Consider the following 57,671-nt stretch of genomic DNA (forward strand, 5'->3'; position numbering starts at 1 on the left):
AACGACAGGCCGCGTTTCCCGACTGGCTGGACTGGTACAACTACCACCGACCCCACACCGGCATCGACGGCCACACACCCGCCAGCCGCGTCACCAACCTGTCGGAACAACACACCTAGATCCGGACGACAGGCCCCAGGGCGTTCACCCGGGACGGGGGCGGCGGCGCTCACTCCCCGGCGGGGGTCCGTTCCGTGCCGGTGCGCTGGTCCAGTTCCCGCCAGAAGCCCGCCCGGATGGCGTAACGGTCGCGTTCGTCGATCTGGTCGTCCTTGTGGGCGAGGAGGCCGAAGCGGGCCGCGTAGCGCAGGAGCTCGCCGTCGATGCGGTGGGGGACGCGGGGGTACATGGCGGACAGTTTCTGGAGGTGGCTCTGGTCGCCGAGACGCTCCACCCAGCGCCGGGCGAAGACCTGACCCACCTCGAAGGGGTCCCCGCCGACGGTGGTGATGTCCTCCTCGCGGTCGGCCCAGCGCTGCTCCGCCGTGGTGAGCTGGGCGAGTGTCGGCATGGACGCGGCCTCCGGCGGCTCGGCGACGGGCCGGTCCACCCAGCCCTTGTCGGAGGACCAGCGCAGCGTCGCGGAGGGGGGCTGCTGGGGCTGGTGCGGGCCGGGGCTGCGCAGCGCGGCCAGGTCCTTCGGGGTGGGGACGCCCTTCGCCGTGGGCGCCCGCTCGGCGCTGCCGTTGTGCTCGGCGGCCGGGTGCCGGGGCTCGCGCGCGGTCCGCTCGGCCGCCGCGGTGAGCGCGGAGTCCGGCAGCGGGGCGGAGAGGATCGCGGCGATCTCGGGCCGCGGCACGGGCGGCGGCGCGCACACGCCGGTGTGCTCCTTGGGCCGTACGGCCTGGGTGATCCACGCCCGGTCCAGCACGCGGCGTTCGTCGGCCTCGGCGACCAGGTCCTCGGACTGGTTGTAGTCGCCGTCGGCGGCCTGCACGGCCCAGAGGTGGACGGCCACGCCGTGTTCCTTCGCCGCCATCATGCCCGGCAGCAGATCGCCGTCCCCGGTGACCAGGACGATGTCGGAGCAGGCGCGGTTGCGGGCCAGCTCGGTCAGCTCGGCGTGCATCGCGGCGTCCACGCCCTTCTGCGCCCAGCGGCCGTCGCTGCGGGTCAGCGCCCCGAGCCGGACGGTGACCCGGGGCATGACACGGAGCCTGCGGTGCTCGGGCTGCGGAACGCGGTCGGGGGCGCCGTCGAACCAGTAGATGCGCAGCAGCGGTTGCCGGGTGTCGTTCTCGGCGCGGTCGCGCAGCCCCTGGATGAGGGCGGCGTGGTCGACGGTGATGCGGGACCGCGAAGGCTCCCCGGCGAGGAGACTGGCGGCGGCCCCCAGCAGATACCCGGCGTCCACCAGGACGATGCAGCGGTCCACGCGATCCACCCTCTTTCCGGGAGGTTTGCTTCGGGCTTGCTTCGAGTCTGCCCGACCACGCCGGGGTTAACGGCCCGAACTCGATCTTCGGCGTGGCGTTTCCACACTTCCTCCCCGACGACCCGGTCACGGACGGTAATTATCCGACATGCGTGGGTTATCGGGCTGTGTGAATCTGGTTCCGGCCCTGGCCCCTAGTCCCCCACAGGAGGCATCACCATGGCCAAGAACAAGAACCGTGACCGTAAGCAGCCCCAGGCCGAGCGCGCCTCGCGTGCGGCGCAGCCGTCCGCGATGGAGACGCCGGACGAGCAGCGCACCACGCAGGTCATGCCCGGCGAGGTCGGCCCCGGCAAGGGCCGGCAAAAGCGCTTCGGCCACAACTGACATCTGCGTAACGGGCCGTTGCGGCCCAGGCACATGAAGAGGGGCGCACCCACCACAGGGTGCGCCCCTCACGCGCGTCTGCCGGACGCGGCCGCTAGCCCGCCAGGCAGGACGGCCCGAGGAGGACCTTCAGGTCGCCGAACAGCGCGGGGTCCGGCTTGACCCGGTGCCGGTCGAGGCGCAGCACCGTCGTCTTCGTGGGCCCCTGGAGCTTGATGCGGACCTCGCTGTCGCCCCTGTGGTGCGTGAGGATCTCACCGAGCCGGCTGACCATCGGCGGGGTCACGCGCGTCGCCGGGATGGTGAGCACCACGGGCGCGTTGGCGCCCGCGTTGGACAGGTCGGGGATCATCAGCTCCATCGCGACCAGCCGCGGCACGTCCTCCCGCTTGTCGAGCCGGCCCTTGACGAAGACCACGGCGTCCTCGACGAGTTGCGTCGAGACGAGCTGGTACGTCGCCGGGAAGAACATGCACTCGATGGAGCCCGCGAGGTCCTCCACCGTCGCGATCGCCCACGCGTTGCCCTGCTTGGTCATCTTGCGCTGGAGGCCCGAGATGATCCCGCCGATGGTGACCACGGCGCCGTCGCCGAAGTCGCCGCCGGTGAGCTGCGAGATGCCCGCGTCGGCCTTGTCGGACAGCACGTGCTCCAGGCCGAACAGCGGGTGGTCGGACACGTAGAGGCCGAGCATCTCGCGCTCCTGCGCGAGCAGGTACGTCTTGTCCCACTCGTCGTCGGTGAAGGTGACGTCGAGACCGAAGCCGGGCTCGCTGGTCTCCTCCTCGCCCATGCCGCCGAAGAGGTCGAACTGCCCCTCGGCCTCCTTGCGCTTCACCGCCACCACGTTGTCGATCATCGGCTCGTACTGCGCGGTGAGGCCCTTGCGGGTGTGCCCCATGGAGTCGAAGGCGCCGGCCTTGATCAGCGACTCCGTGGTCCGCTTGTTGCAGACGACCGCGTCGACCTTGTCGAGGTAGTCCGGGAACGAGGTGTACTTCCCCTTGGCCTTGCGGCACTTGATGATCGACTCGACGACGTTGGTGCCGACGTTGCGCACCGCGGACAGGCCGAAGAGGATCACGTCGTCGCCCTGCGCGGCGAAGTTGGACTCGGACTCGTTGACGTTCGGCGGGAGCACCTTGATGCCCATGCGGCGGCACTCGTTGAGGTAGACCGCGGACTTGTCCTTGTCGTCCTTCACCGAGGTGAGCAGCGCGGCCATGTACTCGGCGGGGTGGTTCGCCTTCAGATAGGCGGTCCAGTACGACACCAGTCCGTACGCGGCGGAGTGGGCCTTGTTGAACGCGTAGCCGGCGAACGGCACCAGCACGTCCCACAGCGCCTGGATGGCCTCGTCGCTGTAGCCGTTGCTGCGGGCGCCGGCCTGGAAGATGGTGAAGTTCTTCGCCAGTTCCTCGGGCTTCTTCTTGCCCATCACGCGGCGGAGGATGTCGGCCTCGCCGAGCGAGTAGCCGGCGATGATCTGGGCGGCCTTCTGCACCTGCTCCTGGTAGACGATCAGGCCGTGGGTGACGTCCAGGACCTCCTTGAGCGGCGCCTCCAGCTCGGGGTGGATGGGCGTGATCTCCTGCTGGCCGTTCTTGCGCAGGGCGTAGTTGGTGTGCGAGTTCATGCCCATCGGGCCCGGCCGGTACAGGGCCGACACGGCGGAGATGTCCTCGAAGTTGTCCGGCTTCATCAGCCGGAGCAGCGAGCGCATCGGTCCGCCGTCGAACTGGAACACGCCGAGCGTGTCGCCGCGCTGGAGCAGGTCGAAGGTCGTGGGGTCGTCCAGGGGCAGCGACAGCAGGTCGATGTCGATGCCCTTGTTGGCCTTCACCATCTTGACGGCGTCGTCCATGATGGTCAGGTTGCGCAGGCCCAGGAAGTCCATCTTCAGCAGGCCGAGCGACTCACAGCTCGGGTAGTCCCACTGTGTGATGGTCACGCCGTCGGTGTGCCGGACCCAGACCGGGACGTGGTCGGTGATGGTCTCGCTGGACATGATCACGCCCGCCGCGTGCACGCCCATCTGCCGGACCAGGCCCTCCACACCGCGCGCGGTGTCGATGACCTTCTTCACGTCCGGCTCGTTCTCGTACATCCCGCGGATCTCGCCGGCCTCGGAGTACCGGGGGTGGTTCGGGTCCGTGATGCCGGACAGCGGGATGCCCTTGCCCAGGACGTCGGCGGGCATCGCCTTGGTGAGCCGGTCGCCCATCGCGTACGGGTAGCCCAGCACGCGCGCGGAGTCCTTGATGGCGTTCTTGGCCTTGATGGTGCCGTAGGTGCCGATCATGGCGACCTTGTCGGCGCCGTACTTCTCCGTCACGTACCGGATCACCTCGACGCGCCGGCGCTCGTCGAAGTCGATGTCGACATCGGGCATGGAGATGCGCTCGGGGTTGAGGAACCGCTCGAAGATCAGGCCGTGCGGGATCGGGTCGAGGTCGGTGATGCCGAGGGCGTAGGCGACGATCGAGCCGGCCGCGGAGCCGCGGCCCGGGCCGACCGCGATGCCCTGCTTCTTCGCCCACATGATGAAGTCGGCGACCACGAGGAAGTAGCCCGGGAAGCCCATCGAGATGATGGTGTCCATCTCGTACTCGACCTGCTTCATGCGGTCGTCCGGGATGCCGTCCGGGAAGCGGCGGTTCATGCCGCGCATGGTCTCCTCGCGGAACCAGCTGACCTCCGTGTACCCCTCCGGGATGTCGAACTTGGGCATCAGGTCGCGCTTTTCGAACATGCCCGTGGTGTCGACCATCTCGGCGATCAGCCGGGTGTTGGCGCAGCCCTGCTGCCAGGCGTCCGAGGAGTCGATGGCGTACATCTCGTCGGTGGACTTGAGGTAGTAGCCGGTGCCGTCGAACTTGAAGCGGTCCGGGTCGGAGAGGTTCTTGCCGGTCTGGATGCACAGCAGCGCGTCGTGGGCGCCCGCCTCGTGCGCGTAGGTGTAGTGCGAGTCGTTCGTCACCAGCGGGGGGATGCCGAGCTTCCTGCCGATCTCCAGCAGGCCGTCGCGGACCCGGTGCTCGATCTCGATGCCGTGGTCCATCAGCTCCAGGAAGTAGCGCTCCTTGCCGAAGATGTCCTGGTAGTCGGCGGCCGCCTTGAGCGCCTCGTCGAAGTGGCCGAGGCGCAGCCGGGTCTGCACCTCGCCGGAGGGGCAGCCGGTGGAGGCGACGATGCCCTCGGACCACTTCGCGATGGTCTCCTTGTCCATCCGGGGCCACTTCTGCAGCCAGCCCTCGGCGTACGCGTCGGAGGAGAGCCGGAAGAGGTTGTGCAGGCCGGTGCTGTTCACCGCCCACATCGTCTTGTGGGTGTAGCCGCCGGAACCGGAGACGTCGTCCCGCTTCTGGTGCGGCTGGCCCCACTGGATCTTGCGCTTGTTGCGCCGGGACTCGGGCGCGACATACGCCTCGATCCCGATGATCGGGGTGACTCCGGCCTTCTGGGCGGAATGGAAGAAGTCGTACGCCCCGTGCAGGTTGCCGTGGTCGGACATGGCGATGTGCGTCATGCCCATCTCGTTGCAGGCGTTGAACATGTCCTTCAGCCGCGCGGCACCGTCCAGCAGCGAGTACTGGGTGTGGACGTGCAGGTGCGTGAACGGCGGCTTTGACACGGTGCGGCCTCCAAAGGTGAACGCTGTGGCGCGGAGCGCCTCGATGTGGGGCGGTGGTCGGGCGACGGGAGGGCTCACGGCGACGGGCGGGCGGACAGTCCGGGGGACAGCGTCGAAGTCTATGCCCCGGGACTGACACGCGGAGGCCGCCGCGACGTACCTTCGGGCGGTGGCGCGGGCACTCCCGTGACCGGTCACGCGTTAGGCAGGGGACGGTCCAGCCGTCCCGAGACTTCCCGCACCTGGAGGCACACAGCGATGTCGGTCCCGCAGCTCAACGACGAGCACCGCGGTGAGGAGATCCTCACCGTCCTCGACACCGCCTTCGGCGAGCTCCTGGCCGCCGACCCGGCCGCGTTCCGGGTGAAGTTCCGGAAGATGGCGGCGTCGGCGTTCGCCTTCTACCGCGGGACGGCGTGCCTCTTCTACCACGACCTGGACGCCGAGAGCGCCGGGCCGGACGGCGGGGGGACGTACAGCGGGCCGTACCTGGACGAGCGCACCTCGCGCGTGTGGATCCACGGCGACCTCCACGCGGAGAACTTCGGCACCTACATGGACTCCAACGGCCGCCTGGTCTTCAACGTCAACGACTTCGACGAGGCCTACGTCGGCCCCTTCACCTGGGACCTCAAGCGCTTCGCGGCCTCCGTGGCGCTGATCGGCTACGCCAAGGCGCTCAGCGACGGGCAGATCGGCGAACTCGTCGCCGTCTACGCGACCGCCTACCGGGAGCGCATCCACGCGCTGGCCACCGGCGCGAAGAGCGACGAGGTGCCGCCGTTCACCCTGGACACCGCCCAGGGCCCGCTGCTCGACGCGCTGCGCGACGCCCGCTCGCTGACCCGCTTCGGCCTGCTGGACTCGATGACCGAGATCCGCGACTTCGAGCGCCGCTTCGCCCCCGGCGGCGGGGCGGTGGAGCTGGACGCCGCCACCCGCTACAAGGTGCTCGCGGCCTTCGACGGCTATCTGGAGACGCTGCCGGACGCCTCGCTGGCCCGCCCGGACTCCTACCGGGTGAAGGACGTCGTGGGCCGCCGCGGCATCGGCATCGGCTCGGCCGGGCTGCCGTCGTACAACATCCTCCTCGAGGGCCACAGCGACGCCCTGGAGAACGATGTCGTGATCTACATCAAGCAGGCCCAGACCCCGGCCGTCTCCCGGCACATCACCGACCGGGCGATCCGGGACTACTTCCAGCACGAGGGGCACCGCACGGTGATCTCCCAGCGCGCCCTCCAGGCGCACGCCGACCCGTGGCTGGGCTGGACCGAGCTGGACGGCTCGGGCCAGCTGGTCGCCGAGGTCTCGCCGTACGCCGTGGACCTGGACTGGAGCGACATCGACGACCCGGAGGAGATCGCCCTGGTCGTCGCCGACCTCGGCCGGGCCACGGCGACGATGCACGCGGCGGCGGACGACACCTCCGGCGAGTCCCTGGTGCCGTTCTCCACGGAACGCGCCATCGACGCGGCCATCGCCGCCGACGAGGACTCCCTGGTCCCGCTCCTGGTCGACTTCGCCCACGGCTACGGTGCCCGCGCACGCGCCGACCACCAGACCTTCCTGGACCTCTTCCGCAACGGCAGGATTCCGGGATTGTGACGATCGGAACATCCACAGGAACCCTTTAGGGATCCCTTACCGGAGCACGTGACACACTCGTTCCCGCCATGGACATATCCGGAACCCAGCTCAGAGCCGTCCGCGCGGCGCTGTTCACGGCAGTCGTCGTGACGCTCAGCAGCGCGTCGCACGTGCTGCTGTCCGGGGCTCCGCTGCCGTTGAACACGGTGGCCGCGATCGCCGCCGCCGTGTTCCTCCTGGCGTACGCCCTGGCGGGGCGGGAGCGTTCCTTCGGGCGGATCGCCGCCCTGCTGATCCCGCTGGAGCTGGCCGCCGACACGGTCTTCACCACGGGCCAGCACGTCTGCTACGGCCGGATGGGCGGGCCCGTGGCGGGCCCGCTGCGCTCCGTCGGTTTCGACGTGCTGTGCGGCGACGGCACCAGCGTGGGCGCACCGCTCGCCCGGGTGACCGGGCCCGCCGCCGAGGGCGGCGACCGGCTGGCGGCACTGCTGGCCGAGGCCGACCCGGCCACGGCCTGGATGCTGCTCGGGGCGCACATCGGGGTCGGCCTGTTCGCCGCCGCCTGGCTGCGCCGCGGCGAGCGGGCGCTGACCCAGCTGCTGAGCGCGGTCGCCGCCACGACGTTCAGGCCGCTGCTGCTGGCGGTCGCGGCGGTGACCGTGCGCCGGGGCCGGGAGGCGCTCCGGCCGGCCCGCCCGGTGCGCCGCACCGCCATCGCCCGGACCCTGCTCCTCGCGCACTCCCTGGGACGGCGCGGACCGCCGTGCTCCGTCGCCGCCCCCGCCTGAGGCCGGCGGCCCGACCCGAGCACCAGCAGTCCCCCCATACGCATCCCGCACACCACCGTGTGCGTCCCCCGTGGAGACATCACCATGAGCAAGCGGAACAGCCAGGCGGCGAAGACGGCGGCCCGAGAGCGACTGCGCCAGGAGCGCGAGCGCCAGGCGAAGAAGGCGAAGGCCAAGCGGCAGATCGTCGTCGCCCTGTCGGTCGTCGGCGTCCTGGCCGCGGCCGGCGGCATCGGCTACGCGGTCGTCCAGGCCAACAAACCCAGCGCCTGGGAGGCCGCCCTGGACAAGAAGATCGTCGCCCCGGCCAACACCTCGGGCGAGAACGGCACAACCGTCGTGCTCGGCAAGGACAGCGCGAAGAAGACCCTGAAGCTGTACGAGGACCCGCGCTGCCCGATCTGCGCCTCGTTCGAGCAGTCGGTCGGCCCGACCCTCCTCAAGGACTACGAGGCCGGCAAGTACAAGATCCAGTTCATCGGTGGCACGTTCCTCGACGGTGACACTGGGGACGGCGACAAGATGAAGATCGGGTCCAACGGCGAGGGCTCCAAGAACGCGATGAGCGCCCTGGGCGCCGCGTTGAACGTGAGCCCGGAGGCCTTCCTGGAGTTCAAGGAAGCGCTCTACTCGGCCGAGTTCCACCCCGAGGAGTCGCAGGACAAGCTCAAGGACGACGACTACATCATCAAGATAGGCAACTCGGTCGACGCCCTGAAGAACAACAAGAAGTTCCAGGACGCGGTCAAGAACGGCACGTTCGACGCCTGGGCCCTGGCCATGTCCCACACCTTCAACACCAACGAGGACGAGGTGAACGGCACGCCGAGCCTCGTCATGGACGGCAAGAAGCTCACGGGCTCCGACGGACAGAACACACCCATGACCGTCGAAGAGTTCAACGTCGCCATCGAGAAGGCCCTCAAGGGCTGAGTCCGCCGGCTGTCGGCACGCTGAGGAGCGGGCGAACTTCTGCAAGTTCGCCCGCTCGCGCGGATGCCTCCGCCTCCGGCGCCTTACCTGAAAACACACGCCCCGGGCTTCGAGCCGGAGGTCAGCATCCCCGTAGATGCGATTCGGCGCCCATGAGGTGCCGTCGATGATGGCTGCGTGTGGCCAGAACAGCGTCTCGTGCAGGTGGGTTGAGTCATGAGATGCACTCCTCAAGCGCCATGCAGGATGTCGAGCATGGCTCCACAAGATGGAGAATCTGCCACTGCCGTGGCCCGATTTTTTCGGAAAGTCACTCTTATGGTGTGACACCAGAACGGGGCCAACGGATCCCCGAAGCACGAGCGTAGGCATTTCGGCACTGCCTGAAGATAAGCGGTCCGCCTTAGGGTGGGCTTCACTTCGTCAAGAAGAAGTCACGTGACAGGTGCCCAAGGCTCAACACGGCGGTCGACAAGGCGCTCAAGGGCTGAGTCCCGGCCGGACGACGGCGTGCTGAAGAGCGGGCGAACTTTGACGAGTTCGCCCGCTCTAGCGTGTACCTGTCAGTAGCCTGTTCGGCTGTGACCAGTCGACACAGATCATCCGAGAACGCCGTCCCCGCCACCGCGGACGCCGACTCCCTCGCCCCGCGCCGCCGTACGGTCGTCAAGGCGGCCGCCGCCACCGCGGCACTGGCCGGACCGCTCGCCGCCGCGCTGCCCGCCCGGGCGGCACAGCAGGCCCCCGCCTTCCTGCACGGCGTCGCCTCCGGCGATCCGCTGCCGGACGGCATCCTGCTGTGGACCCGGGTGACGCCGGTGCCGGAGGCGGTACCCGGCTCGGGCCTCGGGCCCGACACCGAGGTGAGCTGGACCGTCGCCCGGGACAGGGCGTTCACCGACGTCGTGGCGAAGGGCTCGACCCTCGCCACCGCCGCCTCCGACCACACCGTCAAGGCGGACATCCGCGGCCTGCGGCCGGCCACCGACTACTGGTTCCGCTTCTCCGCCGGCGGCACCGAATCCCCCGTCGCCCGCACCCGCACCGCGCCGGCCGCCGACGCCACCGTGAGCGGACTGCGCTTCGGCGTGGTGTCCTGCTCCAACTGGGAGGCCGGACACTTCTCCGCGTACCGCCATCTCGCGGCCCGCGGCGACCTGGACGCCTGGCTGCACCTGGGCGACTACATCTACGAGTACGGCACCGGCGAGTACGGCACCCGCGACACCGTCGTCCGCCCGCACGCGCCCGCCCACGAGATCGTCACCCTCGCCGACTACCGCGTCCGGCACGCGACGTACAAGACGGACCCCGACCTCCAGGCCCTGCACGCCAAGGCGCCGGTCGTCGCCATCTGGGACGACCACGAGATAGCCAACGACACCTGGTCGGGCGGCGCCGAGAACCACACCGAGGGCGCGGAGGGCACCTGGGCCGCCCGTCAGGCCGCCGCGAAGCGGGCCTACTTCGAGTGGATGCCGGTACGTCCCGCGCTGGCCGGCACCACCTACCGCCGGCTGCGCTTCGGCAAGCTCGCCGATCTGTCCCTGCTGGACCTGCGCTCGTTCCGCTCCCAGCAGGTCACCACCGGCGACGGCGACGTCGACGACCCGGACCGCACGCTCACCGGGCGCGCCCAGCTGGACTGGCTCAAGTCGGGCCTGACGGCCTCCGACACCACCTGGCGGCTGGTCGGCACCTCGGTGATGATCTCGCCGTTCTCGGTGGGATCCCTCCCGGCGAGCCTGCTGAAGCCGCTCGCGAAGCTGCTCGGCCTGCCGCAGGAGGGCCTCGCCCTCAACACCGACCAGTGGGACGGCTACACCGACGACCGCCGGGAACTCCTCGCCCATCTGCGGGCGAACGCCATCCGCAACACGGTCTTCCTCACCGGTGACATCCACATGGCGTGGGCCAACGACGTGCCGGTGAACGCCGGTACCTATCCGCTGTCGGCCTCGGCCGCCACGGAGTTCGTCGTCACCTCGGTGACCTCGGACAACCTCGACGACATCGTCAAGGTCCCCGAGGGGACCGTCACCGCGCTCGCCTCCCCGCTGATCCGGGCCGCCAACCGGCACGTCCACTGGGTCGACACCGACCGCCACGGCTACGGCGTGCTGGACATCACCGCCGAGCGGGCGCAGATGGACTACTACGTGCTCTCCAGCCGCACGGAGGCGGACGCCACGGCGAAGTGGGCCCGCTCCTACCGCACCCGCAGCGGCACGCAGAAGGCCGAGCGCACCTACGACCCGGTGTAGCCCCACTCCCGAGGGGCGATTTTCGGCCACCTCCGGTCGCGTGAGGCGCGCCTGAGGTCCGATCAGGTCGCTACGGCGGGTGGTGCGGACGGGGAACCGAATCCGGACACACCACCCGCCCGGTGACCGAAACGATGACGTCGCGTTTTCAAACACCGGACGCCGTAACGTTTCCGCACCCGTCACCTTCCCTGTTGCCCCTGTTTGACGGGTGATCGATTGGGCTTGATCACTCCTCTTGGCACCTAGTCATGTCCACGTAATCTCCCGGCGGCGGCCAGGAAGATCCCTGGCCCGGTCCCCACCGCATCCGCCAGGAGCCCCCATGCGCACGCTTGCCCGGATATCGTCCCTGTCGCACAGACGCCTGCTCGGTACGGCCGTCGTGGCCGGAACCCTGATGCTCACCCCGCTGTCCGCGCCCACCACGGTGGCCGCGGCCGGAACCCAGGCGGCCGAGTGCGCCGACGACACCTCCGCCACGGCACGCAAGGCCCGTCCCGGTCACGACGGTCACGCCGCCGAGCCGAACGAGATCAGCCAGGCCCGCGCCCAGGCCATGGACGCCGACCTGCGCGCCAAGCTGGACAAGCTGCGCACCGACAGCCGGAGCAGCGCGGCCGCCGCCTCGGCGACCGTCCCGGTCTACTTCCACGTCATCCACGACGGCGAGGCGGGCAAGCTCAGCTCCGCCGACATCACCGCCCAGATGAACGTCCTGAACGCGGCCTACGCCGGCCAGGGCACGGGCAACACCGACTCGGGCTTCCAGTTCACGCTGGCCGGCACCGACTACACCGACAACGCCGCCTGGTACACCGTCGGTCACGGCTCGCCGGAGGAGAAGGCGATGAAGACCGCCCTGCACCAGGGCGGCCCGGACGCACTCAACTTCTACACCGCCGACATCGGAGACGGGCTCCTCGGCTGGGCCACCTTCCCCAGCTCCTACCGGTCCAGCCCGGAGATGGACGGCGTCGTCGTCCTGAACTCGTCGCTGCCGGGCGGCTCGGCCGCGAACTACGACGAGGGCGACACCGCCACCCACGAGGTCGGCCACTGGATGGGGCTGTACCACACCTTCCAGGGCGGCTGCAACGGCAACGGCGACTACGTGGCGGACACCCCGGCCGAGAAGAGCCCCGCCTACCAGTGCCCCGAGGGCAGCGACTCCTGCACCCGCAAGGCGGGCACCGACCCGATCCACAACTTCATGGACTACACGTACGACGCGTGCATGTACCAGTTCACGGCGGGTCAGGTGACGCGCATGCAGGAGAACTGGCTCGCCTACCGCGCCGGCTGATCCCGTTCGAGCGAGGCGAGGAAGCCGAGTGCCACCCGCCAGGTGGCCTCGGCGGCCTCCTCGTCGTAGTCCGGCAGGTCGGGGTCGGTGTACAGGTGGCCGGCGCCCGCGTACCGGTACACCTCGACGTCGGCACCCGCCCGGCCCATCCGCAGGTACCAGGCGGTGAGCCAGTCGTCGGTCTCGAACGGGTCGGGCTCGGCGACGTGCAACTGCACCGGCAGCTCGTCCACGGCAGTGTTCTCCGCGATGTCCGACGTGCCGTGCAGGAGCAGCAGCCCGCGCGCCCGGTCGTCACCGAGGGCCAGCGTCTGGGCCACGGAGGCGCCGAAGGAGAACCCCGCGTACACCAGCCCGCGCTCCGAGTAGGGCGCGGCGGCCAGCACGGCCCGCTTCAGCAACTCGTCCTTGCCGGTCTCCTCCTTGTACGCCATGCCCTCCTCGACCGTGCCGAACGTGCGGCCCTCGAAGAGGTCGGGCGTCCACACCTCGTGTCCGGCCGCGCGCAGCCGGTCGGCGGCCCGGGCCACCGCGGGCCGCCGGCCGTAGGTCGAGTGAAAGAGCATGATGTTCATGCGGACCATGGTGCCAGCCGGGTGTGACAGATGTGACAGCCCCGTATCGCGGCACTACCCGCGATCGGACGGAAGTCACATGTTCATGCCCGCGCGCGGCCGGTTAGGTTCGGGGACATGGATGACGTGCTCCGCCCACTGGTCGTGGTCGGCGGCTCGGTCGTGCTCACGCTGCTGCTCGGCTGGGCCACCGACCTGCTGCTGCGCAAGGCCGACGAACGCCACCCCGAGACTCCGCTGTGGGGCCTGCTGCGCCGTGGCCGTGTCCCCTACCAGCTGCTGGTCTGCGCGACCCTGCTCAGAGGGTCCTACGACGAGGCACGGCTGCTGCCGGACCACGAGGTCGCCATCGGCAGGACGCTGTCGCTGGTGCTGATCGGGTCGGCGGCCTGGCTGGCGATCCGGGTCGCGGCCGCGGTCGTGGAGACCTCGTACACGCGCTACGCCAGCACCCACCGCGAGCGCGACCCCGCCCGGGTCCGCCGGGTGCGCACCCAGGTGACGCTGATCCGGCGGGTGGTGTCGGCGATCGTCGGAGTGGTGGCGGTGGCCGCGATGCTGCTGACCTTCCCCGCGATGCGCGCGGCCGGGGCCTCGCTGCTGGCCTCGGCGGGCATCCTCGGCATCGTCGCCGGTGTGGCCGCCCAGTCCACCCTGGGCAACATGTTCGCCGGACTGCAGATCGCCTTCGGCGACATGGTCCGCATCGGCGACACGGTGATCGTGGACGGCGAGTGGGGCACGGTCGAGGAGATCACACTGACCTTCCTGACCGTACGCACCTGGGACGAGCGCCGGATCACCATGCCGGTGTCGTACTTCACGTCCAAGCCGTTCGAGAACTGGTCGCGCGGGACGCCGCAGATGACGGGCACCGTCTTCTGGCACCTCGACCACTCGGCCCCGCTGGACGCGATGCGCGACAGGCTCCGGGACATCCTCCGGGAGTGCCCGGCCTGGGACGGCCGCGCCTACAACCTGACCGTGACGGACAGCACGCCAAGCACCATGGAGGTGCGGGCCCTGGCCACGGCCAAGGACGCCGACGACATCTGGACGGTACGGGTCACGGTCCGCGAGGAGATGATCCGCTGGCTGACCCAGGAGCACCCCTACGCCCTGCCCCGGGTCAACACGGCCGACGCGGTCCTGCGTCCCGGCCTCAACGGTCACCGCTCCCACGACGGGGTGCCGGCGCCCCGCCGTGTGCACCACCATCCGAGGGAGCGCTGACCGGCCCTCAGTGACCGCGCTCGGCGCCGCCGTTGACCTGGATGATCTGCGAGGTGATGTGTCCGGCGCCCGGGGAGGCGAGCCAATGCAGGGTCGCCGCGACGTCCCCGGGCGTCCCCGGCCGCTTGTCCGACGTCTCGGCGATCAGCCGGGCCCGCCGCTCCTCGTCCATGCCGTCGCCGAAGAACCCGGTGTCCTCGATGTAGCCGGGCGCCACCACGTTCACGGTGATGCCGTGCGGGCCCAGTTGCCGGGCCAGGTCGTGCGCGTACGGGTGCAGCGACGCCTTGGCCGCCGCGTACGACCCCCGTCCGGAGCCCCGGAAGGCGGCGATGGAGCTCAGGAAGAGCACCCGCCCGCCGGGTTCGGCGAGCCGGTCCCGCAGGGCCTCCGTGAGCAGCACGGCGGTCAGCACGTTGAGCCGGAAGTTGACCGTCCAGTCGCGGGCGACCGCGTCGAGCGGGTCGTCGGCGCCGACGGGTGGTTCGAGCAGCCCGTTGCCCCCGGCACAGTGGATCAGTACGTCCACCGCCCCGAACTCGCGGCCCACGAAACCGGACACACCCCGTACGGCCTCCGGATCGGCCAGGTCCGCGGCGTAGGTCAGGGCGCCGGGCACCGCCGCCCGTTCCAGCACGTCCCCGCGCCGCCCGAGCAGCAGCACCTGGTCCCCGTCGGCGGCGAACACCCGCGCGGTGGCCAGTCCGATGCCGGTACCGCCCCCGCTGATCACAACGTTCCGAGTCATCCCCCGACCCTACGAACAGAAAGCCGCCGGCGCCGGTAACTCCACGGCGCTCACCGCAGACTCCGCACGTCCGGATGGCGCGGCACCCGGTCCACGCTCACCACCGACCCGAGCAGCAGCAGGACGAACAGCAGGGCCAACTGATCCACGGTCGGTGCTCCCCGGGGGGTCGGTGATCGGTCAGCGGACTTCCAGCCTGCCACGCCGACACCCCCACCAGGACGTTCGCGGATCGTGCTACAGCACGCGCCGCATCGCCCGGTGCGGCATCCCCGCGTCCGGGAACTCGGGCCCGTAGGCCTCGTATCCCAGCCGCTCGTAGAAGCCGAGGGCTTGGGTCTGCGCGTGCAGGTCGACGGCGGTGAGCCCGCGGTCGCGGGCCGCGTCCTCGATGGCCCGCACCAGCGCCGCGCCGACACCGAGGCCGCGTGCCTCGCGCGTCACCGCGAGCCGGCCCAGGGAGCCGACCGCCGGGTCGCCGCCGTTCTTCGCCGCGGCGGCCGCGCCGTGCAGCAGCCGTCCGGTGCCGAGCGGTGTGCCGTCCTCCCGGACCGCCAGCACGTGCACGGCGCCGGCGTCGTGGGCGTCGTACTCGATGTCCTCGGGGACGCCCTGTTCGGCGACGAAGACGTCCTTGCGCACGGCGAAGCAGGCCTCGCGGTCGGCGGGCTCCTCCGCCACCCGGACGACGTACGGCCGGCTCACGCGTAGGTCTCCTCGCGGACCTGGTCCAGCGCCTGCCGCAGGTCCTCGGGGTAGTCGCAGCCGAACTCCGCCCACTGCCCGTCGCCGGGGTGCTCGAAGCCGAGCCGCACCGCGTGCAGCCACTGGCGGGTCAGCCGGAGCCGCTTGGCGAGCGTGGGGTCGGCGCCGTAGGTCAGGTCGCCGACGCAGGGGTGCCGGTGGGCGGCCATGTGGACGCGGATCTGGTGCGTGCGGCCGGTCTCCAGCTTGACGTCGAGGAGGGAGGCGGCGCGGAAGGCCTCGATGAGGTCGTAGTGCGTGACGGACGGCTTGCCGTCGGCGGTGACCGCCCACTTGTAGTCGTGCTGCGGGTGGCGGCCGATGGGGGCGTCGATGGTGCCGCTGGTGGGGTCGGGGTGGCCCTGGACGAGCGTGTGGTACCGCTTGTCGACCGTGCGCTCCTTGAACTGGCGCTTCAGCGACGTGTACGCGTACTCCGACTTGGCGACCACCATCAGACCGGAGGTGCCGACGTCGAGGCGGTGCACGATGCCCTGGCGCTCGGCGGCGCCGGAGGTCGAGATGCGGTACCCGGCGGCGGCGAGACCGCCGATCACGGTGGGGCCGGTCCAGCCGGGCGAGGGGTGCGCGGCGACGCCGACGGGCTTGACGATCACGACCACGTCGTCGTCGTCGTGCACGATCTCCATGCCCTCGACCGGCTCGGCGACGACCTGGACCGGCGCGGGCGCCTGCGGCATCTCCACCTCGAGCCAGGCGCCGCCGCTGACCCGCTCCGACTTGCCGACCACCGACCCGTCGACCGTGACCTTCCCCGCGGCGGCGAGCTCGGCCGCCTTGGTGCGGGAGAAGCCGAACATGCGGGAGATGGCGGCGTCGACGCGCTCGCCCTCCAGGCCGTCGGGCACGGGCAGGGTGCGGATCTCGGGAATCGTGCTCACCCGTCGAGTATGCCGGACGGGCCGGGCACTCCCGTACGGGAGTCCCGGCGGCGCTCAGTCCTTGTGGACGGTCCCGTCCGGGTCGAGGCCCCGGAACGACAGCAGCACGATCAGGATGCCGCCGCACACGATCGCCGAGTCCGCCAGGTTGAACACGGCGAAGTGCTTGGGCGCGATGAAGTCGACCACCGCGCCCTCGAAGACGCCCGGGGACCGGAAGATCCGGTCGGTGAGGTTGCCGAGGGCACCGCCGAGCAGCAGGCCGAGCGCGATCGCCCAGGGCAGGCTGTACAGCTTGCGGGCCAGGCGGATGATCACCACGATCACCGCGGCGGCGATCACCGTGAAGATCACGGTGAAGGCCTCGCCGAAGCCGAAGGCCGCGCCCGCGTTGCGGATCGCCTCGAACCTCAGCCAGTCCCCGATGATCTCGATGGGCGCGTGGTGCTCCAGCTTGGCGACCACGATCATCTTGCTGATCAGATCGAGGGCATAGGCGAAGACGGCGACGGCGAAGAGCACGGCGATCCGCCGCTTGCCGCGGGGCCGCTCGCTCTCCGCCGCCGTCGGGTCGGTGCCGGCCTGCTCCTGCTCGTCCCGGTCCGCGTCCGGGGTGTCCGGCGTACCGATGATGCGCTCCGCCTCTGCCACGTGAGTCCCTCAGCCTAGGTACCTGACTGAGGACGAGGGTACGGCACGGCCCGCACGGCCGCCGATCAGTACCGGCGCTCCTGCTTCTGCTTGCACTCGACGCACAGCGTGGCCCGGGGGAAGGCCTGCACACGGGCCTTGCCGATGGGATTGCCGCAGTTCTCGCACAAACCGTAGGTGCCGGCGTCGAGCCGCTGGAGTGCGCGCTCGAACTGGCTGAGCATCTCGCGCGCGTTCGCGGCGAGCGCGAGTTCGTGCTCGCGCGTGATGTTCTTGGTACCGGTGTCGGCGTCGTCGTCGCCCGCGCCGTCGCCGGAGTCCCGCATCAGGCCGGCCAGCGACTGTTCGGAGTTGGTGATCTCCTCGCGCAGCCGCAGCACCTCGGACATCAGCTCGGTCCGCGCCTCCTCGACCTCTTCCGGAGTCCAGGGCTCCTCGCCCGGACGCACCGCGAGCTCGCCCGGCTCCACCGCGCCGATCCGGGCCTTGGGTACGGCGGTCTTCGCCGCCGTGGCCGCCGTGGCCGCCGGGCCAGGGGTCTTCTTCGCACCCACCGTCGTCACTCCCGTCTGCGCCGCGGCCTCGGCCGCGCCCGCGTCATCGGCCGCGCTGTGCCCGGCCACATCCTGAGTGGACCCACTGGTCCCGGCAGCGCCCTCGCGCTCCCCACCGGAGCCCCCGCGTCCCGCGGCGGCCCCCTCCCCGCCGCCCTTCTTCGCCGCCTTCCTGCCGGCGCCCTTCCTGGCCGACGCCCCCTTCGCCCCGGCCTCCCCCGCCGCCTTCCCGGCGGGCGCCTTCCCGGCGGGCGCCTTCCCGGCGGGCGCCTTCCCGGCGGGCGCCTTCCCGGCGGGCGCCTTCCCGGCGGGCACCTCCCTCGCCGCCTCCTCCGCGGCAGCCTTCCCCACCGCGTCCTTCCCCACCGCCGCCCTCCCGGCGGGCGCCTTCCCCGCGGAGGCCCTCCCGGTGGCGGCCGCCTCCGGAGCGGTAACCTCCATTGCCTTCCTGGCCTGCGGCTTCTTCGCGGCGGACGTCCTGGGCTGTGGCTTCTTCGCGGGGGACTTCCGCGGCGCCGTCTTCTCCCCGGCGGGCGCCGCCTTCCGTGCCGACGGCTTCCGGGCCGCAGCGGTCTTCTTCGCGGGGGTCTCCGCGGAGGGGCGCTCCGAGGCCTGCCGCTTCGCCGCGGCGGGCTTCCCGGGTGCCGGGGCCGGCTCCGCCGCGGTACCGGCCTGCCCCGTGGCCCGCGTGCCCTTCCTCCCGCCCGAACCCCTGGGCCCACCGTCCGGAGCCGGTCCGGGCCCGCCGGACGGCGCCGACTGCTGTACAGCGGTCTTCTTCGCCACCATGGCCGCGGCCCCTTCACATATTGTGATCTTGCGCGCGAATCGTGCTGGGACGATAAATCGACTCGAGTCCCGCGGCAACGGGGCGCACCGCTCGGTTCCCCCGCGCCACGGACGCCGCGCGGCGAGCCTGCATCCGTTGTGCCCAGCTCCCCGCCGGGTATGCCGCCCAGGCAGACGTCCCGGAATCCGAACACGCGCACCTCGCCATTCGGGGCATACCAATTCATACCCCGCCGGAAAACCGGTCGGCCGCTGTCCGCGCCGCGCCGTACACTGGGCGGAGCGAAAAGCGTGGATGGGGACGAGTAGCGGCGTACGCAGCCCAGAGCGACCCGGGGACGGTGGGAGCCCGGGGGTGAGCGCGACGTGAAGATCACCCCGGAGCCGCCGGAAGAAACCCCCGCGGGGGCGGTAGAACCGGCATCGCGACCCCAATGAGGGGGCTCACCGGAGCGCGCGCCGCACCGGGGGGCCAAGGAGGGTGGTACCGCGGGAGCGCGCCGACGGCGGCGTAGAGATCGAAACAGCTCTCGTCCCTCCGGACGGAAGGCAGCAAGTCCGCCGGAGGAAGCCCGCTGATGACATCGCCGACGTACCGCCAGGTACCCGCCCAGGTCGACCTGCCCGCCCTCGAGCACGCGGTGCTCGACTTCTGGCGTGAGCAGAAGATCTTCGCCAAGAGCCTGGAGCAGTCCGAGGGCCGCCCCGAGTGGGTGTTCTACGAGGGCCCGCCCACCGCCAACGGCATGCCAGGCGCCCACCACATCGAGGCCCGCGTCTTCAAGGACGTCTTCCCCCGCTTCCGCACCATGCGCGGCTACCACGTGGCCCGCAAGGCCGGCTGGGACTGCCACGGCCTCCCGGTGGAGCTCGCCGTGGAGAAGGAGCTCGGCTTCTCCGGCAAGCAGGACATCGAGGCGTACGGCATCGCCGAGTTCAACGCGAAGTGCCGTGAGTCGGTGACCCGCCACACCGACGCCTTCGAAGAGCTCACGACCCGCATGGGCTACTGGGCCGACCTGCAGGACCCCTACCGCACGATGGACCCCGAGTACATCGAGTCCGTCTGGTGGTCGCTGAAGGAGATCTTCAACAAGGGCCTGCTGGTCCAGGACCACCGCGTCGCCCCCTGGTGCCCCCGCTGCGGCACCGGACTGTCCGACCACGAGCTGGCGCAGGGCTACGAGACGGTCGTCGACCCGTCCGTCTACGTCCGCTTCCCGCTCACCTCCGGCCCGCTGGCCGGAGAGGCCGCACTCCTGGTGTGGACGACCACCCCCTGGACCCTGGTCTCCAACACGGCCGTCGCCGCGCACCCCGAGGTCACCTACGTCGTCGCCACGAAGGGCCCCGAAGGCACGGAGAAGCTGGTCGTCGCCGAGCCGCTGGTCGCGAGTGCCCTCGGCGAGGGCTGGGAGACCACCGGCCAGACCTTCACCGGCGCCGAGATGGAGCGCTGGACGTACCGGCGCCCCTTCGAGCTGGTGGAGTTCCCCGAGCCGGCGCACTACGTGGTGAACGCCGAGTACGTCACCACCGAGGACGGTACGGGCCTGGTCCACCAGTCCCCCGCCTTCGGTGAGGACGACCTGAAGGTCTGCCGCTCCTACGGCCTGCCCGTCGTGAACCCCGTCCGCCCCGACGGCACCTTCGAGGAGGACGTCCCCCTGGTCGGCGGCGTCTTCTTCAAGAAGGCCGACGAGAAGCTCACCGCGGATCTCGACGAGCGCGGCCTGCTCTTCAAGCACATCCCGTACGAGCACAGCTACCCGCACTGCTGGCGCTGCCACACCGCGCTGCTCTACTACGCGCAGCCGTCGTGGTACATCCGCACCACGGCCGTCAAGGAGCAGTTGCTGCGGGAGAACGAGAACACCAACTGGTTCCCGGACACGGTCAAGAACGGCCGCTACGGCGACTGGCTGAACAACAACATCGACTGGGCGCTGTCCCGCAACCGCTACTGGGGCACCCCGCTGCCGGTCTGGCGCTGCGAGGACGACCACCTCACGGTCGTCGGCTCGCGCGCCGAGCTGACCGAGCTGACCGGCACCGACCAGTCCGCCCTCGACCCGCACCGCCCCTACATCGACGAGGTCACCTTCGCCTGCCCGAGCTGCGCGAAGACGGCCACGCGCGTGCCGGAGGTCATCGACGCCTGGTACGACTCGGGCTCGATGCCGTTCGCACAGTGGGGCTACCCGTACAAGAACAAGGAACTGTTCGAGGCCCGCTACCCGGCGCAGTTCATCTGCGAGGCCATCGACCAGACCCGCGGCTGGTTCTACACCCTGATGGCGATCGGCACGCTGGTCTTCGACAAGTCGTCGTACGAGAACGTCGTCTGCCTCGGCCACATCCTCGCCGAGGACGGCCGCAAGATGTCCAAGCACCTGGGCAACATCCTGCAGCCGATCCCGCTGATGGACCAGCACGGCGCGGACGCGGTCCGCTGGTTCATGGCGGCCGGCGGTTCGCCGTGGGCGGCCCGGCGCGTGGGCCACGGCACCATCCAGGAGGTCGTCCGCAAGACCCTGCTGACGTACTGGAACACGGTCGCCTTCCAGGCCCTGTACGCCCGTACGTCGAACTGGGCCCCGAGCGAGGCCGACCCGGCTCCCGCCGACCGTCCCGTCCTCGACCGCTGGCTCCTGTCCGAACTGCACGCGCTCACCGACCAGGTGACCCGGGCGCTGGACTCCTACGACACCCAGCGGGCGGGCAAGCTGCTGTCCGCGTTCGTCGACGACCTGTCCAACTGGTACGTGCGCCGCTCGCGCCGCCGCTTCTGGCAGGGTGACAAGGCCGCGCTGCGCACCCTCCACGAGGTGGTGCGGACGGTCACCCAGCTGATGGCGCCGCTGACCCCGTTCATCACCGAGCGGGTCTGGCAGGACCTGGTCGTCCCGGTCACCCCGGGCGCGCCGGAGTCGGTGCACCTGTCCTCGTGGCCGGAGGCGGACCTGTCCGCGATCGACCCGGAGCTGTCGAAGCAGATGGCGCTCGTGCGGAGGCTCGTGGAGCTGGGCCGGGCCACGCGCGCGGAGTCGGGCGTGAAGACCCGCCAGCCGCTGAGGCGCGCGCTGATCGCGGCGGGCGGCTTCGACCGCCTGGGCCCCGAACTGCACGCGCAGATCACGGAGGAGCTGAACGTCGAGTCGCTGGCGTCGCTGTCCGAGGTGGGCGGCTCGCTGGTGGACACCACGGCGAAGGCCAACTTCCGCGCGCTGGGCAAGCGGTTCGGCAAGCGGGTCCAGGACGTGGCGAAGGCGATCGCGCACGCGGACGCCGCCGCGCTCTCCCTGGCGCTGCGCGAAGGCGCGGCCTCGGTGGAGGTCGACGGTGAGACGGTCGCGCTCGCCCCGGACGAGGTGATCATCACGGAGACCCCGCGCGAGGGCTGGTCGGTGGCGTCCGACGCCGGTGCCACGGTCGCCCTGGACCTGGAGATCACGGAGGAACTGCGCCGCGCGGGTCTCGCCCGTGACGCGATCCGGCTGATCCAGGAGGCCCGCAAGAACAGCGGCCTCGACGTGGCCGACCGCATCGCCCTGCGCTGGACGGCCACGGAGCCCGCGACCGTCGCCGCGCTGGCGGAGCACGCCGCCCTGATCGCCGACGAGGTCCTGGCGACGGACTTCGCTCAGGGCGAGGCCGACGACACGTACGGGGACGCGTTCACGGACGAGGGGCTGTCGCTGACGTTCCGCCTGCGCAAGGCGTAGCGGCGCGGCCGGGAGACACCGAGGCCCGGGCCCGCCGGGAAAAATCCTGGCGGGCCCGGGCCTTCGGCATTGCGTACGTCGGACATCCCACCCAGGGCCGAACAAACGCCGCACACTCCGTGAACACGCGTAGCGAAAGGGCGGGGCCCCGGGTTGGTGAACCCGGGGCCCCGCCCTGAACGCTGCCGACCGCTACGCCGTACTCATGGCCACAGGGCCGTCAGTTGTCGTCCTCGTCGATCAGGAAGCCGCGCATCGGCGAGGGCGCCTGACCCATCGGCGACGGGCCCTGCGGACGCACCGGCGCCATGGGCTGGGTCATCGCCGGCTGCATCTGCTGCTGACCGCCGTACGACGGACCGGACGGGCCGCCGGGGCCGCCCATTCCCTGGTTGCCGCCGTAGGACGGCGCACCGGCACCGGCCGGAGCCATCGAGGGCGCCGGGGACGGCGGCAGCGACGGAGCGGCGCTCGCGGGCTGGCGCGGCGGGGCGAGCGAGTCGTCCGCCTGGGTCTCCAGCTGACGCAGCTGGGACTCCAGGTAGGACTTCAGCCGCGTGCGGTACTCGCGCTCGAAGCCGCGCAGGTCCTCGACCTTGCGCTCCAGCGTGGCGCGGGCGGACTCCAGGGAGCCCATCGCGACGCGGTGCTTCTCCTGCGCGTCCCGCTCCAGGGCGTCGGCCTTGGCGCGGGCGTCCCGCTCGAGGCCCTCGGCACGCGAACGCGCCTCGCCCACGATCTTGTTGGCCTCGGAACGGGCCTCCGCGATCGCCTGGTCGGCGGTCTGCTGAGCCAGCGAGAGGACACGGGCGGCGCTGTCGCCGCCGGGGCCCTGCTGACCGGGCATACCGGGGCCGCCCATGGGACCGCCCATCGGGCCACCGTGGCCCATCTGCCCCTGCATCGGGCCGCCCTGGCCCATCGGCCCGGGACCCTGACCCATGGGGCCGGGACCCTGCGGGCCGCCCTGTCCGCCGGGGCCGGCGGGCAGCTGAGGAGCACCGCTCGGCAGCTGGGGCGGGCCACCCATGGGGCCACCCATCTGCTGCTGCGGCGGGCCCGATATGCCGGCGGGCACGGGAGCGCCGGGACCTCGCATGCCCTGCTGGGGCATGCCCGGGGGCGGACCCTGCTGTTGCTGCTGGTCCTGGGGCTCGGGAGGCTTGCGCATGTTCTGCTGGTTCTGGGCGGCGGCGCGCGTGGCCGCGGCCAGCTTGGCGCGCAGGTCCTCGTTCTCGCGCAGCAGGCGCGTCAGTTCGGCTTCGACCTCGTCGAGGAAGGCATCGACCTCGTCCTCGTCATAGCCTTCTCGGAGGCGGACGGTCGTGAACTGCTTGTTCCGCACGTCCTCGGGGGTCAACGGCATCTCTTCACCTCAACGTAGTCATCGGCAGTCGGCAAGACCGTATCGTCCACAGTCACCTCGCGAGATTGCCCACGATCGAGATCAGGATGTAGACGATGATCATCAGTACGAAGAAGGACAGGTCGAGCGCCACGCCCCCGAGACGCAGCGGCGGGATGAACCGCCGCAGAAGCTTCAGCGGTGGATCGGTGACAGTGTAGGTGGCCTCCAGGACGACCACCATCGCCTTGCCGGGTTGCCACGAGCGGGCGAACTGGAACACATAGTCCATGACCAACCGGAAGATGAGCACGATGAGGAACACCATCAGCGCGATGTAGATCACCTGCGCGAACACGCCCATGGCCTGCTTTTCCCTCTCCCCTGTGCCCTGCTCGATCCGGTACTGCGTCTCAGCTCTGGTTGAAGAACCCGCCCTCTGCGATGCGGGCCTTGTCCTCCGCCGTGACATCGACGTTAGCAGGCGACAACAGGAACACCTTCTGCGTCACCCGCTCGATGCTGCCGTGAAGACCAAACACCAAACCGGCCGCAAAGTCGACAAGTCGCTTGGCGTCTGTGTCGTCCATCTCAGTCAGATTCATGATCACCGGCGTGCCCTCACGGAAGTGTTCCCCGATGGTACGGGCCTCGTTGTAGGTCCGGGGGTGAAGCGTGGTGATCCGGTAAGGCTCTCGTTCCGACACGACCTTGGGCATGATCACCGGTGCGTTCTTCTCCAGGCTTGCGCGTTCTTGTGTGATGGATGCCACGGGCGCGATCCGCGCCGGGCGTGGCGATTCCGCGGGGAGCGAAGCGGAACGGGCGACCGGTTCGCGCGGCGCGGGAGGGTGTACGACTCGTACCTCTTCGTCCCTTTGGGGTTGATGTGAGCCGTGGGGCTGGTGTGGCGGCTCGTGCCGCCGGTGGTCCCGCTCGGGCTCCGGGTCGAGTTCGGGTTCGAAGTCGTCGTCTGGATCGAATCCGCGGCCGTCGTACCCATCGTCCTCCACGAGGCCGAGGTAGACCGCCATCTTGCGCATCGCGCCGGCCATGCTCCGAGTCCTCCGCTCTGTGGTGGATCCGCTGACGACCGCCAAGTGCCCGCGATCCACTAGGTCTTTACGTCCGCTGTTCGGCGGAACTGACCATATTTTCTGCTGTGGTCCGACTTCCTGGCGACGTTACCCGAGCCTGGGGCGGACTCCGAGTACCGCACTGCCGACGCGCACATGTGTCGCTCCGGCGGCCACGGCCTGTTCGAGGTCCGCGCTCATCCCTGCCGAGACCATGTTCGCAGCAGGACGGGTCCGGCGCAGGTCTGTCGACAAAACCATCAACCGCTCGAACGCAGCCTGTTCACGCCCGGCGTACTCCCCGGTGAGCGGGGCGACGGTCATCAGTCCGTCGAGCCGCAGTCCCTCCGCCCCGGCGATCAGGCCGGCCAACTCCTCGACACCGCCGGGCGCGACACCCCCGCGCTCCCCCCGGCCGCTCGCGCCGGCGTCGAGCGCCACCTGGATCAGGCAGCCGACCTCACGGCCGGCCCGCACGGCCTCCTTGGAAAGGGCCGTCACCAGCCGGGGACGGTCGACGGACTGCACGACGTCGGCGTAACCGACCACCGAACGCACCTTGTTGGTCTGAAGCTGGCCGACGAAGTGCCACACAAGGGACAGATCCGCGCACTCGGCCGCCTTGGGGGCGGCGTCCTGGTCGCGGTTCTCGGCGACATGGCGCACACCGAGTTCCGACAGGATCCGCACATCACTCGCGGGGTAGGTCTTGGTGACCACGATGAGGGTCACCTCGTCACGCGCGCGTCCGGCGGCGGCGCACGCGGCGGCGATCCGCTCCTCCACTCTCGCCAGGTTCGAGGCGAGTTCGTCCCTACGGTCCGTCATGTCCCATTCAGTCCAGCCACACATGGCCCGCGAGCCGCCCGGTGGTGCGGTCACGGCGGTACGAGAAGTGATCCGACGACTCCAGCGTGCACACCGGCGACTGCGCCCGGTCGCGCACCCCCAGCCGTTCGAGCTGGGCGTGCACGCCCGCGGCCACGTCGACCGCCGGGGTGCCCCAGCTCGTCCCGGCGTGCGCGGCCGGCTCGGCGGCGGCCACCTCGGCGCGCATCGCCTCCGGCACCTCGTAGCACCGGCCGCACACGGCGGGGCCGGTGCGGGCGACGATCCGGGCCGGGTCGGCACCGAGTCCGGTCATGGCCCGAACGGCGGCGGGGACCACCCCGGCGACCAGTCCGGGCCGGCCCGCGTGCGCCGCCGCGACGACTCCGGCCACGGGGTCGGCGAGCAGCACCGGCACGCAGTCGGCGGTGAGCACGGCGAGGACGAGTCCGCGCCGCGCGGTGACGATCGCGTCGACCTCCGGCACCGGACGGTCGCCCCACGGCTCGTCGACCACGACGGCGTCCGCCCCGTGCACCTGGTTCATCCAGACCACGCGGGCGGGGTCCACACCGAGGGACTTGGCGGTCAGCTCGCGGTTGGTGCGTACGGCGCCGGGATCGTCGCCGACCGCTCCGCCGAGGTTGAGCTCCTCGTACGGAGCGGCGCTCACCCCGCCCCACCGGTCGGTGAAGGCGATGTGCGCGCCGCTCACGCTCTCGCGCTGTCCTATCACTTCAGGAAGTCCGGCACGTCCAGTTCCTCGGCCGCGCTGTCATAGGTCCGCGACGGCGGGACCGGGGGCTGGACGGCCGGGATGTCGGCCACCGGCTCCGGCACCACCGGCTCCGGGTCCTCCTTCGGCGTGACGCTGCCGAGCGAGCCGAAGGACGGGCGGCTCTCCGCCTGCCGGGCCGGGGCCGGCTCCTCGCGCTTGGCCGAGGACGAACCGAGGACGTTGTCCCGCTTGGAGGGCGGCTGGCCGCCGTCGAAGCCGGCCGCGATCACGGTGACCCGGACCTCGTCGCCGAGGGCGTCGTCGATCACCGCGCCGAAGATGATGTTGGCCTCGGGGTGGGCGGCCTCGCTGACCAGCTGGGCGGCCTCGTTGATCTCGAACAGACCGAGGTCGCTGCCGCCGGAGATGGAGAGCAGCACGCCGCGGGCGCCGTCGATGGAGGCCTCCAGCAGCGGCGAGGAGATGGCCATCTCGGCGGCGGCCACCGCGCGGTCGTCGCCGCGGGCCGAGCCGATGCCCATGAGGGCGGAACCGGCCTCGGACATGACCGACTTGACGTCGGCGAAGTCGAGGTTGATCAGACCGGGGGTGGTGATGAGGTCGGTGATGCCCTGGACACCGGAGAGCAGGACCTGGTCCGCCGACTTGAAGGCGTCGAGGACCGACACCTGACGGTCGGAGATGGACAGCAGCCGGTCGTTCGGGATCACGATGAGGGTGTCGACCTCTTCGCGGAGCTCCGCGATGCCGTCCTCGGCCTGGTTCGCGCGGCGCCGCCCCTCGAAGGTGAACGGGCGCGTGACCACACCGATGGTGAGGGCGCCGAGCGAGCGGGCGATGTTGGCCACGACGGGCGCGCCGCCGGTACCGGTGCCGCCGCCTTCACCGGCCGTCACGAAGACCATGTCGGCCCCCTTGAGGACCTCCTCGATCTCCTCGCGGTGGTCCTCGGCGGCCTTGCGGCCGACGGCCGGGTTGGCTCCGGCGCCGAGTCCGCGGGTGAGTTCACGGCCGACGTCGAGCTTGACGTCGGCATCGCTCATCAACAGGGCTTGCGCGTCGGTGTTGATGGCGATGAACTCGACGCCCTTGAGACCGACCTCGATCATCCGGTTGATGGCATTGACACCACCGCCGCCGACACCGATGACTTTGATGACTGCGAGGTAGTTCTGCGGTGCTGCCACGTCGAAGGCCTCTCGCCTCGAGTTACGTGTCGCCCGACCGCTGAAGCACTGATGCCCCCGCGATCCGACGACTGATGCCGAATGGGACGGTCCGTAGCGCCGACCCGAACCCTAACGTTGAAGTTTAGGGTTACCAGTGTGTCTGTTCCCTGGAGTCTTCTGAACAGGACACTAAGTCGACAAGTGGCGCCCGTTCAACGAACACGCCGAACCTCCCGTTTTTCTTTTCACCCTATGTGATCAGCCATAGCGCTGCCCAACCAGGGTGCTGGCCTGCGCTGATGTGCGTCAACTCCCCGATGACGCCGGGGCCGTGGGAACGCTGACGTCGAAGTGCCGCGCGCGGGGCTCCGCTTTCATCAGCGCGGTGAGAGTACGGCCTTTCTCGGCACCCTTCTCACCGCTCCCCCAGTCGACCGTACGGCCGTCCGCCAGCTCCAGCGAGATGGCGTCGTAGGAACGGACCTTGACGCTCCGGGTCGCCCGCGCCACGGAGTCGGGAAGGGCGCCGGCCACCCGGACCGCCTCCCGCGTCAGCCGGTCCTCGCCGAAGCGGCGCAGACTCGCCGCCGCGGAACCGGTCCCGGAGGCTTCCCACTTCAGCTCGGGTACTCCCTCGGGAGCCTTGGAAACCGTGGCGAACCGGACACCTTCATCGTCCACTTCGATGAACTTCCCGCCTTTGTGGACGAGAAGAACCGGGGTGCGTTCCGTCACTTCCAGGGTGATCTCGTCCGGCCACGAACGGACCACGTCCACCGTGTCGATGCGGGGCAGTGCCTTGGCGAGGCGGGCCTCGATCTCCTCGGTGCCGACGGAGATCAGCTGTTCGCCGAGGGGTACGTCGGCGGCTTCGCGCACCTGGGCGGGCGTCAGGACGCCCGTCCCTGACACGGACACCCGCTCCACGCGCACCAGGTCCGATCCGTAGAGCAGCCAGAACGCCCCGCTGCCGAGGAACACGAGGACGACGGCCGATGCGATGATCCGACGAAGGCGCCGTCGCCCGAACCGCCTGACGGGCGGCGGGCCGGACGACTCCCGCTTGCGTTCACCGCGCTCCGCGGTGGTCGATCCGGCCACGCTCCCTGCCCTCCGTCATCCGCGTCTAACGGTGCGCACGGGCGGCGATCGCCTCGTACACCATGCCGACGAGCAGGTCGTCGGCGTCCCGGCGGCCGAACTCGGCGGCGGCACGGGACATCTCGTACAGCCGGTGCGGGTCGGCGAGCACCGGCAGGACGTTGTGCTGGACCCACTCCGGCGTCAGTTCCGCGTCGTCGACCAGCAGCCCGCCGCCGGCCTTGACCACCGGCTGGGCGTTGAGCCGCTGTTCACCGTTGCCGATGGGCAGCGGGACGTAGGCGGCCGGGAGCCCGACGGCGGAGAGTTCGGCGACGGTCATCGCGCCCGCGCGGCAGAGCATCATGTCGGCCGCGGCGTACGCGAGGTCCATCCGGTCCAGGTAACTTACCGGGATGTAGGGGGGCATCCCCGGCATCTGGTGCACCTGCGGCAGTTCATTCTTCGGGCCGACCGCGTGCAGGATCTGGATACCGGCCTGCTGGAGCCACGGAGCGACCTGCTGGACCACCTCGTTGAGCCGGCGGGCGCCCTGCGAGCCGCCGGTGACCAGCAGAGTCGGCAGGTTGGGGTCGAGCCCGAACGCGGCGCGGGCCTCGGGGCGGACGGCGGCCCGGTCGAGGGTGGCGATGGAGCGGCGCAGCGGGATCCCGATGTAACGGGCGTTCCGCAGCTTGCTGTCGGGTGTGGAGACGGCGACCTGGGCGGCGTAGCGCGAGCCGATCTTGTTGGCCAGACCGGGACGGGCGTTGGCCTCGTGGATCACGATCGGCACGCCGAGCCGCTTGGCCGCGAGGTAGCCGGGCAGGGCGACGTAGCCGCCGAAGCCGACCACGGCGTCCGCCTTGGTGCGCTCCAGGATCTGCTCGGTCGCCTTGATGGTGCCGCGCAGCCGGCCCGGGACGGTGATCAGCTCGGGGGTGGGCCTGCGTGGCAGCGGTACGGCGGGGATCAGCGCCAGCTCGTACCCGCGCTCGGGTACGAGACGGGTCTCGAGGCCACGCTCCGTGCCCAGGGCCGTGATGCCCACGGTCGGATCCTGCCTGCGCAGGGCGTCCGCGAGGGCGAGCGCGGGCTCGATGTGGCCCGCGGTTCCTCCGCCGGCGAGTACGACATGCACCGAAATTCACCGCTCTCCGGACGAACGCGCCACCGGGGCGCGCCGTCGCATCGTGTTCCATCTCCGGGGCCGCTGAGAACCCCCGATCCGCTTTTTACCAAAGCGGGGTTGCCGCATCGCAAGCGCCATCCGCGCAGCGGGGTCCTCACGCGCGAAGGCGATCAGCAGCCCGATGGCGAACATGGTCGGCAGCAGGGCGGACCCTCCGTAGGAGAACAGCGGGAGCGGGACACCGGCGATCGGCAGCAGACCGAGCACCGCACCGATGTTGATCACGGCCTGGGCCGTGATCCAGGTGGTCACGCCTCCCGCGGCATACCTCACGAAGGGGTCCTCCGTGCGTCCGGCCACGCGGATACCCGCATAGCCTAGAGCCGCGAACAGGGCGAGTACCGACAGCGTCCCCACCAGGCCCAGTTCCTCACCGGTGACGGCGAAGATGAAGTCCGTGTGCGCTTCGGGCAGTTGGCCCCATTTCTCCACGCTCGCCCCGAGTCCGGAACCGAAGATGCCGCCGGAGGCGAGGGCGTAGATCCCGTGCACGGCCTGCCAGCAGTCGACCGGGCCCGACTGGGGCTCGGTGGCGCCGAGGCAGGAGAGGCGGGCCATGCGGTTGGGGCTGGTGCGGATGAGGATCGCCCCGAGCAGCGCGGCGATCGAGAGCACGCCGACGAACAGCCGGGTCGGCGCTCCCGCCAGCCACAGCAGGCCGAACAGGATCGCCGTCAGGATGATCGCCGTACCCATGTCGCCGCCCAGCATGATCAGGCCGAGCAGCATGAAGGCGGCCGGCACCAGCGGCACCAGCATGTGCTTCCACTGGGTCAGCAGCCGCTTGTCCTGCTTGCGGGCCAGCAGGTCGGCGCCCCACAGCACCAGCGCGAGCTTGCCGAACTCACTGGGCTGGAGCTGGAAGGTGCCGCCGAGGGCGATCCAGTTCTGGTTTCCGTTGACCGCGACTCCTATCCCCGGCACCTGCACCAGGGCCATCAGGAAGACGGCGCCCGCGAGGATGGGGTAGGCCAGCGCCCGGTGCAGCTTCACCGGCATCCGGGAGGCCGCGAGCAGCAGGACGGCGCCGATTCCGGCCGCCAGGAGCTGTTTGAGGAAGAAGTAGGAGCCCGGCAGCGACATCTGCAGCGCCGTGATCTGGGAGGCCGAGTAGACCATCACCAGACCCAGCACGGTGATCAGCAGACTGCCGCCGAGGATCAGGTAGTACGCGGTCAGCGGCCGGTCCCAGGCCCGGCGTGCCCGGGTGACCAGGGTGCGGAAGGGGTTCTCGCGCGGGGGTCCGGGTACGACGGGTCGCCGGGCGGCCCGCTGGACGGGCGGGCGCCCGGTGCGGCTACTGGGCATCACGACCTCCGCCGTACGCCGGACAACAGGCCCTAGACGGTCCCACGCGTCCCTCCCAAGGTCGCCCGGCGCCAGGCGGCCGGGGTTCAGGCGCCGAGCTCGCGCACCGCCTGTGCGAACGCGTCACCGCGCTTGTTGTAATTGGCGAACATGTCCATCGAGGCACAGGCGGGGGCCAGCAGGACCGTGTCGCCGGGCCGTGCGAGCCGCTTCGCCTCCTGGACAGCCTGGAGCATCGCCCCAGTGTCGGTCCGGTCGAGGTCGACGACGGGTACTTCCGGGGCGTGTCGCGCGAGGGCTTCGCGGATCAGGGCACGGTCCCTGCCGATCAGCACGGCACCCCGCAGCCGCTTCGCCGAACCCGCGACCAGCTCGTCGAAGGCGGCACCCTTGGCGAGGCCGCCGGCGATCCACACGATCGACTCGTACGCGGCCAACGAGGCCTGTGCGGCATGGGTGTTGGTGGCCTTGGAGTCGTCGACGTAGGCGACGTCGTCCAGGTCGGCGACGTGCGCGATGCGGTGGGCGTCCGGGGTGAAGGCGCGCAGGCCGTCCCGTACGGCGCCCGCGGGCACCCCGTAGGCCCGCGCGAGGGCGGCGGCCGCGAGGGCGTTGGCGATGTTGTGCGGGGCCGGGGGCCTGACGTCGGAGACCTCGGCGAGCTCCTGGGCGTTCTTGTGGCGGTTCTCGACGAAGGCGCGGTCGACCAGGAGGCCCTCCACGACGCCGAGTTGGGAGGGGCCCGGCGTGCCCAGGGTGAAGCCGACGGCGCGGCAGCCCTCCTCGACGTCGGCCTCGCGGACCAGGTCCTCGGTGGCCTTGTCGGCCACGTTGTAGACGCAGGCGACGCGATTGCCCTCGTAGACGCGGCCCTTGTCCCTGGCGTACGCCTCCATGGAGCCGTGCCAGTCGAGGTGGTCGGGGGCGAGGTTGAGTACGGCGGCGGAGTGGGCGCGCAGGGACGGCGCCCAGTGGAGCTGGTAGCTGGACAGCTCCACGGCGAGCACGTCGTACTCCTCCTCGCCGAGCACCGCGTCGAGGAGGGAGACGCCGATGTTGCCGACGGCCGCGGTGCGCAGACCGGCCGCCTTCAGGATGGACGCGAGCATCTGGACGGTGGTGGTCTTGCCGTTGGTGCCGGTGACCGCGAGCCAGGGGGCCGCGCCGGGCTTCCTGAGCCGCCAGGCGAGTTCGACGTCGCCCCACACCGGCACCCCGGCCTCGTCCGCCGCCGCGAACAGCGGCTTGTCCGGCTTCCAGCCGGGAGCGGTGACGATCAGCTCGGTGCCCTCGGGCAGGGTGGCGCCGTCGCCGAGGCGGACGGTGATCCCGAGCGCCTCCAGTCCGGCGGCCTGCTCCCGCGCGCGCGTGTCGTCCCCGTCGTTGACGACGGTGACCCTCGCGCCGAGCCCGTGCAGCGCCTTGGCCGCCGGGACGCCGGAGACGCCGAGACCGGCGACGGTGACGTGCTTGCCCTGACATTCGAAAGGCACCGAGGAGGTCACTTGTCCGCTGCCCATCCCGCGTAGAAGAGGCCCAGTCCGACGATCACACAGATGCCCTGGATGATCCAGAAGCGGACCACCACGAGGACCTCGGACCAGCCTTTGAGTTCGAAGTGGTGCTGGAGTGGCGCCATCCGGAAGACGCGCTTCCCGGTGAGCCGGAACGAGCCGACCTGGATGACCACCGACATGGTGATGAGGACGAACAGACCGCCGAGGATGGCCAGCAGCAGCTCGGTGCGGGAGCAGATCGCGAGACCCGCGAGCACACCGCCGAGCGCCAGCGAACCGGTGTCGCCCATGAAGATCTTGGCCGGGGAGGTGTTCCACCACAGGAAGCCGAGGCAGGCACCCATCAGCGCGGAGGCGACGACCGCGAGATCCAGCGGATCGCGCACCTCGTAACAGGCACCCGGGTTGGTCAGCGTCTCGCCGTTGGCGCAGGACTCCTGGAACTGCCAGACGCCGATGAAGGTGTAGGCACCGAAGACCAGGACGGAGGCGCCGGTGGCGAGACCGTCCAGACCGTCGGTCAGGTTCACGCCGTTGGACATGGCGAGGATCATGAACAGCGCCCAGACCACGAACAGCACCGGGCCGATGGTCCAGCCGAAGTCCGTGATGAACGACAGCTTGGTGGACGCCGGGGTCTGGCCGCGGGCGTCCGCGAACTGCAGGGAGAGCACCGCAAAGGCGATACCGACGATCAGCTGGCCGGCCATCTTCGCCTTGGCCCGCAGACCCAGCGACCGCCGCTTGACGATCTTGATGTAGTCGTCCAGGAAGCCGACCATGCCCATGCCCACCATGAGGCCGAGCACCAGCAGACCTGAATACGTCGGGGTGTAACCGGTGATCACCTTGGACAGGAAGTAGGCGGCGACCGTCGCCAGGATGAAGGCGATACCGCCCATCGTCGGCGTACCGCGCTTGCTGGCGTGCTCGCGCGGCCCGTCGTCACGGATGTACTGCCCGTACCCCTTGCGGGCGAGCAGCTTGATCAGCAGCGGGGTGCCGACCAGGGTCAGGAAGAGGCCAATGACTCCTGCGAACAGGATCTGCTTCATCATCGGGCGGCGACCTCACCCTCGGCACCGGTCTCGAGCAGCGCCTGCGCCACGCTCTCGAGCCCGACCGAACGGGACGCCTTCACGAGAACGACGTCTCCCGGGCGCAATTCGCTGCGCAACAGGTCGACCGCCGCCTGTGCGTCGGACACGTGCACCGACTCCTCACCCCACGAACCCTCGTTATATGCGCCCAGTTGCAGCCAGGCGGCTTCCCTGCCCCCGACCGCGACGAGCTTGCTGACGTTGAGCCGGACGGCGAGCCGTCCGACCGCGTCGTGCTCGGCGAGCGCCTCGTCCCCGAGCTCGGCCATCTTGCCGAGCACCGCCCACGTACGGCGTCCCTTGCCCATGGCCGCCAGCGCGCGCAGCGCGGCCTTCATGGACTCGGGGTTCGCGTTGTAGGCGTCGTTGACGACCGTCACGCCGTCCGGGCGCTCGGTGACCTCCATCCGCCAGCGGGAGAGGGAGCCCGCCTCGGAGAGCGCGCGGGCGATCTCGTCTGCGGACATGCCCAACTCGTGGGCGACGGCGGCCGCGGCGAGCGCGTTCGACACGTGATGCTCACCGTACAGGCGCATGGTCACATCGGATGCACCGGAGGGTGTGTGAAGCCTGAAGGAGGGCTGTCCGCTGTCCGTGAGTCGCACGTTCTCGGCGGAGACGTCCGCTTCGTCGGACTCTCCGAAAAGGATCACCTTCGCCTTCGTACGGGAGGCCATGGCCCGTACGAAGGGGTCGTCCGCGTTGAGGATCGCGGTACCGCCCTCCTCGGCCGGGGGCAGGGCCTCGACCAGCTCGCCCTTGGCCTCGGCGATCTGCTCCCGGCCGCCGAACTCGCCGATGTGGGCGGAGCCGACGTTCAGCACCAGGCCGACCCTGGGCGGCGTCAGACCGGTGAGGTACCGGATGTGGCCGATTCCGCGCGCTCCCATCTCCAGCACGAGGAACTTCGTCTCCTCGGTGGCGGTGAGCGCGGTGAGCGGCAGCCCGATCTCGTTGTTGAGGGAGCCGGGGGTGAAGACGGTCGGCGCCTTGCTCCCGAGCACCTGGGCGATGAGGTCCTTGGTGCTGGTCTTGCCGGCCGAGCCGGTCAGCGCGACGAGGGTGGCGCCGAGCCGGCCGACGACGTGCCGGGCGAGGGCCCCGAGGGCGGCCTGGACGTCCTCGACGACGATCGCGGGCACGCCGACGGGCCGGGAGGCCAGCACGGCGGCCGCTCCCGCCTCGACGACCGCGGCCGCGTAGTCGTGTCCGTCCACGCGCTCGCCGACGAAGGCGACGAACAGGCTGCCGGGACCCGCCTCCCGCGAGTCCCGGACCACCGGCCCGGTGACCTGGACGGACGGGTCCGGTATGTCGTGCGTCTGCCCGCCGACGACTTCAGCGATCTCGGCGAGGGAGAGGGCGATCACAAGTTCATCCCTGGGTCTTCTTGATGGCTTCCCGGAGCACCTGGCGGTCGTCGAAGGGACGCACCACCCCGGCGATGTCCTGCCCCTGCTCGTGTCCCTTGCCCGCGACCAGCACGGTGTCGCCGGGCCGCGCCCGGGCGACGGCGGCGGCGATCGCGGCGGCGCGGTCCTCGAAGACCTGCACCTCGCCGCGCTCGTGGGCGGGCACGGAGGCCGCGCCCTGGAGCATGGCGGCGAGGATCGCGAGGGGGTCCTCGGAGCGGGGGTTGTCGGAGGTCAGTACGGCGGTGTCGGCGAGCCGCGCGGCGGCGGCACCCATGGGCTCGCGCTTGGTCCGGTCACGGTCGCCGCCGCAGCCGAGCACGACGTGCACCTGACCCCGGGTCACCTTGCGCAGGGCGCGCAGCACCGACTCCACGGCGTCGGTCTTGTGCGCGTAGTCGACGACGGCGAGGTACGGCTGCCCGGCGTCCACCCGCTCCAGCCGGCCCGGTACGCCCGGTACGGCGGCGACCCCGTCGGCGGCGGCCTGCGGGTCGAGTCCGGCGGCGGCGAGGGCGACGATCGCGGCGAGGGTGTTGGCCACGTTGAAGGGGCCGGGCAGCGGCGAGCGGGCGGTGATCCGCTCGCCCTCGGGGCCGACCGCGGTGAACGTCGAGTCCAGCGGACCGACTTCGACGTCCTCGGCGCGCCAGTCGGCGTCGGGGTGGCCCTCGGCGGAGTAGGTGACGACCGGGACGCCGGCCTCCTTGACGAGGCGGCGGCCGTACTCGTCGTCCACGTTGACCACGCCGAGCCTGCTGCGGGCGGGTGTGAACAGCTGCGCCTTCGCCTGGAAGTAGTCCTCCATCCCGGAGTGGAACTCCATGTGCTCCGGGCTGAGGTTGGTGAAGACGGCGATGTCGAAGACGCAGCCGTCGACCCGGCCGAGGACCAGGGCGTGGCTGGAGACCTCCATGGCGACCGCGTCGGTGCCGCGCTCGCGCATGACGGCGAACAGCGCCTGGAGGTCGGTGGCCTCGGGCGTGGTGCGCTCGGACTTGATGCGCTCGTCGCCGATGCGCATCTCCACGGTGCCGATCAGGCCCACCCGTCGCCCGCCACCGCCCTCAGCCGACGGCGCTTCGCGCCGGCCCCCCTCGTCGGTGCTGCGGTCGGTCCTCAGACCGCCCTCGACGAGATAGGCGGTGGTGGTCTTGCCGGAGGTGCCGGTGATGCCGATCTGGAGCAGATCGCGGCCCGGGTGGCCGTAGATGGTGGTGGCCAGCTCGCCCATCCGGGCGCGCGGGTCGTCCACCACGAGCGCCGGCAGTCCGGCCGCGGAGACGCGCCCGGCGCCGGACGGGTCGGTCAGCACGGCGACCGCGCCGAGGCCGGCGGCCTGGTTGACGAAGTCGGCGCCGTGGGCGCGGGCGCCCGGGAGGGCCGCGTACAGGTCGCCGGGGCGGACGGCGCGCGAGTCATGGGTGATGCCCGTGACCTCGGCGGCCTGCTCCGGAGCGGGTGCACCCAGCTGACCGGCGAGTTCCGCGAGGGGTGTGGCGGATACCTGAACCGGACGGGGCGGTCCCGGATATGTCACGGGGTGGCCCTTCTGGGCGGTTTGGGACTGATCAGCGTGTGGCACGGCGGTGAGCGTACCGGGCTCACCGGCCGGGGGGCCAAGCGAGGGGCGGGGGGTGCTCTGGTTCCCGGGGTCGGGGGTGATCGTTGTCACGAGGTGGTTCCTGGTGGCTCGGTGCTCGGTACGGGTCAGGGCTTGAAGGTGACCGGGAGGGCGGCGGGGGCGGCGCCGGTGGGCGGCACCTGGAGGGTCTTCAGGGCGAACTCCATGACCTGCTTGTACACGGGTCCGCAGATCTGACCGCCGAAGTAGCTGCCCTCGGTGGCGTTCTGGATGACGCAGTAGACGGTGATCCTGGGCTTGTCGGCGGGCGCGAAGCCGGCGAAGGACGAGGTGTAGCCGTGGTACTTGCCGGTGGCCGGATCCACGCGGTTCGCCGTACCCGTCTTCCCCGCGACCCGGTACCCCGGGATGCGTGCCTTGGTGCCGGTGCCCTCCTCGTCGTCCACGACCGACTCCAGCATCCGGGCGAGCGTCTTCGCCGTCTTCTCGCTGACGACCCGGGTCTCCTCGGGCTTCGGGGCGGGGGTGAAGCGTCCGTCGGGGCCCTGGGAGCCGCGCACGAGGGTGGGCTCGACGCGGACGCCGCCGTTGGCGATGGTCGAGTAGACGGAGGCGGCCTGCATGGCGTTGATGGACACGCCCTGGCCGAAAGGAATCGTGTACTGCTGCGAGGTGGACCACTCGTCCGGCGGGGCGAGGATGCCCTTGGTCTCGCCGGGGAAGCCGAGCCCGCTGTGGCTGCCGAGGCCGAACTTGCGCAGGTAGTCGTAGAGGACCTTGTTGGCCTGTGCCTGGGTCTTGCCGAGCTGGCCGGTGGCGAGGATGGTGCCGATGTTGCTGGACTTGGCGAGCACGCCGTTGAGCGTGAGGTACCAGGTCGGGTGGTCGACGTCGTCCTTGAAGAGCCGGTCGCCGCGGTGCAGCCGGTTGGGCACGACGACGTGGGTGCCCGGGGTGGCGGCGTTCTCCTCGAGGACGGCGGCCATGGAGAGGACCTTGGCCGTGGAGCCGGGTTCGAAGGCGTCCTGGACGGCCGCGTTGCCGAGCGCGTGGGGATCGGCCTCGGAGAGGTCGTTGGGGTCGAACCCGGGCGCGTTGGCCATCGCGAGGACCTCGCCGGTGCGGGTGTCCTGGACGATGACGTAGCCGCGGTCGGCCGCCGACTTCCTCACCTGGTCGCTGATGGCGTTCTGCGCGGCCCACTGGATGTCGCGGTCGATGGTGAGCTCGATGTCGCTGCCGGGCACGGCCGGGGTCTCGGTGGAGCCGCCGGCTGTCGGCACCAGACGGCCCCCGGACTGGGCGTAACGGATCTTGCCGTCCTCGCCGGCCAGCCGCTTGTCCAGCTGCAGTTCGACGCCGCCGCCGCCCTTGCCCTCGGCGTTGACCCAGCCCAGTATCCCGGCGGCGAGCTCGTTGTTGGGGTACACCCGCTTGCTGGTGGGCACGGAGAAGACGCCGGCCAGGACGTTGGCGGTGGACTCGTCGGTCTCCGCCTTCTTGGCGAGGGCGGTCTTCAGGTCCTTGATCTGCTTCCAGACCTGCGGGGTCTGGCGGCCGGCCAGTTTGACGTAGCGCAGGGCCTCGTTCTCCGGCCGCAGCTTCTCGACCAGTTCGTCCTGGTCCGCGCCAAGGATCGGGGCGAGGAGGGCGGCGGCCTGCTCGGGGCCGTCGGCGATCTCCAGCTCCTTGGGGGCGAACATCGTGGGGTCGGCGGTGATGTCGTAGGCGTCCTCGCTGGTCGCGAGGGCCACGCCGTTGCGGTCGGTGATCTCGCCGCGTTCGGCGGCCAGTACCTGGCCCACGTAGCGGTTCTGCTCCGCCTTGCCGGCGTAGGTGCTCGCGTCGACCGCCTGCACCTGGAACAGGCGTACGACGAAGGCGAGCATGACCAGGGTCAGGCCGACGCCGACCAGGCGCAGCCGGGGGCGGGGGCTGCCCAGGCGGATGACCTTCGGGGCCGCGGGGCGGGGACCGGCGGGCCGGCGGGCCGGACGGGCGCCGGGTCCGGGGCGCCGTCCGGCGCCCGGGCGGGCGGGCCGGGCGGGTCCGGGCACCCGGCGGCGGGGCGGTTCCCTGTCGGACACTTCCGTCACCTGCCGGGGGTCGCTGTGGAGGGCACGGAACCGGGGGCCGCGCCCGGCGCCGTGGTGGGGGGCGCGGCCGTGGCGGTGGCCAGCGCCTCCGGGGCGAGGACCAGGGGGGCACGGGCCGCCGAGGCGGTGCTGGGCACACCCCTGACCTTGCCGTCGGGGCCGAGGAAAGCGGGGTCGCCGCCGGGCACCATGCCGAGTTCGCGGGCCCGGCGCTGGAGGGCGTCGGGGGCGGAGTAGGCGTCGATGTCCCGCTGCAGGGCCTGCTCCTCGTCGGTGAGGTTCTTCGTCGCCCGCTGGAGGTCGTCGAGCCGGAACGCGCCCTCGCTGAGGGCGGAGTTCAGCACCAGGAGTCCGATCAGACCGCCGCCGAGGAGCAGGACGACGAGGAGGACGAAGGGGGTGCGCGCCGCCTGGGCACGTCCGGTGGGCAGGAGCCGCGCGAGCCGGGCCGCCCTCCCCTTCAGCTCGGGCCGCCCCTTCAGTTCGGGTTCCCTACTCACTCACGCTCCCCTGAGTTCGCTCGTCCCACCCGTACGCCCGGCCCGTCACCCGCCTCCTGGGCGGCCGGGCCTCACCGGCCGTGCCGTCCCCGGCTCAATCGACGTCCTCCCGGATCCGCTCGGCGCCGCGCAGCCGCGCGGGGGCCGCGCGGCGGTTCTCGGCGATCTCCTCCTCGGTGGGAAGTTCGGCACCGCGCGTGAGGAGCTTGAGCCGGGGCTGGTACCGCTCGGGGACGACCGGGAGTCCGGGCGGGGCGGTGGTGGCGGCGCCCGCCGCGAAGACCTGCTTGACGAGGCGGTCCTCCAGGGAGTGGTACGACAGCACGGCGATCCGCCCGCCCACGCCGAGGGACTTCACGGCCGCCGGGATCGCCCGCTCCAGCACCGACAGCTCTCCGTTGACCTCGATCCGCAGGGCCTGGAAGGTGCGCTTGGCCGGGTTGCCGCCGGTGCGCTTGGCGGCCTGCGGCAGCGCGTCGCGGATCAGCTCGACCAGGCGCGCGCTGTTCGTGAACGGCTCCTTCTCCCGCTCGCGCACGACGGCGGCCACGATGCGCTTGGCCTGCTTCTCCTCGCCGTAGGCGCGCAGGATGCGGACGAGTTCGCCGGGCGGGTAGGTGTTGAGGACCTCGGCGGCGCTGACGCCGGTCGTCTGGTCCATGCGCATGTCGAGAGGGGCGTCCTGGGCGTAGGCGAAGCCGCGGTCGGCCTCGTCGAGCTGCATGGACGACACCCCGAGGTCGAAGAGGACGCCGTCCACGCGCGCGATGCCGAGCCGGGCGAGCACGTCGGGGAGCTCGTCGTAGACGGCGTGCACCAGGGTGGCCCGCTCGCCGAAGGGGGCGAGCCGCTCGCCGGACAGGCGCAGGGCCTCCTTGTCGCGGTCCAGGGCGACGAGCCGCGCCTCGGGGAACCGCCGGAGCAGGGCCTCGCTGTGGCCGCCGAGGCCGAGGGTGCAGTCGACGGCCACCGCGCCCGGCCGCTCCAGGGCGGGTGCCAGCAGGTCCAGGCACCGCTGGAGCATCACCGGAACGTGTCGACTCTGGGTCAAGTGGCCCTCTCAGATCCGGCACGGCGTACACGCACCGCCGGGTCCCCGCCCTCCCCCGGTGAAGGGGCGGCCGGCGCCTGAGGCGTCGGCCGAGCGGCGGCGGGAGGAGGCCGAGCCGTACGTACGCGCCGCGCACGCGGGGAGATCCCCCGGTCGTCGCCGGGGTCTCCGGGGGGATGTCCGTGCGGCAGGCGCGCTCGCCTCCCGCTTCGCGTCACTTTAGTCCACGGCCCCGCCCGGTCAATCAACCGGCACCCGCGTCGCGGTCCGCGGCGCGCGTCAAGGGGAAGATCGGGTGAATCATCCTCGGGAGGGGGCTCACATCACTCCTGTGGATTACCTCACAACAAGGATCGCTGACGTTCTTTGTCCCGTCTCACAACAGGCCTCCTCCCCCTGTGACCAGTACCGTCATGGGTATGACGACTTCCGCATCGGTTCCCGCAGAGTCCGGAGACACCACCGTCGCCCACGGCACGGTCACCGACCGTCTGGTCGAGGCGAACGAGCAGTACGCGGCCGCCTTCACCGACCCCGGGATGGACGCCCGTCCGGTGCTGAACGTGGCCGTGGTGGCCTGCATGGACGCGCGCCTCGACCTGCACGCCGCGCTGGGCCTCTCGCTCGGTGACTGCCACACCATCCGCAACGCGGGCGGAGTGGTCACCGACGACGTGATCCGTTCGCTCACCATCAGCCAGCGGGCGCTCGGCACCCGCAGCGTGGTCCTCATCCACCACAGCAACTGCGGTCTGGAGTCCCTCACGGAGGAGTTCCGGCACGAGCTGGAGATGGAGGTGGGCCAGCGTCCCGCGTGGGCCGTGGAGGCCTTCCGGGACGTCGACCAGGACGTGCGCCAGTCGATGCAGCGCGTGCGGACCTCGCCGTTCCTGCTGCACACCGACGACGTGCGCGGATTCGTCTTCGACGTGAAGACGGGCATGCTGCGCGAGGTCGACCCCGCCTGAGCCGGCCGCCCGCCCCGGAGGACGCGTTGAGCTCCGGAAGCCGTTCCAGCCGTATGAGCTGACATATCGCTGTCAGTTGTCCACAGGCGAGTGACACGAATCGGTAACGGCGGCAAGAATGCGGGAGTGGTGTCACGCGGAACTTTTCCCGCGTGGTGTCCGTGATTCGGGGTGGGCCGGTCCGCACGGAAAGGCGTCGGCCCGGGACATGTGGGGTGCCCCGCTCCTGCGGGAGCGTGGGGAAAGGCCGAGGAGGGCCGGGTGACGACCTATGACGATCGAGGGAGCCATGGGGGTCCCCCCGCCCGAGATTTTTCGCGGGTGGGGGACGATCTGACCGCCGTGGTGGGGGATGATCTGACCGCCGTGGTGGAGCGCGTGCGGGATTCGGTGGAAGCCGTGATCGAGGGAAAGCCCGAGGTCGTACGGCTCTCGCTGACCGTGCTGCTCGCCGAGGGACATCTGCTCATCGAGGATGTCCCGGGAGTCGGCAAGACGATGCTGGCCAAGGCGCTGGCACGGTCCATCGACTGCTCGGTGCGGCGGATCCAGTTCACGCCGGACCTGCTGCCGTCGGACATCACGGGTGTGTCCATCTGGGACCAGCAGCGCCAGGACTTCGAGTTCAAGCCGGGCGCCATCTTCGCGCAGGTGGTGATCGGCGACGAGATCAACCGCGCCTCGCCGAAGACGCAGTCCGCGCTGCTGGAGTCGATGGAGGAGCGCCAGGTCACCATCGACGGCAAGACCTATGAACTGCCCAGCCCGTTCATGGTCGTGGCGACGCAGAACCCGGTCGAGATGGAGGGCACCTATCCGCTGCCGGAGGCCCAGCGCGACCGTTTCATGGCCCGCGTCTCGGTCGGCTATCCGAGCGCGGAGGCCGAGCTGCAGATGCTGGACGTGCACGGCGGCGTCTCCCCGCTGGAGGACCTCCAGCCGGTGGCGCACGCGCACGAGATCCTGAAGCTGATCGAGGCGGTGCGCGCCGTGCACGTGGCCGAGCCGGTGCGCCGGTACACGGTGGAGCTGGTCGCCGCGACGCGTACGCACCCCGACCTCAGACTCGGCGCCTCCCCGCGCGCGACGCTGCACCTGCTGCGCGCGGCGAAGGCGTCCGCCGCCCTCAGCGGCCGGGAGTACGCGCTGCCGGACGACGTGCAGGCACTCGCCGTGGCGGTGCTCGCCCACCGGCTGCTGCCCACCGCGCAGGCCCAGCTGAACCGCCGCACCGCCGAGCAGGTGGTGCAGGAGATCCTGCAGCACACCCCGGTGCCCGCCGCGGCCCCGCAGCACAACGGCTTCGGTCCGGGCCGCGGCGGCCCGGGCTACGGCCAGCAGCCGCCCCGGAGGCTGTGATGACCACCGCGGGCGCCGTCCACGCGGAGGGCGACAGGGGCGACCGGAGCGGCGTCAGGACGGCACTGGCGGGGCTCACCACCCGCGGGCGCTCCTTCCTGGCCGCCGGTGTGGCCGCCGCGGTCTGCGCGTACGTGCTCGGGCAGAGCGATCTGCTGCGGGTCGGCCTGCTGCTGGCGGTGCTGCCGCTGGTGTGCGCGGCGGTGCTCTACCGGACCCGCTACCGGGTCGCCGGCAGCCGCCGGCTCTCCCCCGGGCGGGTGCCCGCCGGCTCCGAGTCACGGGTGCATCTGCGGATGGAGAACATCTCGCGGCTGCCCACCGGCCTGCTGATGCTCCAGGACCGGGTGCCCTACGTGCTCGGCCCGCGCCCGCGGTTCGTGCTGGACCGGGTGGAGGCGGGCGGACGCCGCGAGGTGTCCTACCGGGTCCGCTCCGACCTGCGCGGCCGCTATCCGCTGGGCCCGCTCCAGCTGCGGCTGTCCGATCCGTTCGGGATGTGCGAGCTGACCCGCTCCTTCTCCACGTACGACACGCTGACGGTGATCCCGCGCGTGGAGCCGCTGCCGCCGGTGCGGCTGGGTGGCGAGGCCAAGGGGTACGGCGACGGGCGGCAGCGTTCGCTGGCACTGGCCGGCGAGGACGACGTGATCCCGCGGGGCTACCGCTACGGCGACGATCTGCGCCGGGTGCACTGGCGCTCCACCGCGCGCTTCGGCGAGCTGATGGTGCGCCGCGAGGAGCAGCCGCAGCGCGCCCGGTGCACGGTGCTGCTGGACACCCGGGCCGTCGCCTACGAGGGCGCGGGACCGGACTCGGCGTTCGAGTGGGCGGTGTCGGGCGCGGCCTCCGTGCTGGTGCACATGCTGGAGCGGGGCTTCTCGGTGCGGCTGCTGACCGACACCGGCACCTCGGTACCGGGCGAGGGGTCCGACGGGTTCGCGGGGGTGAGCCAGGAGTCGGCGGACGCGGCCGGGCTGATGATGGACGCCCTCGCCGTGGTGGACCACTCCGACGAGGACGGCCTGTCCCGCGCCTACGACGTGCTGCGCGGCGGGAACGAGGGCCTGCTGGTGGCCTTCCTCGGCGATCTCGACGAGGAGCAGGCTGCGGTGCTCGCCCGGATGCGGCAGCGCAGCGGAGGCGCCCTCGCCTTCCTGCTGGACAGTGACACCTGGCTGCGGGAACCGGCCGATGCGCCCGGTCCGTCGGACGGGGGCGAGGAGCGGCTGCGGATGCTGCGCGAGGCGGGCTGGACGGCGCTGGGAGTGCCGCGGGGCGTCTCGCTGAACGAGCTGTGGCGGCAGGCGGACCGGGAGCGGTCGGGCCTGGCCGCGGCGGCCGGTGGGGAGGGACCGTGATCAGCGGGCGGGTGAGGCTGGCCATCTGCGCCTGGGCGGCCACACTGATGGCGGCGTGCGCCCTGCTGCCGCTGGTCGATCCGGCGACCTGGATCGTCCAGTCGGCGTTCCTGCTGGCCGTGCAGTCGGGTGTCGGCGCGGCCGCCCGGCGGGTGCCGCTGGCGCGTCCGGTGACGGTGGCGGCGCAGGTCCTGGTCACGCTGGTGCTGCTGACCCTGGTCTTCGCGCGGGAGCACGCCCTCGCCGGGCTGATACCCGGTCCCGACACCTTCCGCTTCTTCGCCGAGCTGCTGGAGCAGGGCGGCGAGGACGTCAACCGGTACTCGATCCCGGCGCCGCTGTCCGACGGCATCCGGCTGATGCTGGTCGGCGGGGTCCTGGTGATCGGGCTGCTGGTGGACACCCTCGCGGTGACCTTCCGCAGCGCGGCCCCGGCCGGGCTTCCGCTGCTCGCTCTGTACTCGGTGGCCGCGGGGCTGTCGGACAACGGCATCGACTGGCTGTGGTTCCTGCTGGCGGCGGCCGGCTATCTGATGCTGCTGCTGGCCGAGGGCCGCGACCGGCTCTCCCAGTGGGGGCGGGTGTTCGCCGGGCCGGGCCGCGGGCCCCGTGACGACCGGCCCGGCGCCGTGGCACCGGTGCGCACCGGGCGGCGGATCGGTGTGCTCGCGCTGGGCATCGCCCTGGTGGCGCCGCTCGGCCTGCCCGCGATGAACGGCGGCCTGCTGGACCCCGCCGGCTCGGGCGCCGGCTCGGGCGTGGGCGGGGGCGGCACCATCTCCGCGGTGAACCCGCTGGTCTCGCTCCGCGACTCGCTGAACGTGGACGAGGACCGCCAGGTGATGTCGGTGCGCTCCGAGCTGGCTGACGTCTCGGACCTGTATCTGCGGATCGTGTCCCTGGACGACTTCGACGGCACCACGTGGAAGCCGTCGAAGCGGTCCATCACCACGGTGCCCGACGGCACGTTCCCGACCCCTCCGGGCCTCGGCCCCGACATCGGGCGCACGGAGGTCGGCACGACGATCTCCACCGCCGACTGGTACGGCCAGGACTGGCTGCCGATGCCGTACCCGCCGAGCGGGGTCAGCATCAGGGGCAACTGGCGCTACGAACCCGTCGGCATGACGCTGGTCGGCGACCACGGGCAGAACACACGCGGTGTGACGTACGAGGTGCGCAGCCTGCACGTGCAGCCCACGGCGGAGCAGCTGGCCGACGCGCCGGCGCCGCCGCCGGCCCTGGAGCGCGAGTACACCGAGCTGCCGGACTCGCTGCCGGCCGTGGTGTCCCGCACCGCCCGTGAGGTCACCGCGGGCGCGGACAGCGCGTACGACCGGGCGGTCAGACTCCAGGAGTACTTCACGCTGAACGGCGGCTTCGAGTACGACACCGAGGTGGACGTCGGCAGCGGCTCACAGGCGATCGCCCGCTTCCTGCGGGACAGGCAGGGCTTCTGTGTGCACTTCTCCTTCGCGATGGCCTCGATGGCCCGCTCGCTGGGCATACCGGCGCGGGTCGCGGTGGGCTTCGCGCCCGGCACCCCGCAGGCGGACGGCACCGTCGCGGTCGGGCTGCGGGACGCGCACGCCTGGCCGGAGCTGTACTTCGAGGGCGTGGGCTGGACCCGTTTCGAGCCGACCCCGACCCGTGGTTCGACGCCGCCCTACACGGTGCCGGACGCGGCGGACAGCACGGCGCCCGACCCGGCCCGTCCGTCCCAGGCCGCGCCCGACGAGCCGTCCACGGCGCCCTCGGAGAGCGAGAGCTGCACCGCGGAGCGCAGGAAGCTGGACGGGTGCGGGAGCGAGTCGCCGCAGGCGGCCCTGCCCACGGGTGGCGACGGGCCGAAGTGGTACGCCCTGCTGATGTGGGCGCTGGCGGGTCTCGCCGTCCTGGTGCTGCCGCTGTCGCCGATGCTGTGGCGACAGCGGACCCGGGCCGTGCGGCTGGGCGGGCACGGCCGGTCGGAGGCGGACACCGCGCCGCACGTCCTGGCCGTCTGGGACGAGCTGACCGACTCGGCGTGGGACTACGGCATCGCGCCGGACGAGTCCCTGACCCCGCGCGCGGCGGCCGCCCGGATCGTGCGGCTCGGCCGTCTCGACGAGAGCGGTGCGCGCTCGGTGCACCGGGTCGCGGACGCGGTGGAGCAGGTCCTGTACGCGCCGCGACCGCGGCCGGCGGCGGGGCTGACGGACGACGTGCGCCGGGTGGTCTCCGGTCTGCGGGCCACGGCGGGGCGGTGGACGCGACTGCGTGCGGTGGTCGCCCCGCGGTCGGTGGTGCGTGTGGTCTGGGCGGTGTCGGCGTGGTGGTCCGGTGTCCGCGGGCGCCTCGTGGCGATGCGCCCGGCCTGGCGACGGCCGTCCCGCCAGCAGGGCTGACCGGCCGGGCCTGCACCGGCCCACCCCCACTCGCCCGCGCCGGCCGCAGCGGGCGGGGCCGGGGGTGGGTCCGGGACGGCCCGGCGCGCACCGCCCCGGCACCCTGCGGACATGATTCAGGGCGGACATGATTCAGGGGGTGACCACCACGTCGGTGGTCACCCCCTGAACCGCGTCCACGTGCGCCGGGGCGCGGGGTCTAGCGGCCGCCCTGCTCGTCGCGGCGGCGCTGCCAGCGCTGTTCGATGCGGTCCATCATGGAGCGGCGCTGTCTCCCTTGACGCCCGGCCTGGGGCGTAGCTGGGGCACCGGCGCCCTGCTCGCCCGGCTTGGGGGCCTTGCGCCAGCCGGTCACCGCGAGTACCGCGCAGCCCAGCATGACGAGGAATCCCACGACACTGAGCCAGACCTGCTGGGCGACCATACCGGCCATGAGGAGCGCAATACCAACGAGGAAGCCCGCGACCGCCTGGTAGACCCGTCGCCGGGTGTACGTACGCAGTCCGCTTCCCTCGAGCGCCGTCGCGAACTTGGGATCTTCGGCGTACAGCGCTCGCTCCATTTGCTCGAGCATGCGCTGCTCGTGCTCCGAGAGCGGCACGGAGTCCTCCTCATCGTGCAGTCGCCGGGGCGACCCGGGGGGTCCCTTCAGGATAGGCAGGGAATCGCCCCCGTGAAACCCGCCCCTCTGCGCCAATTGGCCAACCGGTACCAGCCATCACGTCCCGGCCCGCTGAGGCTTCTCATTCCCCGGCGGCCGACCCGTCATGCCGGGCGGTCTCCCTCGATCATACGGCGCCAAGCCGCCATTCGGGGGGCCTGTGGCGCACTCCATGCATGGCGGGGCCGCGTGACGCGCCGCTGATCAGCGGCGCGTCACAGCTGTGTGCTCAGGTCCCCGAGGCCCCTTGTGTCTCACCGAGTACGTGGAGCTGGGTGGCCACGGAGTGGAAGGCGGCGAGCTCGGCCGCGGCGGCCTCCAGCTTCAGCAGGGCGTCCAGGGCCCCGGGCTCGGTGTCGACGAGCACACCGGGGACGAGGTCGGCGAAGACCCGTACGCCGTGCACCGCGCCGACCCGGAGGCCCGCGCCCTCCACGAGCGCGGTGAGCCGGCCGGCGGTGAAACGGCGCGGCATGGGGTCGCCCGAGCCCCATCGGCCGTTCGGGTCGTCGAGCGCCTGCTTGGCCTCCGTGAAGTGACCGGCGAGGGCGCGGGCGAGCACGGCGCCGCCGAGGCCCGCGGCGAGCAGGCTGAGGACGCCCTCGGGGCGCAGGGCGGCCACCGCGTTGCGGACGCCCTCGGCGGGGTCGTCGACGTACTCCAGGACGCCGTGGCACAGCACGACGTCGTAGCCGCCGCGCTCGGCCACGTCGAAGAGGCCGTGGGCGTCGCCCTGGAGGCCCTTGACCCGGTCGGCGACGCCGTCCTCGGCCGCGCGGCGCTCCAGGGCGAACAGGGCGTTGGGGCTGGGGTCGACGACGGTCACCCGGTGGCCGAGCCGGGCGAGGGGCACCGCGAAGTTGCCGCTGCCGCCGCCGGTGTCGAGGACGTCCAGCGCCTGTCGTCCGGTCGCCTTGACCCGGCGTTCCAGGGCGTCCTGGAGCACCTCCCAGACCACGGCGGTACGGAGAGCGGCGCGGGGTCGCATCGGGTCCGGCACGGTAGTGACTCCTCGGCGGGCGGTTGAGCTGCGGTTGCTGTCCACCCTATGGCCTGCGGCGCGGGGGGCGGTCACCCGGCCGGCCTTGGTTTATCGCCCCCTCCGCCCTCTCCCGTCCCGTCCCTGGGGGGCTTCGCCCCCCCAGACCCCCTTCGCGCCCACGCGGCGGAGCCGCACGCCGGCACGGTCCCGCGCTCCCCCGGGCGGGCTCAGCCCGCGTCCGGCATGCCGCCGGGGCCGTCGGTGTCGCCCCGCGGCTGGGGCAGGACCGGCTGGAGGACCAGCATGCGTTCGACCAGGCGGAGGAACATCGCCACGTCCCGTATCAGGTCGTCGGCGTCGCGGGCGCTCGCCGCGCCCTGGATGCCCGCCTCGGCCAGGGCGCGGCGCCGGGCCCCAGAGGCGAACAGGGCGCTCCACTCGGTGAGCTCGGGCGCGATCTCGGGGAGCACTTCCCAGGCGCTCCGGATCCTCGCCCGGCTGCGGGGCGAGGTCTCCGGCCGGCCGCGTGCGGCGAGCACGGCGGCAGCGGTGCGCAGGGCCGCGAGGTGGGCCGTCGCATAGCGCTCGTTCGATGTCTCGAGGACGGTGGCCTCGTCGAGTCCGGCACGGGCCTGGGCGAGCAGGTCGAGGGCGGCGGGCGGGGCCGCGGCGCGGCGCAGCACGGGGTGGACGTCGCTCGCCGGGCCGTTCAGTGAGGGGGCAGGGCCGGATGCGCGGCGCCGACGGGCGGCGGCTGCGGACGAGTTGGCCATGACGAACCTCCTGTCGTCTTCGTGACGGCACGACCCGAGACGGGGTGCCGTATGTACACATCGTGAGGTATGGCACTGACAATCCGTTCTGACCTGGGCTTTTGCTTCGACCGGTCGTTCGAGCTAGTTTTTGCACTGACCAGTCAGTTCAAAAGAGGGGGCACTGGTGGACGGTCCACTCGGACTCGCCGTCTCGGCCGACGGCTTCGGCCTCGAGGGACCACGGGGCTGGGCGTTCCGCGATGTCTCGGTCGACGCGGGGCCCGGCTCGCTGATCGCGGTGGAGGGGCCGTCCGGTTCGGGCCGCACCTGCCTGCTGCTCGCGCTCACCGGGCGGATGCGGCCCACGGAGGGCCTGGCCGCCGTCGGCGGGCTCGAACTGCCCAGGCGCATGGCCGCCGTACGCCGCCGCAGCGCCCTCGCGCACGTCACCGGCGTGACCGAGCTCGACCCGGCCTTCACCGTCGGCGAGCACCTGCGCGAACAGGCACTGCTGCGACGCCGTTTCGGCGGCCCGCTCCCGCGTCCGCGCCTGCGCCTGCGTCCGCGCGGTGAGCGCCGGCTCGAGGAGAGACTGCACATCGACGCCGTGCTGACCACCGCCGGACTGGACCTCGCGACCCTGCCCAAGGGCCCGCGGACGGCCGTGCGGGATCTGGAGCGGATGGAGGCGCTGCGGCTGTCGCTCGCGCTGGCGCTGCTGGGGCGTCCCCGGCTGCTCGGCGTGGACGACACCGACCTGAAGCTCTCCCCGGCCGAACGGGACGAGATCTGGACCCTGTTGAGGTCCCTCACCGACACCGGAACCACCGTGCTGGCCGTGTGCAGCGAGGCACCGCGCGACGCGGTGACCGTCCGCACCGGGGCCGGCCGGACCGACGAGGCGAAGGAGGCGGCAGCCGATGCGCTCGCCGAAACTGGCCGCTCTTGAGCTCCGGCGCTTCGGCCGCGGCGCCCTGCCCCGCGCGGCGCTGGTCGCCCTGCTGGTGCTGCCGCTGCTGTACGGCGCCCTGTACCTGTGGTCGTTCTGGGATCCGTACGGGCGTCTGGACCGGATCCCGGTGGCGCTGGTGAACGACGACACGGGGGCGAGTGCCGACGGGAAGCGGATCACCGCGGGCGACGACATCGCCGACGGTCTGCGCGACAGCGACACCTTCGACTGGCGGGAGGTGAGCGCGGACGAGGCCCGGCGGGGTGTCGAGGACGGCACCTACTACCTGTCGCTGACCCTGCCCGCCGACTTCAGCCGCCGCATCGCCTCCAGCTCGGGCGACTCCCCCGAGACCGGCGCCCTCCGGGTGCGGACGAACGACGCCAACAACTACATCGTCGGGCAGATCTCCCGGACGGTCTTCGGCGAGGTGCGCCGGGCCGCGTCCACGAAGACCGCGCGCTCCTTCCTGGACCGGATCTTCGTCTCGTTCTCCGGCATCCACGGCGAGACCGTGCGGGCGGCGAAGGGCGCCGACAAGCTGAGCGGCGGCATCGGGAAGGCGGAGAAGGGCTCCCAGGACCTCGCCGACGGCCTGGCGGACGCCCGCAAGGGCAGCGGCAAGCTGTCCAAGGGCCTGAAGGACCTCCACAAGGGCGCGGGCGACCTGGAGGACGGCTCCGGGAAGGTCGCGGACGGGACGCGCAGGCTCGCCGAGAAGGTGAACGCGGTCGACGCCGAGGTGGGCCCGTTCCTGAAGGACAACGAGAAGAGCATCGGCGACACCGCGCGGTTCGTCGCCGACTCGGCCGGCCGGCTCCGCGGCGACCTCGACGCGCTGGAGGAGGAGGCGCCGGCCGCCGCGAAGGACGCCCGCGCGGCGTCCGCCACCGTCGACGGCGTCCACAGGGCGCGCTGCGAGGACCCCGCCCTGCCCGACCCCGCCTGCGGCGACCTGAAGAAGGCGCGGGACGCGGCGGCCGCGGCGGCGGGCGTCGCCGGCGACGTCAGCGCGCTGGTCACCGACCACCGCGACGACCTGGAGAAGCTCGACGGGCACCTCGCCACCCTGGAGAAGCAGGCCCGGGCACTCGCCGGCCGCGCGCCGCGCCTCTCCGAGGACCTCGACGACGCCGTCACCCGGATCAACCAGCTCAACACCGGGGCCGGCAAGGTCGCCGCCGGCGCGAAGAAGCTCAACAAGGGACTCGGCACGGCCGAGACAGGCGCCCGGGACCTCGACAAGGGCGTCGGCGAGCTGAAGACCGGCGCGGACGATCTGAACGGCGGCCTGTACAAGCTCGTCGGCGGCTCCGGCGAACTCGCCGGCGGGCTGCACGACGGTGCCGGGAAGATCCCCGACTACGACAAGCGGGACCGTGACCTGCGCACCGAGGTGATGGCCGACCCGGTGCGGCTCGTCTCGGACGATCTGCACAAGGCGCCCAACTACGGCACCGGTCTCGCCCCGTACTTCATCCCGCTGTCGCTGTGGGTGGGCGCGATGGTGGCGTACATGCTGATCGCGCCGATGAACCGGCGCGCCCTCGCGGCGGGTGCCTCGGCCTGGCGGATCGCCCTCGCGGGCTGGCTGCCCGTGGTGGCGATCGGGGTGCTGCAGACGGTGGCCCTGATGTCGGTGCTGCACTGGGGGCTCGGGCTGCGGATGGTCCGGGCGGCCGGGACGGTGGGCTTCCTGTTCCTGGTGACGGCGTGCTTCGCGGCGATCGTGCAGTGGCTGAACGCCCGCTTCGGGGCGGCCGGCCGGATCCTCGTCCTCGCCCTGCTGATGCTCCAGCTGACCTCGGCGGGCGGCACGTACCCCGTTCAGACGAGCCCGCCGTTCTTCAACGCGCTGCACCCGTTCCTGCCGATGAGCTACGTCGTCGAGGCGCTCAGGCGGCTCGTCACGGGCGGCGGCCTCGGCCCGGTGTGGCAGGCCTGCGCCGTGCTGACGGCCTTCACCGCGGGCGCCCTCGCGCTGACCGCCTTGTCGGCCCGCCGCCGCCAGGTGTGGACGATGGACCGGCTGCACCCGGAGCTGAGCCTGTGAACGGACGCGCCGGGGCTCCTGTGAGAATCAGGTCCATGGAACGCAGCAGCACCACGCCGGGCGGCAGTGCCCGCCGCGAGGCCACCCGGCAGAAGCTCTACGAGGCGGCCGTCACCCTCATCGCCGAGCAGGGCTTCTCCGCGACCACCGTGGACGAGATCGCCGAGCGGGCGGGAGTCGCGAAGGGCACGGTCTACTACAACTTCGCGAGCAAGTCGGTCCTCTTCGAGGAGCTGCTGCGGCACGGGGTCGGTCTGCTGACCGCTTCGCTCCGGGAGGCGGCCGAGAAGACGGCGGGGGAGGGCGGCAGCAGGGTCGACGCCCTGGACGCGATGATCCGCGCGGGGCTGGTCTTCATCGACCGCTACCCGGCGTTCACCCAGCTGTACGTGGCCGAGCTGTGGCGCACCAACCGGGCCTGGCAGTCCACGCTGATGGTGGTGCGCCAGCAGGCGGTCGCGGTGGTCGAGGGAGTGCTGCGCGAGGGCGTGGCGAACGGTGAGTTCAGCGAGGAGATCGACGTCCCGCTGACGGCGGCGGCGCTGGTGGGCATGGTGCTGGTGGCCGCGCTGGACTGGAAGTCCTTCCAGCCGGAGCGCTCGCTGGACGATGTGCACGCAGCGCTGTCCCGGCTGCTGCAGGGGCGGGTCAGCGGCCGCTGAGCCCTTCCGCACATGAAAGTGCCGGTCCGGCCGGTGGCCGCGTCCCCCGCGGGCCACCGGCCGGACCGGCGCCTTCCGTGCTCCCCCGTACGTCCCCCGTGAACCCCCGTTGCGGTCGTCCCCCGGGTTCCCCCGTGCCTCGCTCCCGCCGACGGTGCCGGCGGAAGGAGCGGATCGCGGGCCCGGTCCCGTTCCGGCGCCCCGTGCCGCCGGTTCCGGGAGCCGTGCCCCTCTCCGTGGACTCCACTCTCTCGTTCCCGCAGGCCGGCCCCCATCCGCGCGCGTACTCAACTGGGCGACTAGGTACGGATACTCAGTCCTGCGCACCCCGCCCACGGCTGCCCGCCCGCTGGTCCCCCGGGCGGGGGCGCGGGTACTCGGGGGACGGGCCGGAGGGGCCGGCGGATAAGGTCCCTGGCATGGCACGGATTGCGGTGATCGGCGCCGGGATGGGCGCGATGGCGGCCGCCGCCCGGCTGGCCGTCGCGGGCCACCGGGTGGTGGTGTACGAGCGGACGGAGACATACGGCGGTGCCCTGCGCCGGGTGGAGCGGGACGGGTTCTCCTTCGACACCGGGCCGGGGCTGCTCCCCCTTCCGGCGGTGTACCGCGATCTGTTCGTGAAGACGGGCAGGGAGCCGCTGGAGGCGTGCGTCGAGCTCGTCCAGGTCGATCCGTCGTCGCACCACGTGTTCGCGGACGGTACGCGCCTGTCGCTGCCGAACGCCTCCCGCGCGGGCGTCGTCTCCGCCCTGGAGGAGACCCTGGGGGCGTCCGCCGCCCGGCGCTGGGGCGACTTCCTGGTGCGGGCGAGGGAGGCCTGGGACCGCTCGCGCCGGCCGCTGCTGGAGGAGCCGCTGTGGCCCAACTGGCAGGTCCTGGCCGAGCGCGAGCCCTATCCGGCGGTACCGCACAAGAGGCTGCTGCGCACGCGGACGGCGGGCACGCTCGCCGAGGTCGGGGCGTGGGAGCTGCGCGATCCCCGGCTGACCGCCCTCCTGGAGAGCCACGCGCTCGCATACGGTCTCGATCCCCGCGCGACCCCGGCGAGCGCGGCGGTGCTGCCGTACATGGAGCACGCCTTCGGCACCTGGTACGTGCGGGGCGGCATGCGCGAGCTGGCGCGGGCGGTGTACGAGCGGTGCCTGGCCCGCCGGGTGGAGTTCCGCTTCGGCGCGGAGGCCGTCGGGGTGCTGGAGAAGGACGGCCGGGCGGCGGGCGTGGAACTCGCCGACGGGACGGTCGCGGAGGCGGACCTCGTGGTCGCCGGGGTGCCCGGCGAGGTGCTGGACCGGCTCGGCCGGGGGACGCGGGTGCGCGGCGCCGGCGAGGTCCCCGCCCCACGGGGACGGGCGAGCCGGATGACGGTGCTGATGGCGCTGCGGGGCGGGCGTCCGCGGGGCACACCGCACCGTACGGTCGTGCACGCCGAGGACCGCGAGACGGAGCTGGAGTCGCTGTTCGGCCCGTCCGGCGATCTGCCCGCGCGCCCCACGGTGACGGTCCTGCGGCCGGACGATCCGGCGGTGGTCCCGGACGACGCCCACGAGGCGGTCACGGTGACGGCGGTGCTGCCCGTGGGCGCCGGGGGGACGCCGGACGTCCACGCCGAGAACCTGATCGCCGTCGCCGAGCGGGCGGTACCGGGACTGCGCGGCCGGCTGCTCCGGCACGAGGTGCACACCCCGGCCGACATCGCCGGGGAGACGGGCGCGGAGGGCGGCGCGGTGCCGGTACCGGCGCTGGCCGCGGCGGGCGGGCGGCTGCTCCAGCCGTCCAACAGCACCCGGCTGCCGGGGCTGTTCACGGTCGGCGGCTGGTCCCACCCCGGCGGCGGGCTTCCGCACGCCGGGATGTCGGGGGCGCTCGTCGCCGGGCTGATCGTGGAGGGTCCGGAGTTCCGCGGGTCGCAGTGAGCGCGCGTCAGAAGCGGTACTGCTCGTCGTACCCGTTGCCGTTGGGGTGCGCCTGCTGGTCGCCCTGGTACGGGTACGGCTGCTCCGGCGGGAGTTCGCCGCCGTAGGGGTCGTCGGTGGTGCGCTGCTGCGGGACCCACAGGCCGCCGGCCGGGGTCTCGCCGCCGTAGCCGCCCGCGTACGGGTCCTGGGTGTAGCCCTGCTGGCCGTACTGCTGCTGGTCGGTGTACCCGGTGTCGTACGACGTGCCGCCGTACGTCGGGGTGCCGATGTACGGGTCGGAGTAGGCGGCGTACTGCTGGCCCGTGGTGTCGTAGCCCTGCTGCTGGCCGTAGCCGGAGTAGTCGTAGGCGTAGTCCTGGTCGGCGCCCTGTGCGGCGCCCGCGTACTGGTCCTGGGACGGTGCCGCGTACCCCTGGTCGCCGTAGACGCCGTAGGAGCCGGTGTCGTCGGGCAGGGGCTGGGGCGCGTAGACGGAGGTGGCCCCCTCGGCCGGCTGCCGGTCGGGGCGGGCGGGGGTGAACACGTCGTCGCGCTCGTAGTCGTCGTCCGCGCCGTGGGCGGTGCGGTCGTGGTGGCCGTCGCCGTCGTCGCCGTAATCCCCGCGGGACGTCTCCAGGCCGGAGACCTCCAGGGCCGGTTCCTGGCGTCCGCGGTCACCGCGGCGGCCCTTGACGGCGGACAGCACCGGCGCGTTGACCGCCCAGCCCGCCTGGAAGCCGCGGCGGAACGACAGCGTGACGTAGGTCTGGCCGACGGCGAAGGCCGCGGCGCCGAGACCGATGACGATCACGGACGGCATCAGGACGCCGAGCACGACGCCCAGGAAGCCGCCGAAGGCTAGCAGCCGCCAGCGCAGGCGCGCCTTGTACTGCAGCAGCACCTCCCCCAGCAACCACAGCGCGACGATGCCGAACGCGATGTAGAGGACCGTCCAGCCCATGTACGCCCCTCTCCCAGTGGTCGCTACGCAGTGTGTCGTATGCGCGTGCGACCGGTCTAGGTCCGCGGCGGGTGGTGCAGACCCAGGTTCTCGTAGATTTCCAGCGTCGCCGTGGAGTTGTTCAGCGTGATGAAATGCAGTCCCGGCACTCCCTCGGCCAGCAACCGCGCGCAGAACTCCGTGGCGAAGTCGATACCGATGGAGCGTACCGCCGCCGGATCGTCCTTCGCTGCGAGGATCCGCTCTTTGAGGGCGTCGGGGAAGGAGGCGTTACTCAGCTTTGGCAACCTCTCCAGCATCTTCACGCTGGTCACCGGCATGACTTCGGGGATGACGGGGGTCTCGCAGCCCGCCGCGTGGACTCGGTCACGCAGGCGCAGATAGGACTCGGGCTGGAAGAACATCTGCGTGATCGCGTAGTCGGCGCCGGCCCGGCACTTGTCGACGAAGTGGGCGACGTCGGTGTCCCAGTCGGCCGAGCGCGGGTGCATCTCCGGGAAGGCGGCGACGCCGACGCAGAAGTCGCCCGACTCCTTGATGAGCCGCACGAGTTCGGCCGCGTAGGTCAGGCCCCGCGGGTGCGGCACCCAGTCGCCCATGGGGTCGCCGGGCGGGTCGCCGCGCACGGCGAGCATGTTGCGGATCCCGGCGTCGGCGTACTGGCCGATGATGTTGCGCAGCTCGGCGATGGAGTGGTCGACCGCGGTGAGGTGGGCGACCGGGGTGAGGGTGGTGTCGGCGGCGATCTGCTCGGTGGCCCTCACCGTGCCGGCGCGGGTGGAACCGCCCGCGCCGTACGTGACGGACACGAAGCTCGGGGCGACGGCCTCGACCCTGCGGAGCGCGTTCCAGAGGTTGCGCTCGCCCTTCTCCGTCTTGGGGGCCCAGAACTCGAACGAGTACGTCGTCTTTCCGGCGGCGAGCATGTCGCGCACGGTGCGGGCGCGATCAGTCCTGGTGGATGCGGTTCCTAGGGCCATACGGGCAGGTTAGCCAGGGGGCGGCGGTCCCCCAACCAAAAGCGGGAGTTTTGTCTGATTTGCCGACTTGCTGTCCACAGTGTGGACGAACTTGAGATGCCCGGGGTCCGGTGGGTCATCCGGCGTCCGGGGCGGCCTCCCGCAGCCGCTTGGCGAACTCGGCGGCCGCCGCTCGGGGGTCGTCCGCCTCGGTGAGGGCGCGGACGACGACGACCCGGCGGGCACCGGCGTCCAGGACCTGGCCGAGGTTGCCCAGGTCGATGCCGCCGATGGCGAACCAGGGGCGGTCGGTGCCGAGGGCGGCGGTGTGACGGACCAGGTCGAGGCCGGGGGCGTGGCGGCCGGGCTTGGTGGGGGTGGGCCAGCAGGGGCCGGTGCAGAAGTAGTCCACGCCGGGCTGGACGGCGGCCGCGGCGGCCTCGGACCCGGCGTGGGTCGAGCGGCCGATCAGGACGCCGTCACCGAGGAGGGCGCGGGCGGCGGGGACGGGGAGGTCGCCCTGACCGAGGTGGAGGACGTCGGCTCCGGCCGCGTGGGCGACGTCCGCGCGGTCGTTGACCGCGAGCAGCTTGCCGTGCCGGGCGCAGGCCTCGGCGAGGACCGCCAGGTGCTCCAGTTCCTCGGCGGCCTCCATGCCCTTGTCCCGCAGCTGCACGATGTCGACCCCGCCGGCCAGGACCGCGTCCAGGAACTCCGGCAGGTCCCCCTGCCGCTTGCGGGCGTCGGTGCAGAGATACAGGCGCGCATCGGCGAGCCGGGCGCGTCCGGTGTCGGTCATTCGGGTGTCCCCCCGGGGTGTCGGTGGCGCGCGGAGTCCCTCGGCCGGGGCTGGTGCCCCGGCCGGTGCTGTGCGGACTCCGGCCGGTCGGATGCGGGTCAGACCGCGAGTGCCTGGGCCCGGCGCTTCACCTCCGTGCCGCGGTTCTCGCCGAGCGCCTGCGCGGGCGTGCCCGGCAGGGTCGGGTCGGGGGTGAAGAGCCACTCCAGCATCTCTTCGACCGTGAAGCCGTCGTCCCGCAGGAGCGTCAGGGTGCCGGTCAGGCCCTTGACCACCTTGTCCCCGTCGATGAAGGCCGCGGGGACGTGCAGCGCGCGGTTCTCACCCCGGCGTACGGCGATGAGCTGGCCCTCCTTGACCAGCTGCCGGACGCGCGTCACCTCGACGCCGAATTTTTCGGCGATGTCGGGGAGAGTGAGCCAGGCGGGGACGAGAGCATCGATCTTTGCGTCAATCTCGGTCACGGGACAAGCCTGCCACCTGCCACTGACAGTCGGAAGTCGGCCCCGTCCACACGGGCGGACGCGTCGGCCCGGTACGTCGGCCGGGAGGGCACCGGACCGGTCCTCACGCCGTCGCCGACTTCAGGGGCCGCCCCGGGTCCGCCAGCAGCTCCGGGTCCATCGGCGTGCCCGCCTCGATCAGCCGGCGCCCCTGCGTCAGGTCCCTGGGCCGCCCCACCGCGAGCAGCGCGACGAGGCGGGACTCCCGCAGC

Annotated in this window: 49 protein-coding genes (1 of these 49 running past the window's edge); 17 read left to right on the plus strand and 32 right to left on the minus strand. The window is 71.7% G+C overall.

The window, feature by feature from the left end; genetic code table 11:
• Positions 1-119, plus strand: a 119-nt coding sequence (locus F1615_RS24630; protein WP_149551262.1) for an integrase core domain-containing protein, incomplete at its 5' end; no start/stop codon positions are given.
• A gap of 50 nt (positions 120-169) precedes the next feature.
• Here F1615_RS24630 and F1615_RS24635 read toward each other — a convergent pair.
• Positions 170-1,375, minus strand: coding sequence for an NYN domain-containing protein (locus F1615_RS24635; RefSeq protein ID WP_149551263.1), 1,206 nt, complete (start codon positions 1,373-1,375; stop codon positions 170-172).
• A 219-nt stretch (positions 1,376-1,594) separates the two neighbouring features.
• Here F1615_RS24635 and F1615_RS35700 point away from each other — a divergent pair, with 219 nt between their 5' ends.
• Positions 1,595-1,762 carry a hypothetical protein gene (locus F1615_RS35700; protein ID WP_167533848.1) on the plus strand — a complete coding sequence of 56 codons (168 nt, stop codon included), beginning with the start codon at positions 1,595-1,597 and terminating at the stop codon, positions 1,760-1,762.
• A gap of 94 nt (positions 1,763-1,856) precedes the next feature.
• Here F1615_RS35700 and dnaE read toward each other — a convergent pair whose 3' ends face one another.
• Positions 1,857-5,396, minus strand: a complete 3,540-nt coding sequence (dnaE, locus tag F1615_RS24640; protein ID WP_149551264.1) for a DNA polymerase III subunit alpha — start codon at positions 5,394-5,396, stop codon at positions 1,857-1,859.
• Between the two features lie 258 nt (positions 5,397-5,654).
• Between dnaE and F1615_RS24645 the strand changes: the two genes are divergently transcribed.
• The 5 genes from F1615_RS24645 to F1615_RS24665 all read left to right on the plus strand — a co-directional run bounded on the left by F1615_RS24645 (position 5,655) and on the right by F1615_RS24665 (position 12,280).
• Positions 5,655-7,004 carry a DUF2252 domain-containing protein gene (locus F1615_RS24645; protein WP_149551265.1) on the plus strand — a complete coding sequence of 450 codons (1,350 nt, stop codon included), beginning with the start codon at positions 5,655-5,657 and terminating at the stop codon, positions 7,002-7,004.
• Positions 7,005-7,072: 68 nt separating this feature from the next.
• Positions 7,073-7,777, plus strand: coding sequence for a hypothetical protein (locus tag F1615_RS24650; RefSeq protein WP_149551266.1), 705 nt, complete (start codon positions 7,073-7,075; stop codon positions 7,775-7,777).
• Positions 7,778-7,861: 84 nt separating this feature from the next.
• Entirely contained in the window at positions 7,862-8,710 is an 849-nt protein-coding gene (locus F1615_RS24655; RefSeq protein ID WP_149551267.1) for a thioredoxin domain-containing protein, read from the plus strand.
• A gap of 581 nt (positions 8,711-9,291) precedes the next feature.
• A complete protein-coding gene (locus tag F1615_RS24660) occupies positions 9,292-10,974 on the plus strand; it encodes an alkaline phosphatase D family protein (protein ID WP_149551268.1) in 1,683 nt (560 codons plus the stop codon).
• 325 nt (positions 10,975-11,299) lie between these two features.
• A complete protein-coding gene (locus tag F1615_RS24665) occupies positions 11,300-12,280 on the plus strand; it encodes a zinc metalloprotease (protein ID WP_149551269.1) in 981 nt (326 codons plus the stop codon).
• Here the strand turns inward: F1615_RS24665 and F1615_RS24670 are convergent.
• Positions 12,265-12,855: a dienelactone hydrolase family protein gene (locus F1615_RS24670; protein WP_149551270.1), complete on the minus strand. Its 591-nt coding sequence runs from the start codon at positions 12,853-12,855 to the stop codon at positions 12,265-12,267. The two genes, F1615_RS24665 and F1615_RS24670, sit on opposite strands and share 16 nt — an antisense overlap.
• 117 nt (positions 12,856-12,972) lie before the next feature.
• Here F1615_RS24670 and F1615_RS24675 point away from each other — a divergent pair, with 117 nt between their 5' ends.
• Complete coding sequence (locus tag F1615_RS24675; protein WP_149551271.1) at positions 12,973-14,088, plus strand: mechanosensitive ion channel family protein; 1,116 nt, start codon at positions 12,973-12,975, stop codon at positions 14,086-14,088.
• A 7-nt stretch (positions 14,089-14,095) separates the two neighbouring features.
• Here the strand turns inward: F1615_RS24675 and F1615_RS24680 are convergent, their stop codons facing one another.
• The 5 genes from F1615_RS24680 to F1615_RS24700 form a co-directional block, all read right to left on the minus strand.
• Positions 14,096-14,836, minus strand: coding sequence for an SDR family NAD(P)-dependent oxidoreductase (locus F1615_RS24680; protein ID WP_149551272.1), 741 nt, complete (start codon positions 14,834-14,836; stop codon positions 14,096-14,098).
• Positions 14,837-15,073: 237 nt separating this feature from the next.
• Complete coding sequence (locus F1615_RS24685) at positions 15,074-15,541, minus strand: GNAT family N-acetyltransferase (protein ID WP_149551273.1); 468 nt, start codon at positions 15,539-15,541, stop codon at positions 15,074-15,076.
• Complete coding sequence (locus tag F1615_RS24690; RefSeq protein ID WP_149551274.1) at positions 15,538-16,482, minus strand: RluA family pseudouridine synthase; 945 nt, start codon at positions 16,480-16,482, stop codon at positions 15,538-15,540. Before F1615_RS24690 ends, F1615_RS24685 begins: the two co-directional genes overlap by 4 nt.
• A 54-nt stretch (positions 16,483-16,536) precedes the next feature.
• A complete protein-coding gene (gene lspA, locus F1615_RS24695) occupies positions 16,537-17,133 on the minus strand; it encodes a signal peptidase II (protein WP_149551275.1) in 597 nt (198 codons plus the stop codon).
• 65 nt (positions 17,134-17,198) lie between these two features.
• Complete coding sequence (locus F1615_RS24700; RefSeq protein WP_341873460.1) at positions 17,199-18,038, minus strand: TraR/DksA family transcriptional regulator; 840 nt, start codon at positions 18,036-18,038, stop codon at positions 17,199-17,201.
• Positions 18,039-19,054: 1,016 nt separating this feature from the next.
• On the opposite strand from F1615_RS24700, the gene ileS reads away from it, so the two are divergent.
• Entirely contained in the window at positions 19,055-22,201 is a 3,147-nt protein-coding gene (ileS, locus tag F1615_RS24705) for an isoleucine--tRNA ligase (RefSeq protein ID WP_149551277.1), read from the plus strand.
• Positions 22,202-22,421: 220 nt separating this feature from the next.
• Here ileS and F1615_RS24710 read toward each other — a convergent pair whose 3' ends face one another.
• The 16 genes from F1615_RS24710 to rsmH all read right to left on the minus strand — a co-directional run bounded on the left by F1615_RS24710 (position 22,422) and on the right by rsmH (position 40,199).
• Positions 22,422-23,567, minus strand: a complete 1,146-nt coding sequence (locus F1615_RS24710) for a DivIVA domain-containing protein (RefSeq protein ID WP_149551278.1) — start codon at positions 23,565-23,567, stop codon at positions 22,422-22,424.
• A 52-nt stretch (positions 23,568-23,619) separates the two neighbouring features.
• Positions 23,620-23,910 (minus strand): YggT family protein, encoded by a 291-nt coding sequence (locus F1615_RS24715; RefSeq protein ID WP_037937545.1) that lies wholly within the window; start codon positions 23,908-23,910, stop codon positions 23,620-23,622.
• A gap of 49 nt (positions 23,911-23,959) precedes the next feature.
• Positions 23,960-24,601, minus strand: coding sequence for a cell division protein SepF (gene sepF / locus F1615_RS24720; RefSeq protein WP_149551279.1), 642 nt, complete (start codon positions 24,599-24,601; stop codon positions 23,960-23,962).
• 129 nt (positions 24,602-24,730) lie between these two features.
• Positions 24,731-25,450, minus strand: a complete 720-nt coding sequence (locus tag F1615_RS24725) for a YggS family pyridoxal phosphate-dependent enzyme (RefSeq protein ID WP_149551280.1) — start codon at positions 25,448-25,450, stop codon at positions 24,731-24,733.
• Between the two features lie 7 nt (positions 25,451-25,457).
• Positions 25,458-26,186, minus strand: a complete 729-nt coding sequence (pgeF, locus tag F1615_RS24730; RefSeq protein ID WP_149551281.1) for a peptidoglycan editing factor PgeF — start codon at positions 26,184-26,186, stop codon at positions 25,458-25,460.
• Positions 26,183-27,376 (minus strand): cell division protein FtsZ, encoded by a 1,194-nt coding sequence (gene ftsZ / locus F1615_RS24735; RefSeq protein WP_149551282.1) that lies wholly within the window; start codon positions 27,374-27,376, stop codon positions 26,183-26,185. The genes pgeF and ftsZ overlap by 4 nt, the downstream gene beginning before the upstream one ends.
• 288 nt (positions 27,377-27,664) lie before the next feature.
• On the minus strand, positions 27,665-28,459 hold the full coding sequence (locus tag F1615_RS24740; protein ID WP_149551283.1) for a cell division protein FtsQ/DivIB: 795 nt from the start codon (positions 28,457-28,459) through the stop codon (positions 27,665-27,667).
• 25 nt (positions 28,460-28,484) lie between these two features.
• On the minus strand, positions 28,485-29,579 hold the full coding sequence (gene murG / locus F1615_RS24745; RefSeq protein WP_149551284.1) for an undecaprenyldiphospho-muramoylpentapeptide beta-N-acetylglucosaminyltransferase: 1,095 nt from the start codon (positions 29,577-29,579) through the stop codon (positions 28,485-28,487).
• Positions 29,580-29,585: 6 nt separating this feature from the next.
• Positions 29,586-30,938 (minus strand): putative lipid II flippase FtsW, encoded by a 1,353-nt coding sequence (gene ftsW, locus F1615_RS24750; RefSeq protein ID WP_149551285.1) that lies wholly within the window; start codon positions 30,936-30,938, stop codon positions 29,586-29,588.
• A gap of 86 nt (positions 30,939-31,024) precedes the next feature.
• Positions 31,025-32,458 carry a UDP-N-acetylmuramoyl-L-alanine--D-glutamate ligase gene (murD, locus tag F1615_RS24755; RefSeq protein ID WP_208818399.1) on the minus strand — a complete coding sequence of 478 codons (1,434 nt, stop codon included), beginning with the start codon at positions 32,456-32,458 and terminating at the stop codon, positions 31,025-31,027.
• A complete protein-coding gene (gene mraY, locus F1615_RS24760) occupies positions 32,440-33,510 on the minus strand; it encodes a phospho-N-acetylmuramoyl-pentapeptide-transferase (RefSeq protein ID WP_149551422.1) in 1,071 nt (356 codons plus the stop codon). Before mraY ends, murD begins: the two co-directional genes overlap by 19 nt.
• A complete protein-coding gene (locus F1615_RS24765; protein WP_149551286.1) occupies positions 33,510-34,925 on the minus strand; it encodes a UDP-N-acetylmuramoyl-tripeptide--D-alanyl-D-alanine ligase in 1,416 nt (471 codons plus the stop codon). The genes mraY and F1615_RS24765 overlap by 1 nt, the downstream gene beginning before the upstream one ends.
• Before the next feature lie 4 nt (positions 34,926-34,929).
• Positions 34,930-36,507 (minus strand): UDP-N-acetylmuramoyl-L-alanyl-D-glutamate--2,6-diaminopimelate ligase, encoded by a 1,578-nt coding sequence (locus F1615_RS24770; RefSeq protein ID WP_149551287.1) that lies wholly within the window; start codon positions 36,505-36,507, stop codon positions 34,930-34,932.
• A 170-nt stretch (positions 36,508-36,677) separates the two neighbouring features.
• Positions 36,678-38,639, minus strand: a complete 1,962-nt coding sequence (locus F1615_RS24775; protein ID WP_280118906.1) for a peptidoglycan D,D-transpeptidase FtsI family protein — start codon at positions 38,637-38,639, stop codon at positions 36,678-36,680.
• A 5-nt stretch (positions 38,640-38,644) separates the two neighbouring features.
• Complete coding sequence (locus F1615_RS24780) at positions 38,645-39,148, minus strand: hypothetical protein (RefSeq protein ID WP_149551289.1); 504 nt, start codon at positions 39,146-39,148, stop codon at positions 38,645-38,647.
• A 94-nt stretch (positions 39,149-39,242) separates the two neighbouring features.
• Positions 39,243-40,199 (minus strand): 16S rRNA (cytosine(1402)-N(4))-methyltransferase RsmH, encoded by a 957-nt coding sequence (gene rsmH, locus F1615_RS24785; RefSeq protein WP_149551290.1) that lies wholly within the window; start codon positions 40,197-40,199, stop codon positions 39,243-39,245.
• Between the two features lie 419 nt (positions 40,200-40,618).
• On the opposite strand from rsmH, the gene F1615_RS24790 reads away from it, so the two are divergent.
• The 4 genes from F1615_RS24790 to F1615_RS24805 all read left to right on the plus strand — a co-directional run bounded on the left by F1615_RS24790 (position 40,619) and on the right by F1615_RS24805 (position 46,274).
• Positions 40,619-41,167 (plus strand): beta-class carbonic anhydrase, encoded by a 549-nt coding sequence (locus F1615_RS24790; RefSeq protein ID WP_149551291.1) that lies wholly within the window; start codon positions 40,619-40,621, stop codon positions 41,165-41,167.
• Between the two features lie 261 nt (positions 41,168-41,428).
• The gene (locus F1615_RS24795) at positions 41,429-42,526 is read left to right on the plus strand and encodes an AAA family ATPase (protein ID WP_388237939.1); all 1,098 of its coding nucleotides are present in this window, start codon (positions 41,429-41,431) and stop codon (positions 42,524-42,526) included.
• On the plus strand, positions 42,526-43,887 hold the full coding sequence (locus F1615_RS24800; RefSeq protein WP_149551292.1) for a DUF58 domain-containing protein: 1,362 nt from the start codon (positions 42,526-42,528) through the stop codon (positions 43,885-43,887). Before F1615_RS24795 ends, F1615_RS24800 begins: the two co-directional genes overlap by 1 nt.
• Before the next feature lie 47 nt (positions 43,888-43,934).
• Entirely contained in the window at positions 43,935-46,274 is a 2,340-nt protein-coding gene (locus F1615_RS24805) for a transglutaminase TgpA family protein (protein WP_208818402.1), read from the plus strand.
• Positions 46,275-46,473: 199 nt separating this feature from the next.
• Here F1615_RS24805 and F1615_RS24810 read toward each other — a convergent pair whose 3' ends face one another.
• The 3 genes from F1615_RS24810 to F1615_RS24820 form a co-directional block, all read right to left on the minus strand.
• On the minus strand, positions 46,474-46,875 hold the full coding sequence (locus tag F1615_RS24810; protein WP_149551294.1) for a DUF3040 domain-containing protein: 402 nt from the start codon (positions 46,873-46,875) through the stop codon (positions 46,474-46,476).
• A 289-nt stretch (positions 46,876-47,164) separates the two neighbouring features.
• Positions 47,165-47,935: a methyltransferase gene (locus F1615_RS24815; protein ID WP_149551295.1), complete on the minus strand. Its 771-nt coding sequence runs from the start codon at positions 47,933-47,935 to the stop codon at positions 47,165-47,167.
• A 209-nt stretch (positions 47,936-48,144) separates the two neighbouring features.
• Positions 48,145-48,690 carry an SAV_6107 family HEPN domain-containing protein gene (locus F1615_RS24820; protein WP_149551296.1) on the minus strand — a complete coding sequence of 182 codons (546 nt, stop codon included), beginning with the start codon at positions 48,688-48,690 and terminating at the stop codon, positions 48,145-48,147.
• Positions 48,691-48,856: 166 nt separating this feature from the next.
• Between F1615_RS24820 and F1615_RS24825 the strand changes: the two genes are divergently transcribed.
• From F1615_RS24825 to F1615_RS24840, 4 genes are all read left to right on the plus strand, one after another.
• Positions 48,857-49,621, plus strand: coding sequence for an ATP-binding cassette domain-containing protein (locus F1615_RS24825; RefSeq protein WP_149551297.1), 765 nt, complete (start codon positions 48,857-48,859; stop codon positions 49,619-49,621).
• Positions 49,593-51,677, plus strand: coding sequence for a YhgE/Pip family protein (locus F1615_RS24830; protein ID WP_149551298.1), 2,085 nt, complete (start codon positions 49,593-49,595; stop codon positions 51,675-51,677). The genes F1615_RS24825 and F1615_RS24830 overlap by 29 nt, the downstream gene beginning before the upstream one ends.
• Before the next feature lie 35 nt (positions 51,678-51,712).
• A complete protein-coding gene (locus F1615_RS24835) occupies positions 51,713-52,339 on the plus strand; it encodes a TetR/AcrR family transcriptional regulator (protein ID WP_149551299.1) in 627 nt (208 codons plus the stop codon).
• Positions 52,340-52,758: 419 nt separating this feature from the next.
• Positions 52,759-54,255 (plus strand): phytoene desaturase family protein, encoded by a 1,497-nt coding sequence (locus tag F1615_RS24840; protein WP_149551300.1) that lies wholly within the window; start codon positions 52,759-52,761, stop codon positions 54,253-54,255.
• A 7-nt stretch (positions 54,256-54,262) separates the two neighbouring features.
• On the opposite strand, the gene F1615_RS24845 is transcribed toward F1615_RS24840, so the two are convergent.
• The 5 genes from F1615_RS24845 to F1615_RS24865 form a co-directional block, all read right to left on the minus strand.
• Positions 54,263-55,198 (minus strand): hypothetical protein, encoded by a 936-nt coding sequence (locus F1615_RS24845; protein WP_149551301.1) that lies wholly within the window; start codon positions 55,196-55,198, stop codon positions 54,263-54,265.
• A gap of 56 nt (positions 55,199-55,254) precedes the next feature.
• Positions 55,255-56,178, minus strand: coding sequence for a methylenetetrahydrofolate reductase [NAD(P)H] (metF, locus tag F1615_RS24850; protein ID WP_149551302.1), 924 nt, complete (start codon positions 56,176-56,178; stop codon positions 55,255-55,257).
• Between the two features lie 115 nt (positions 56,179-56,293).
• A complete protein-coding gene (thiE, locus tag F1615_RS24855) occupies positions 56,294-56,956 on the minus strand; it encodes a thiamine phosphate synthase (protein ID WP_149551303.1) in 663 nt (220 codons plus the stop codon).
• A 98-nt stretch (positions 56,957-57,054) separates the two neighbouring features.
• Positions 57,055-57,420 (minus strand): Rv2175c family DNA-binding protein, encoded by a 366-nt coding sequence (locus F1615_RS24860; protein ID WP_037931138.1) that lies wholly within the window; start codon positions 57,418-57,420, stop codon positions 57,055-57,057.
• Positions 57,421-57,523: 103 nt separating this feature from the next.
• Positions 57,524-57,671, minus strand: the final stretch of a protein-coding gene (locus F1615_RS24865) for an NAD(P)/FAD-dependent oxidoreductase (protein ID WP_149551304.1). 1,094 nt of this gene lie beyond the right edge of the window; only the last 148 of its 1,242 coding nucleotides appear in the window; its start codon lies beyond the right edge, outside the window; it ends in the stop codon at positions 57,524-57,526.

The sequence above is a fragment of the Streptomyces marokkonensis genome, assembly GCF_008312835.1.
In the GTDB taxonomy this organism is placed as follows: Bacteria; Actinomycetota; Actinomycetes; order Streptomycetales; family Streptomycetaceae; genus Streptomyces; species Streptomyces marokkonensis_A.

What these genes read in the sequence shown, in the direction of transcription:
- F1615_RS35700 (WP_167533848.1), top strand. Translation starts at nt 1,595, where the DNA reads ATGGCCAAGAACAAGAACCGTGACCGTAAGCAGCCCCAGGCCGAGCGC.
- F1615_RS24645 (WP_149551265.1), top strand. Translation starts at nt 5,655, where the DNA reads ATGTCGGTCCCGCAGCTCAACGACGAGCACCGCGGTGAGGAGATCCTC.
- F1615_RS24650 (WP_149551266.1), top strand. Translation starts at nt 7,073, where the DNA reads ATGGACATATCCGGAACCCAGCTCAGAGCCGTCCGCGCGGCGCTGTTC.
- F1615_RS24655 (WP_149551267.1), top strand. Translation starts at nt 7,862, where the DNA reads ATGAGCAAGCGGAACAGCCAGGCGGCGAAGACGGCGGCCCGAGAGCGA.
- F1615_RS24665 (WP_149551269.1), top strand. Translation starts at nt 11,300, where the DNA reads ATGCGCACGCTTGCCCGGATATCGTCCCTGTCGCACAGACGCCTGCTC.
- F1615_RS24670 (WP_149551270.1), bottom strand. Translation starts at nt 12,855, where the DNA reads ATGAACATCATGCTCTTTCACTCGACCTACGGCCGGCGGCCCGCGGTG.
- F1615_RS24675 (WP_149551271.1), top strand. Translation starts at nt 12,973, where the DNA reads ATGGATGACGTGCTCCGCCCACTGGTCGTGGTCGGCGGCTCGGTCGTG.
- F1615_RS24680 (WP_149551272.1), bottom strand. Translation starts at nt 14,836, where the DNA reads ATGACTCGGAACGTTGTGATCAGCGGGGGCGGTACCGGCATCGGACTG.
- ileS (WP_149551277.1), top strand. Translation starts at nt 19,055, where the DNA reads ATGACATCGCCGACGTACCGCCAGGTACCCGCCCAGGTCGACCTGCCC.
- F1615_RS24710 (WP_149551278.1), bottom strand. Translation starts at nt 23,567, where the DNA reads ATGCCGTTGACCCCCGAGGACGTGCGGAACAAGCAGTTCACGACCGTC.
- F1615_RS24715 (WP_037937545.1), bottom strand. Translation starts at nt 23,910, where the DNA reads ATGGGCGTGTTCGCGCAGGTGATCTACATCGCGCTGATGGTGTTCCTC.
- sepF (WP_149551279.1), bottom strand. Translation starts at nt 24,601, where the DNA reads ATGGCCGGCGCGATGCGCAAGATGGCGGTCTACCTCGGCCTCGTGGAG.
- F1615_RS24725 (WP_149551280.1), bottom strand. Translation starts at nt 25,450, where the DNA reads ATGACGGACCGTAGGGACGAACTCGCCTCGAACCTGGCGAGAGTGGAG.
- ftsW (WP_149551285.1), bottom strand. Translation starts at nt 30,938, where the DNA reads ATGCCCAGTAGCCGCACCGGGCGCCCGCCCGTCCAGCGGGCCGCCCGG.
- murD (WP_208818399.1), bottom strand. Translation starts at nt 32,458, where the DNA reads ATGGGCAGCGGACAAGTGACCTCCTCGGTGCCTTTCGAATGTCAGGGC.
- mraY (WP_149551422.1), bottom strand. Translation starts at nt 33,510, where the DNA reads ATGAAGCAGATCCTGTTCGCAGGAGTCATTGGCCTCTTCCTGACCCTG.
- F1615_RS24790 (WP_149551291.1), top strand. Translation starts at nt 40,619, where the DNA reads ATGACGACTTCCGCATCGGTTCCCGCAGAGTCCGGAGACACCACCGTC.
- F1615_RS24800 (WP_149551292.1), top strand. Translation starts at nt 42,526, where the DNA reads ATGACCACCGCGGGCGCCGTCCACGCGGAGGGCGACAGGGGCGACCGG.
- F1615_RS24805 (WP_208818402.1), top strand. Translation starts at nt 43,935, where the DNA reads ATGGCGGCGTGCGCCCTGCTGCCGCTGGTCGATCCGGCGACCTGGATC.
- F1615_RS24820 (WP_149551296.1), bottom strand. Translation starts at nt 48,690, where the DNA reads ATGGCCAACTCGTCCGCAGCCGCCGCCCGTCGGCGCCGCGCATCCGGC.
- F1615_RS24830 (WP_149551298.1), top strand. Translation starts at nt 49,593, where the DNA reads ATGCGCTCGCCGAAACTGGCCGCTCTTGAGCTCCGGCGCTTCGGCCGC.
- F1615_RS24835 (WP_149551299.1), top strand. Translation starts at nt 51,713, where the DNA reads ATGGAACGCAGCAGCACCACGCCGGGCGGCAGTGCCCGCCGCGAGGCC.
- F1615_RS24840 (WP_149551300.1), top strand. Translation starts at nt 52,759, where the DNA reads ATGGCACGGATTGCGGTGATCGGCGCCGGGATGGGCGCGATGGCGGCC.
- F1615_RS24845 (WP_149551301.1), bottom strand. Translation starts at nt 55,198, where the DNA reads ATGGGCTGGACGGTCCTCTACATCGCGTTCGGCATCGTCGCGCTGTGG.
- metF (WP_149551302.1), bottom strand. Translation starts at nt 56,178, where the DNA reads ATGGCCCTAGGAACCGCATCCACCAGGACTGATCGCGCCCGCACCGTG.
- thiE (WP_149551303.1), bottom strand. Translation starts at nt 56,956, where the DNA reads ATGACCGACACCGGACGCGCCCGGCTCGCCGATGCGCGCCTGTATCTC.